The organism is Streptococcus infantis, assembly GCF_047465525.1.
GTDB classification, from domain to species: domain Bacteria; phylum Bacillota; class Bacilli; order Lactobacillales; family Streptococcaceae; genus Streptococcus; species Streptococcus infantis_R.
In genome coordinates, this window is the sequence record NZ_JASGZS010000017.1 from 1 (window position 1) to 44,408 (window position 44,408).

Below are 44,408 nucleotides of genomic sequence, written 5' to 3' on the forward strand. Positions count from 1 at the left end.
GACATTTTCATGATCCATTTTATTCTATAATCATTGACCAAAATATAATTTTTGGTCAAAATTTGGTCAAAATTTGGTCAAAAAAACAAAAAATACTAATTTATTTTTAAAAATGAATTTGTGATGACTGCCTTTAAATAAACACTTTGCATATTCTTTGTCTTTCTTTACATTAGTAAAAATGCCCCCTGCAGGAATCGAACCTGCAACTACTCCTTAGGAGGGAGTTGTTATATCCATTGAACTAAGGGAGCTAGAGAAAAACTCTGCCGAATAAGCAGAGTTTTTTGGTCGAATTAACGACGGATTTCTTTAATACGAGCTGCTTTACCTTGAAGAGCACGCAAGTAGTACAATTTCGCACGACGTACTTTACCGTAACGAACAACTTCGATCTTTTCAACACGTGGAGTGTGGATTGGGAAGATACGTTCAACACCTACACCGTTAGAGATTTTACGAACTGTGTAGTTTTCTGAGATGCCAGCACCTTTACGTGCAATAACAACACCTTCAAAAATCTGGATACGTTCACGGTTACCTTCGACAACTTTCGCGTGTACACGAACAGTGTCACCAGGACGGAATGATGGGATATCAGTACGAAGTTGACCTTCTGTCAAGCTTTGGATTAATGGATTCATTTTATTCTCCTATCTTTGTCAATCTTGAGGAAGCTTCCTCAGCGGATAAACTGTATTTTTGTGCGTCCATTACACACAAGATACAGTTTACCAAATTTCTTAAAAAAAGTAAAGAAATTTACAGTAAAATTCCTAAAAAAATAGCAAGCAAACCACCTAAGTAGGTCAAGAGAAAATAACTGTAAAAGACCTTCTTATCAGCCAAGAGTTTTTGGAGTTCATCATTCAAGGTTGAAAAAGTGGTTAGACCTCCACAAAATCCTGTGGCAAGGATAAGATAGACTTCTTTAGACTCCACATGATTGTAAAATAAACCGATCAAAAAACAGCCCAGTAGATTAGCTATGAGAGTTCCTAGAGGCAGTACTGAACCCTGATTATAACGTGAAAAGAAATAACGCACAAGGGCACCTAGTCCACAAGCAAGCGCTAGATATAATACTACCATTTCTTCCTCCCTAAACAATAAGCCAATAAAAGTCCTCCACCAATGCTCAGAACTAGATAGATTACTAGACTTAGGTAAGAACCTGTATCCAGCAATTTCACGCCATCTAACATGAGGCTTGAAAAAGTCGTTAATCCTCCACAGAAGCCAGTTCCAAGCGCTAAAATGACACCTTTACTGCTTCCCTTATAAACCAAATAACCTTTGACAAGATAGACTAAGCAGAAAATTCCTACATAGTTAGCAAAGAGAGTTCCCCATGGAAAATCTGGACTGGCTGGCAACCATCTCGAAATCTGATATCGGGTAAGTCCTCCTAGCATGGCAGCTAGAAAGATTCCTAATGGGTAAAATTGTTCTTTTTTCATTTGATATTTTTATCCTGATAATCGCGCGAACGTTTGAGAATATCAGAAAAAGTCTCAACGATTGTCTCTTCGTATTTTTTATTGCTGACACGATTTCTGACCTTCTCAAAGATAGCTTCTTCTCTTTTAGTATCTAGAATAGCTTTTCCTGAAGCTTTTTTATAAGCAACTACCCCCTCAACTAGATGCATTCTTTCTTCTAAGAGTTTTACAATTTGGTCATCAATTTGATCGATTTCTCGTCTAATAATATCTAAATCCATAGAGTCTCCTTCATTATTTGAATGATTGTATCAAAAAGCTTCTAAATGGGCTAGTACATTCCTAAGGACAACTAACAAAAACTGCACTGACAACTTTCATCAGTGCAACTTCATGCTTATCCTACTTTAGCAGCCAATTCTTCTGCAAATTGTTCCAAGCGTTCGATATCTTCTTCTTCTGCAGAGAGATCCACTTTGACACACTCTGATCCCTTTTCAGCTCCTGTTGCCACAAATACACGATCAAAGTCATCAACAGCTTTACAGAACTCATCGTAGAAAGTATCGCCTGATCCTACCACACCGTAGATTTTGCCACTCAAGTTAAGATCTGCTAGGTCTTCGTAGAAGTCCATCATCTCATCTGGTAACTCTCCATCACCGTAAGTGTAGGTTGCAACGATCGCGATATCAGCTTCAAGAAAGTCAGATGCGTCAACAGTTGTACACTCATCAACATCCACCTCTAAGCCCAATTCACGCAATTTATCTGCTACAATATCTGCAATTTCTTCGGTATTACCGGTCATACTGGCAAATACAATTTTTGCTAATGCCATATCGTCCTCCTCCATTTATCTTTCTCCATTATATCACATCTTTTTCATTTTAAAAATAAAAACTCTTGTGCTACAATGAAATAAGAAAGAATTGAGGTCACTTATGGAAATTTGTCATCAAATTTTAGAAAAAATTAAAGCATACGATACCATCATCATTCACCGTCACATGAAACCGGATCCTGATGCCTTAGGAAGTCAGGTTGGACTCAAAGCACTTCTGGAACACCATTTCCCAGAAAAAAATATCAAGGTAGTTGGTTATGATGAGCCAACCCTAACATGGCTTACAAAGATGGATCAGGTAGAAGACAAGGATTATCAAGGTGCGCTTGCTATCATCTGTGATACAGCAAATACCGCTCGTATCGATGATAAACGTTATACTAATGCTGAAACCATTATTAAAATTGATCACCATCCAAATGACGAAGTCTATGGAGATCTTGTTTGGGTAGATACCAACTCTAGCAGTGCCAGTGAGATGATTGCTCTCTTTGCTGAAGCAACTAACCTAGAATTATCTGACTACGCTGCTAAAATGCTCTGTGCTGGAATCATGGGCGATACAGGCCGTTTCCTTTATCCTTCTACTTCTGCTCGTACCCTTCGAATTGCTAGTAAACTAAGAGAACATAACTTTGACTATGCTGAATTAACACGTAAAATGGACACTATGAGCTTTAAAATCGCTAAACTTCAAGGTTATGTCTATGATCACCTAGAAGTTGATGAAAATGGTGTCGCACGTGTCATTCTAACTCAAGAAATTCTAAAAACATATCAAGTAACAGACGCAGAAACAGCAGCCATTGTTGGTGCTCCAGGTCGTATTGATACTGTTAACCTTTGGGGAATATTTGTGGAACAAGCAGATGGCCACTATCGCGTTCGACTTCGCAGTAAATTCGTTCCAATCAATAGTGTTGCAAAAGAACATGATGGTGGTGGTCACCCACTTGCAAGTGGTGCTAACTCCTATAGCCTAGAGGAAAATGAAGTCATCTACCAAAAATTAAAAAACTTACTGAAAAAATAGATAAAAAGCTTGCCAAACTTAGCATAATCTGTTAGACTAGTATGGTAACAATCTATGGCTCGCAAAGAGACCATGGCAGAAAGGAAATATTGCAAAATGAAAAAAGATATCCATCCAGAATATCGCCCAGTTGTCTTCATGGACACAACTACTGGTTACCAATTCCTTAGCGGTTCAACAAAACGCTCTAACGAAACTGTTGAATTCGAAGGCGAAACTTACCCATTGATCCGTGTGGAAATTTCATCAGACTCACACCCATTCTATACTGGACGTCAAAAGTTCACTCAAGCAGATGGACGCGTGGATCGTTTCAACAAAAAATACGGTCTCAAATAATCATAAAAAGAACAGTTCCGACTGTTCTTTTTTTTGTTTCTTCAAATTAGGAGTCAACCACAACTGCTGTACCACTACAAGTGACCATTAGCATACCATTTTCAGCCCCTAAAGTTTCATAGTCCATTTTTATACCTATAATAGCATTTGCTCCACGTTCACTTGCACGCTCCATCATTTCTGCTAGAGCTTCTTCCCTAGCTTGAGTCAATTCACCTTCATAACTACTAGCTCGTCCTCCAAAAACATTACGGAAGCCAGCAGCCATATCTTTGAACATATTAACGCCAGCAACCACTTCACCAAAGACGATTCCTTTGTAGGCTAGGATTTTCTTGCCTTCAATTCCCGTAGTTGAAATAATCATCTTCACTTCCTCCTGACTTCTTTTATATAATTGTAAACCCTTTCACTAACTCTGTCAAGAAATACTATAAGGGGCTCAATACTTGAAAGGAGACTCTTCTAACCATCCTTATTTGCTATCCATTTAGTGCCAATTGTATGGATGATGGCCTAAATCTTTTCTTTGCAAGCCTAACTTGAGATAGGCTTATCGGCTTCACCATTCTTACAAATAGTAGATCTTAGAATCTATGACTGATATAGAAGATACTGTTCTCTCCTGCCCCCTTTTTGCCCCAAAACTACAAAAAAAGCCTATCGACCAAGCTAGAAAGCTTGATACAATAGGCTTTTTCTAAATTCATTATTTAACAGCGTCTTTAAGAGCTTTACCAGCTTTGAATGCTGGAACTTTTGAAGCTGCGATAGTGATTTCTTTACCAGTTTGTGGGTTGCGACCTTTACGTGCTGCACGCTCACGAACTTCGAAATTACCAAAACCGATCAATTGAACTTTTTCACCAGCTGCAAGGTAATCAGCTACTGCTGCAAATACAGCATCAACTGCTGCTGCTGAGTCTTTCTTTGTCAATTCTGTAGCTTCTGCTACTTTAGCGATCAAATCTTGTTTGTTTGCCATGTTAATAATTCCTCCAAATATTTTCTAATTAACAATTACAATCATATCCTAAATTCTCTTGTAGGTCAAGTCAAAAACGCTATTTCTTGCTATTTTCTTTATTTTTTTAGGACTCGTATCTGACCAAAATAGCCCAAGCATTTTCACCTGTATGGGTCTGAATAATAGAACCTGTTTCAAGTACAGAGATTGGTTTTTCAACGAATGGTTGTAAGATTTCTTTCATCTCTTCTGCCCAGTCCCGAGTTCCAGAATAGGAAATACCAATTTCTGCAACAGAACGCTCTGACAGTTTTGAAACCAGTTCATCCAACCACTTCTTAAAGGTTTTAGCTCCACGTCCTTTAACGATTGGTTGCAATTCATCATTTTTCATCTGCATAACTACGCGGATATTTAATAGAGAGCTTAAAAGACCTGTCACTCGGCCAATACGACCACCTTTAACAAGGTTTTCCAAGGTAGAAACCCCAATATAGAGCTCTGTGTTCTTCTTCACTTCTTCAACATGAGCCACAATTGTCTCAATGTCTTGTCCTTCTTGAGCTAACTTAGCTGCTTCAACCACTTGAAATTTTAGGGCTTGATCAGTAAAGGAACTATCCAATACGGTCACATTAGCCGTTGACAAACTTGCACCCTGACGAGCTGCTTCGACAGTTCCTGATAAGGCATGAGACATATGAATAGCTAAAATTTGACTATCGTCTTTACTCAACTCATCAAAGATCTCAGCAAAGAGTCCAACAGGAGGTTGACTTGTTTTAGGCAGATTTTTACTCTCTTTCATCAAGCGAAGAAATTCCCCTTCTTCAAGATCAGCATCCGAATAAAGAACACTATCAATCATTACAGAGAGCGGAACGACGGTAATATTTAATTCTTTGACCACTTCTGGTTCAATGGTAACAGAAGAATCTGTTACGATTTTTACTTGTGTCATAATTCAAATCTTTCTATATTTCACTTTTTGAGTGAGTTTTTTCAATTTAACTATAACAATTATATCAAAAAAAAGCTAAAAATTCATACTGTATCTATTCATTTTTAGGATGGAATTTATAGATTTTTAAATCTTTATTTTTATAAAAATAGTCGCCTGCTAAGACGACTACTGTTCATTTATCATAAACGTTCATACAATTCCTGCATCTGTATGTCATCAGGAACCAACTTGAGATAGTGTTGAATTTGTTCTTTTGCTTCTTCAAACCTTCCAAGTTCGCGTAATAGATGAATGTATTGCTCTAAAAACTCAGGATTTTCCTTGAGTTCTGGAACCAATGCCTGATAAGCTTCATAAGCAGCATCCAAATCTTCAGTTTCTTGGTAACTTCGTGCAATCATCCACTTAGTCAAGAGATTTTCTGGCTCATATACTTCTAAGGCTAGAATATCCTCATACTGTTCTTGCTCCTGATACATGGTTGCTAGTCGCAAGAGGATTTCTTCTTGGTCTTCCGCATCTTCTTGGGCTTGAAGAAGATAAGCTTCCGCCTGTTCAGGTTGATGCAATTCGTAAGATAATTGTGAAGCAAGGAGCAGTAAACGTGTCTCGAATGGATTTTTTGCCAAACCTTGTTGCGCTACTTTAAGAGCTTCTTCTGTCTGGTGTTCCTTATGTAGAGCCTGACTGTAACCATATTCATACCCTTCAAAATCTGGAGAAATAGTATCCAGCTGTTTAAAATATAAAACTGCCTTTTGATATTCCTCTTGATCAAAGTAAAGACTTGCTAATTCAAATGCAGTCTGATCTTCATACTCTAACTCTAAAGCTTTTTCTAAAAACTCTATGGCTGATTCAAACTTTCCAAGTCGAGCATAGGCAGTTCCAATTCGTTGATAGGTCGAAATCCCTATCTGCTCATATATTTCGCGATTATCCAGTTGAGCATAGCCCTTAATCGCTTCTAAATCATTTCCAAGTTCACTATCTAACTCTGCTAGCCCAAAAATCAATAGAGGATCATCAGAGTAATTAAGAGCTTCTAAGAGCTTTTCGCGAGCTACATCCGTCAATCCTTCCATTTGATAGAAATCAGCCTTTAAAACAAGCGCAGATACATAAGAATCGCTATTGGGTTGAATTTCTTCTAGATAGGCAAACGCTTCTTCAATTTGTCCGTCTTCGCTTGCGATACTAGCTAGATTGAGATTTACTTCTGGAAATATTGGAGATAGTTTTTCATAGATTTGACGAGCTTGTGGATAAAAACCAATACCTTCTAGATAATAAGCCAGTTCCAGAAGAAAATCATCCGAGTCTTCTACCAAGGCTTTTTGAAAATAGTGATCAGCTCTTGTTAAATCTTGCTGATCCAAAGCTTCAAGCATTTTTTGACTATTGCTCACCTTCAACCTCCTCTTCTAATTCATACAAACCACTAACTTTTTTATACCATTCAAAAATCGCTGAAATAACAACTTTTGCTGAAGCATAAACAGGAATTCCTAATAGGACTCCCCAAACACCAAACATAGAACCAGACGTCAACAAAACAAATAGAATCGTGATTGGATGGATGTTTAATTGACTACCTAAAATCAATGGAGATACAAAACGACCTTCAATTGTCTGCTCTACGATAAAAACGATAATAACTTTCAAGAGCATAACTGGTCCAGCAATTAAACCCAAGACCAGAGCTGGTAGCATGGCAAGGAAACTTCCAAGATAAGGGATAAGATTTAAAACCCCTGCAGTAATTCCAAGAGTCACTGCATATCTCAAACCAATAATCTTAAAGAAGATGATAAACATAATTGCTACGATAACAGCAACAGTAATTTGTCCTCTAACATAGTTAGAAAGTTGTTGGTTCACATCCGTTAGAACCTTACCTACTGGTTCTCTCAATTTATTAGGTAAGAATTGAGTGATATGATCTCTCAAACCTTTTCCATCTCTAAGGAGATAAAAGAGCATAAAGGGCATGATAATCAAAGCAACAATGACTTGTGACGTTCCACTAATAAGAGCACTCACCCAGTTCACAGCTTTTGATGAAATATTACTTGCCCAAGCAGTTGCTTGTGTTGAGAATTGAGCCAGAACCTGTTCTAGTTGAGGTCTAAAGTCATCTGGTAACCGCTTAGTTACAAGATCATCAATAACTCTATCAGCATCTTCGAGATAATTTGGTACATTTTGCGCAAAAATAACTACTTGACGTTGAAGATTTGGAATCGCAACAGCCAGACCAATAATCAGAAGTATAGCAATAATGACAAAGATAATACTAATGGCTAAGACACGATTTATCTTGTACTTCTCCATCAAATCCACCAGTGGGTTTAAGAGATAAAAAAGCAATCCTGATAAAATAACAGGCAACATGACCACTGATAAAAAATCAACGACAGGGATAAATAAAAAACTAATCTTACTTAAAATAAAAATATTGAGACCTAGTAACAAGGCTACCAAAAATACAGTAACAGCCTTATTATCTAAAAACCATTTAAAAAACCAAGATAAATTAAAATGCTTCTCTTTTTGTTCCATATCTACTTCCTTTCCTTTGTCTTTTCATTATACCATTTTTACAGGGAATAAACTGTTTTTAAAGTGTTGAGGTTACGATTGAAAACTCTAAAAATCCATCTTGCATTTTACTAATTTTATACTTAGAAGTTTCATTGTTTTCCCTACCATTCTCTTCAGGTTTCCCAATTTATGATATAATAGAAACATCTTTATTTAGAGGTATAGATATGATTGAAACAATTTATTTCGGAACCTACACTCGTCGCTTATCCCAAGGGATTTATCAAGCTGATTTTGATACAGAGACTGGGCAATTATCAAATCTTAAACTATTTGCTACTGAACCAAGTCCTACCTATCTTGCATTTGATCAAGAAAATCACCTCTACACAGTCGGTAGCAAAGATGGACAAGGTGGAATTGCTGCCTATCAAACTGATGGTACTTTGCTTAACCATGTTGTAACAGAAGGTGCCCCTCACTGTTATGTTGCTGTTGATGAAAAACGTGGCCTAGTATACGGTGCTAACTATCATAAGGGACAAGTTCTGGTCTATAAACGAAAAAAAGATGGTAGTCTTGAATTGGCTGATACAGTTCAACATAGCGGTCATGGTCCTCATGAAAATCAAGCTTCTCCACATGTACACTTTACAGATTTAACCCCAGATCAGTATTTAGTGACTTGCGACTTGGGTACTGATGAGGTTACTACCTACGATGTCAATCCAAAAGGAAAACTAAATAAGCTAGCTACCTACAACTGTAGTCCTGGCGCTGGTGCACGTCACCTTGTTTTTCACAACCACTACAAAATTGCTTATCTGATCTGTGAACTCAATAGTACAATTGAAGTATTGATTTATGATGGCGTTGGTGCATTTGAAAAAATGCAGGTTATTTCTACTCTTCCTGAAGGATTTAATGACTTTAATGGAACTGCTGCTATTCGTCTCTCACAAGATGGAAAATACCTGTACGCATCAAACCGTGGTCATGATTCTATTGTAGTTTACACTATTCTCGCTGACGGTAGTTTAGAATTGTTGGAATTCGTTCCTACAAACGGGAAAACTCCTCGAGACTTTATTCTCTCACCAGATCAAGAATTCCTCATCGCCGTTCACCAGGATTCTGATAATGCAACTGTCTTTAAACGTAATCCAGAGACTGGTCGTCTTGCAGAACTTTCCAATGATTTCCACGTTCCCGAAGCAGTTTGCGTTACATTTTAAATCATAACCACCCGTCTAACGGGTGGTTTGCACCAGGGCTATAAGCCCAAATTACCAGCCAGCGCCTAAAGACGCTGGCTTTCACGTTGTTCAAGCCTCATTGCTCTTGACTCGTCACTTGCCTCTTAAAGAGGCGTGAGTATTACTTACCACTATCCCTAAAGGGATCCTCATATTATTTCACACTTAATTTATCTAGTGCTATATCATGCTTTTACTGATCTTGTATGTATTTCCTTATCGTGGCTTCATTAAGCCCTACTGTACTCACATAATAACCTTCCGCCCAGAAATGCCGATTTCCAAACTTATATTTCAAATTGGCGTGTTTGTCAAACATCATGAGTGCACTCTTACCTTTTAAATAACCCATAAAACTCGAAACACTTATCCTTGGTGGAATACTTACTAACATATGTACATGGTCTGGCATTAAGTGTCCTTCGATAATTTCAACACCTTTATAACTACACAAGCGATGAAATATTTCATCTAAACTACTCCGATATTGATTATAGATGACTTTTCGTCTATACTTAGGGGTGAACACAAAGTGATACTTACAGTGCCACTTTGTGTGTGATAAACTATGAGACTTTTATACCATGGTTTTCTCCTTTCGCTTTACAATTGGCTTGAACAACTTTATTGTATCGCGTTTGGAGTTTTTTTGGTATAACCTTAGACGCGCACCCGCATAGCGGGTGGTTTATTTGTCTCGCACCTCACGGAGCGAGACGGACTAATAGTCACATAATATAAAAAATGAACTTGATTCTCAAATCAAGTTCATTTTTTTATAGTTTATTTCCGACATTGATTCGGTTAATAGCACGTTGTAATGCAATCTTAGCACGACGCTCTTGGTCAATCAAGTGTTTGTCTTGTGCTTCTTCGATTTCACGTTCTGCACGAAGTTTGGCACGTTCTGCACGGCTAATATCGATATCACGAGCACGCTCAGCTGAGTCTGCAATAATGGTAATGACATCATTAGCAATCTCAATGATTCCTCCGTTTACTGCTATCCAGTTGACATGAGAATCATCATCAAGACGTTTGACTTTAACTTCATCAACTGCTAATACCGCAATCATATTTTGATGTCGTGGCAAGATCCCCATCTCACCATCCAGAGTTCGAACCGATACAAAGCTGGCATGGTGATCATAGACGAGGCCATCTGGTGTCACGATCTGGACAGTTAACTGAGCCATAGATCACCTCTTAAAATCCCATTTTTTCAGCCTTAGCGATAACATCTTCGATTGAACCTACTCCACGGAAGGCATCTTCTGGGAGATGATCGTGTTTACCGTCAAGAATTTCCTTAAATCCACGAACTGTTTCAGCTACTGGAACATAAGAACCTGGTTGACCAGTAAATTGTTCCGCAACGTTGAAGTTTTGTGAAAGGAAGAACTGAATACGACGGGCACGAGCAACCAAAGTCTTTTCTTCATCAGAAAGTTCATCCATACCAAGGATGGCGATGATATCTTGCAACTCATGGTAACGTTGAAGAACACGTTTAACCTCAGCCGCAACTGCATAGTGCTCTTCTCCAACGATTTCAGGTGCCAAGGCACGTGAACTTGAAGCAAGTGGATCAACGGCTGGGTAGATACCCAATTGAACCAATTTACGTTCCAAGTTGGTAGTTGAATCCAAGTGGGCGAAGGCTGTTGCTGGCGCTGGGTCAGTATAGTCATCCGCTGGCACGTAGATAGCCTGGATAGAGGTTACAGAACCTTTCTTAGTTGAAGTGATACGTTCTTGCAATTGACCCATTTCTGTTGCGAGGGTTGGTTGGTAACCAACGGCTGATGGCATACGACCCAAAAGGGCAGATACTTCTGAACCAGCTTGTGTGAAACGGAAGATGTTGTCAATGAAGAGAAGAACGTCTTGGCCTTCTACATCACGGAAGTATTCAGCGATTGTCAAACCAGTAAGAGCAACACGCATACGTGCTCCTGGTGGTTCATTCATCTGACCAAATACCATGGCTGTTTTCTCGATAACGCCTGATTCTTTCATTTCCCAGTAGAGGTCATTCCCTTCACGAGTACGTTCCCCAACACCTGTAAATACTGAGATACCACCGTGTTCTTGGGCAATATTGTGAATCAATTCTTGGATCAAGACAGTTTTACCGACTCCGGCACCACCGAAGAGTCCGACTTTACCACCTTTAAGATAAGGGGCAAGAAGGTCGATAACCTTAATCCCTGTTTCGAGGATTTCTGAAGAGGTAGACAACTCATCAAAAGTAGGTGCTTTTTTATGAATTGGCTGGCGTTCCGCGTCTTCTCCAAAAGGAGCTTCCAAGTCAATGGTATCTCCCAAAACGTTGAAGACACGTCCCAAGGTTTCTTTACCTACTGGTACAGAGATTGGACGACCTGTGTCCAATACTTCCATTCCACGAGTCAAACCATCTGTTGATTCCATGGCGATGGTACGAATCATACCATCCCCCAACTCTAAGGCTACTTCAAGGACGATTTTTGTTTTCTTTTCGTCATTTTTGTAGACGACAAGTGCATTGTTAATCTCAGGAAGTTTTTCCCCTGCTGCAAACAAAACGTCTACAACGGGTCCGATAACCTGAGCAATTTTACCTGAACTCATCTCCTTCTCCTATTCTATATAAGATACTGTCGGTTCCTAGTTTTGCTAGGTCCTAAGTTCATTGATATGAGCAGGATGGCTTTATTCTAAAGCGCTAGCTCCTGCCACGATTTCTGTGATTTCTTGTGTAATCGCCGCCTGTCTGGCACGGTTATACTGGATTGTCAAATCATTAATCACTTTTTTTGCATTATCAGTCGCTGTTTGCATGGCTGTCATACCAGCAGCATTTTCAGCTGTCTTGGCATCAATAATAGCACCATAAATCATACTTTCTGCAAACTGAGGCAATAGTTGATCCAAGATTTCTTCACGACTTGTTTCAAGGTCAAATGTCAAGCTATAGTTATCATCTGCTTCATTTGGATCCAAGTCCACGATTGGAAGCATCTGCTCCACACGCATTTGACTTGTCAGTGTATTAACGTGGTGGTTGTAACAAACATAGAGCTCATCAAAAAGTTCGTTTTGATACATTTCAATCGTTTTTGTAATAATCTTACGAACTTCATCAAAGCTTGGTTGGCTTGCAAGTCCACGCAATTCATAGATTGGTTGAATACCGCGTGATTTGAAGAAATCGGCTCCCATACCACCAATACAGATGACTTCAAAATCATCACCTGAAGGATGGTATTCTTGCTGAATTTCCATGACAGCTTTTAAGATTGAAGAATTATATCCTCCAACAAGACCACGGTCAGATGTAATGACGATATAGCCTGTTTTTTTGACGGGGCGACTGATCAACATAGGGTTAGTTGATCCGCCTGCACCATCTCCGTGGAGGATGTCTGTAACTAGTTTACGCACTTTTTGTGCATACACTTGGAAGTTACGAGCTGCTTCTTCAGAACGACCTAACTTAGCTGCAGAAACCATCTGCATCGCGTTAGTAATTTGACTAGTATTTTTTGTTGAGGCGATTTTTGTTTTAATATCATTTAGAGATACTGCCATCTGACACCTCTATTCTTATTGGAAGCTTGATTGATTGAGAAACTCAGTAATCGCAGCATCCAAGACTGCTTCATCTGGCAAGTCTTTTGTTTCACGAATGGTTTCCAAAATTTCAGGATGTTGAGCATCAAAGAACATATGGAACTCTTCTTCGAAACGAACGATATCGTCTACAGGAATTGTATCCAAGAAACCATGGGTCAAAGCATAGAGAATAGTAACTTGTTTCTCAACAGGTAATGGTTTGTGAACAGGTTGTTTCAATACTTCTACAGTACGACGACCACGGTTCAATTTAGCCTGAGTAGCCGCATCCAAGTCAGAACCAAATTTAGTGAAGGCTTCCAACTCACGGTATGAAGCAAGGTCGATACGGAGTGTACCAGCAACTTTCTTCATGGCCTTAATCTGAGCAGAACCACCAACACGAGATACGGAAGAACCTGCATCAATAGCTGGACGGATACCTGCATTAAAGAGACTATCACTTAGGAAGATTTGTCCATCCGTAATAGAGATTACGTTTGTAGCGATATAGGCTGAGATATCTCCGGCTTGTGTCTCGATAAATGGAAGAGCTGTAATAGATCCACCACCAAGTTCATCCGAAACTTTAGCTGAACGTTCAAGTAGACGGCTATGAAGGTAGAATACATCCCCTGGGAAGGCTTCACGACCTGGTGGACGACGGAGCAAGAGAGAAAGTTCACGATAAGCTACCGCTTGTTTAGATAAGTCATCATAAACAATCAATACGTGCTTACCTTGGTACATAAATTCTTCCGCCATAGCAACCCCTGCATAAGGTGCAAGGAAAAGCAATGGTGAAGGTTGTGAAGCTGACGCTGTCACGACGATTGTGTAATCCAAGGCTCCGTACTGACGAAGTGTTTCTACTTGTGTACGAACTGTTGATTCTTTTTGACCAATCGCTACATAGATACAAATCATATCTTGACCTTTTTGGTTCAAGATTGCATCGATAGCAATGGTAGTTTTCCCTGTTTGACGGTCACCGATAATCAACTCACGTTGTCCACGACCGATTGGAACAAGGGCATCAATAGCTTTCAAACCAGTTTGCAATGGTTGTGATACTGATTTACGTTGCATAACCCCAGGAGCTGGCGCTTCAACTGGACGAGTTTTGTTTGTGTCGATTGGACCAAGCCCATCTACTGGACGACCAAGTGGATCCACGACACGTCCAATTAAGCTATCACCAACTGGAACTTCCATGATTTTTCCTGTACGACGAATAGTATCGCCTTCGCGGATATCTGCAAAGTCTCCAAGGATGATAATACCAACATCTGTTGATTCTAAGTTTTGCGCCATACCATAAGAGCCGTTTTCAAAAATCAACAACTCTCCACTCATGGCATTTTCAAGGCCATGAGCACGCGCAATTCCGTCCCCGATGTAGGTTACAACACCAGTTTCAGTCACATCAAAATTGGGTTTGAAATTTTCAATTTGTTGCTTAATTAAAGCGCTGATTTCTTGTGCGTTAATTGCCAAAAGAACACCACTTTCTATTTCAAATTTTCCTTAACAACTTTAAGTTGTTGTTTAATACTAACATCAATTGTCTTGTGATTGGCGATAATAACAAAACCACCGATTAAACTATCGTCGATTTCTTCTTTAATGCTACGCACTTTTAAAGACATCTTTTTCTCGATAATTGGAAGCAAACGTTTTTTTTGTTCATCCGTTAGAGGATGAGCAGACATAATCGTTACTTCAAAACGATTCGTTTCTCTCTCAAGACGGTTTAAACAATCTACAATCACATCATAAAAAAGATTTGATCGATGATTGTACAACAGAACTTGAATGAAGTTTTGTAATAATGACGATGCAGAATCTTGGAAATAACTGACTGTTTTTTCCTTGTCAGACTCATCAACATCTACCTGAGCCAAAAAAGAAGGCAAGGCTGTTTCTTCAGCGACTTGCTTAATCTGAGTCAAGTCTGAGAAGATAGCATCTTCTTCTCCTTTTTCAATCACCAATTGGACAAAAGGCATGCTGTATTTTTCAATTACCTTTACTGTCTTTTTGTCCATTAAGCTTCTCCTAGCTGATCGATATACTGATCAATGAGTTCTTTATGGGCATGACCGTCAAGGTTTTGTGAGATAATTTTTCCAGCTAGACTAACTGTCAAATCTGCTACCTCACCTTTAACGCTTTGTAAAGCCTCAGCTTTGTTTTGCGCAATTTCTTGGTTAGCTTTTTCTTTCAAGCGGCCAGCTTCTAGCTTGGCTTCAGCCAGAATATCTGATTTGCTCTTTTCAGCTGTCTCCTTAGCATTTTCGATGATAGTTTTAGCTTCGCTTCGGCTACCTGCTAATTCATCTTCACGCTTTTGAGCAAGAGTTTCTGCTTTTTGACGAGCTTGTTCAGCACCATCAATATCAGCAGCAATCTTTTCAGCGCGTTCTTCGAAGACACTTGTCAAGTTTGACCATGCGAATTTTTTGACTAAGACGATCAAAAGGATAAAAGAGCCAGCAATTAAAATAAAGTTACCAATCAATTCACCTACTGTTACGTGCATCATTTACTCCTTTCTACTCTTCATCATTAATTTTATTTCCTAGATACATAGAAGACAAGACTGTGAATACATAGGCCTGAACACAGGAAATAAACACAGAAAATGCCGTCCAGACAAGATTGGTAACAAATGCGACTGGATACCAATAAAGTGCCTGATGAGAGAGAGTAATAAGCAAGCTTGCCATCACTTCTCCGGCAAAGATATTCCCGAACACCCGCAAAGCAAGTGATAGGAAATTCGTGACTTCTTCAAGGAGATTCATCGGTGTCATGAAACCTGGGGTTACAAAACCTTTTAGATATTTTTTAACACCGCGACGACGAATTCCTTCAATATGGGTCATCAGGATAATTCCGAATGACAAGGCCAAGTCAAACTGGAGATTTGCTGTTGGCGATGTCCAAAGGTTTGTCCCATCTGTAGTTTGAAGTTTCGCCATCAAACCAAGATTATTTGCGATAACCATAAAAAGAAATAAACACAAGTAAAAGAGTGAGTAATCTTTCATGTACCGTGAACCTACGTTAGGTTCTGTAAATCCGACTACAAAGTCATAGAGATACTCTAGTACATTTTGCTTTCCTTTGGGTTTTACAGTCATATTGCGACTTGCCCAATAGATAAAGCCAAAAATAAGTGCCACCGACAACAAAGTCAATGCTGTCAAGGTTAAATCAAAGGTAACAGGACCAATATTGATGGTTGGATTGATACTTTCTTCCATCTAGAATCCTCCCTTTTCCATTTTATACTTCTCTTTATTTGATGATAAATGAAAATACGAGAGTTACAAAGAATGTTCCTTCGATAAAGGCAATCCCCATGATCATCAAACTACGCAATTGAGGGATGATATCTGGTTGGCGTGCTGCAGATTTGAACAAACCGTTCATCAAAAATCCTTCTGCAAGAGATACACCCATACAGGCAAGACATAGACCGAAAAATGTTAAATTCATGACGAATTCTCCTTTTTTAAATAAATTTACTTCCCTAGTTTAGTCCTAAAATTTGCTTTTGTCAACTTTTTACTAGCATTGAAAGCGTTTCTAATCATTTATTTCTAATTTTGCGATTTTCAAGACAATTATATAGAAAATTTTAATGTCTTTTCAGGTTATTTTCCTTATCTTTCCTGTTTTTCTGAAAATAAAAATCCAAGTTTTACAACCTGGATTTATCGTTTTTTATTTGAAATAAATTGAATGGTGGCTCTGGCAAGCTGGATTAAAGAGTGCTGCACAATAAGGACAGCTCCCCTTTTCTTTATACTCCTCATAAGTTAGGGTCTTCTTACAGGAACCACATAAGATGGGTTTATCCTGTTTAAGTCTTAAAGGGTAGGGAGAAAATGTGTGCGACTCTAGTTCATTGTGACACTGATAACAGGCATAGTATTTCTGACACTCATAACACTGGAGCGCTACGATATCTTTATCACTATGGTAATGAACACATCTGCTTTCATCGTCTACTAGTAATCCCTGAGCGTGAAGCATTCTTTTTCCTTATCTAGGCACGAACAGTAACGCTGGTTCCATCTTCTTTGTAAAGATTAATCAAACCTTCTTTCAAAGCACGGACCATATCACCTGCTTGTACTGGTTGTGGAACCTTGATGGTTAAAAGTTCCATTGGGTTTGGTGCACGGTCAATCTTGTTACCTTTGGCATCATGAAGGTCTTCGATATAAGTTTCAAAATGGCGGAAACCTGGGCCATAAAACTCAACTTGGTCACCTTCGTTGATAACATTACGTTGGCGAATAGTTGCTGTTTGCGTCGCATCATCATAAGCTACTACTTCAGCAACAAACTTGTATTCTGGAATCTTACGACGAGCACCGAACAGTTGTTCATTTTCAGATGGTGTCCCATAGTAGAAACCTGTAGCCAATTCACGTTGGGCAACCTTCCACATTTCATCAATCAAGTCTTGCTTGATAGCTTCAAACTTTTCAGGACTTTCGAGGTAGGCATCAACGGCAGCCTTGTAGCAGTTTGTCACTGTTGAAACATAGTGGATAGACTTCATACGACCTTCAATTTTAAGACTGTCCACACCATTTTCAATCATATCTGGGATATGGTCAATCATAGACATATCAACCGCAGACATGGAGAACTCTTCAGGAATTTCTCCCTTGAGGCTCTTACGTTCTTTACCAAATGGCATATCATAAAGGTCATATTTCCAGCGACAAGACTGTGAACATCCACCACGGTTGGCGTCACGCATACTCATATGGTTAGAAAGAGTACAACGACCAGAGTAAGAAATACACATCGCACCATGTACAAAGGCTTCGATTTCTACATCTGTACGTTTGCGGATTTCTGCCAACTCTTCCATAGAAACCTCACGCGCCAAAACGACACGCGTCAATCCAAGTTCTTTCCAGAATTCTAGTGTTTCATAGTTAGTCGCACTAGCTTGTGTAGAAAGGTGGATTTCAAGACCTGGTGCTTCAGTTGCCGCAATCATAATCAAGGCTGGGTCTGATACGATGACCGCTGCAATTCCGATATCACGCAATTTACGGAACCATTCTCCTGCACCTTCTTCATTTCCTTCGTGCATAACCATATTAGCAGCCACATAAACTTTAGCGCCATACTTAGCCGCGAACTGAACTCCTTCTTCCATTTGTTCGAAAGTGAAGTTTCCCGCACGGCTACGTAGACCATAGGCCTGACCACCGATAAAGACAGCATCTGCTCCGTATTGAACAGCTACTTTTAGTTTTTCTAGTGTTCCTGCAGGTGATAGAACCTCAGGACGTTTCAAAGTTTTTGTCATTTTTTCTCCTATTTGCAATATAAAAGTTTGACACCAATCTTAACTATTTTATAGTAAACAGGATTCAAAATCAAGCCTTGAATGATTGTTTAGACAATTTTAATGTTTAGTTTTCTCTGAAAACGTTATTGAACAGTTTCAACATTCCAAGTAGTCCATCCCTTGAAACGAATGGCGCCCTTTTGATTCGTTTGGTATATCGAATTCCCAAGTTCTTGGTTACTTTCCCCATTTTTTTCTTTGAATTTTTTCTTCTTGTCTACCGAAATGACCGTGATTTTAGGGTGTACATTTTTGAAGATTTCGTTATCTGTCTTTTTCTTCGATGCTTGCTGATGAGTTATCACTACATCTGCTTGGAGTTTTGGATAATGACTCGTTAAAAACTTCTCCTCTATATTTCCAGTAACTAGAAAGGTTTGGTTTAGTAACTTTCCATACATTGTAATTGAATCATTTTTATCCTTATTTTGGGTAGCGATAACTTCTAAACTATTCCCAAAAATAGGTAACTGCTGTCCTGTTTTGATAGCACCTACCTTGACTTTGCTCTCCTTCAGCTTATCCATAAATTCTCTCTTAGATAAAGTTTCTTCAGTTACTAGAATCTCTCCAAGCTCGACGGCTTTACTGATTTCTAACACATGATCTAACTGTTTAGTATCACTAGTCGTTAGAACCAGCTGATCAATCTTGGCCACTCCTCGACTTTTCAGATAAGGAATTAAACTACGTTTGGCATTGCTGGTAATAGCTTTCTCCTGCCAGACTTCTTTCTTTTCAACTGCTAGCTTTTCACCAACATCCAGTAGTATGGTCTTCCCTGTCATGTCTCTTAGGAAAATGCTTCGTCCCTGTTCCATATCTAGGACTGTGATTTCATTCTCTAGTGGATGTTTGGTTACTAAAAAGAATGAGATGGCAACTATGACAAGCATAGATAGTTTTTTCAAATTCTTTCGATAGTCATAGATGAGAGCTAAAGTAATCAAAAGAAGGATTAAAATCCAAAGACTCGGTTGGCCGAAAACAAGGGGCCTAGTAGATAGCTGAGAAATATAGCGTATGATATTTTCTAGCCATTCAAAGAGAAAGTTGAACTGGGTGATGGGATATACAAATGACAGACAGAAGAGAATCGATAAAAGTGGCAACAAGACCATATCAAATAAGAAAGAAAAGGCAAAAGTTAGGAGAATAGACCACGGTTGAAATTCTGAAAAATAAAAAGATAAAATTGGCAGAATTCCCAAGGAAATAATACAACTCTCCCTAACCAGTCCTTTTATCCCTGCTACTTCCTCACCAGTCATTGTCAGGATAAAGGCATAAGCACAGGAAAGAACCCCTCCAGCTGTTAAGAAAAAGTTCGGCATGATTAAAAATAGAATAAGAATTGTCAAAGCAAAATTATCCAGTGACTTAAAGCCATGCTGAGCCAAGATCTTTTGTAAAAGACTTCTAATCACAGATGCTGAAAAACCTGTCATGCCTGCATAGAACAAAGAAAAGGGATAGGCAAGCCATTTGAACTTCTCTTGAGTCAAGCCCAAACGTAAGAGTGATTTTTTAAAAGCATTCATAAAGAATCCTACTTGCATTCCTGACAAAGCAAATAGGTGAATAATTCCGAGGCTAGAATAGAGTTCATTCATTTCCTCAAAATCTGTGTCCAAGTGCCCTAATAAGAGTCCCGTCATATAATTGCGCATGGGGTCAGGAAAATTCCTTTTTATCCAGACAACTGCTTTTCTTCGCAAACTGGATAGATTTTCTCCTATATCCCAACTAGAAATTTGCTTTAATTCGACAATTTCCGATATAGTTAAGGTCTGATAAATCCCCTGTGTTTTTAGATAGTTTCGATAATCAAATCCAGCAAAATTACTGGCTCCTTGAGGACTAGCTAACTTGCCTTTCAAAACTATTTCAGGTAGTTCAGATAAGTCTTGAAATTTTTTCTTTTCAGATTCTGACTGGAGTTTATAATAGACCTGAAAGAGTCTGCCCTCAGCCTTGCCACGAAAAGATAAGCTATCACCATTTACTTTGATGGTATCCGGTAATATTCGCACTGTATCAACCGTGTCTACAAGATTCCGATTGGCTTCTTCTTGCTGCCATTTTTGAAAAATAAACCAACTCCCAAATATGCTGCAAATCAAGAGGACCTTAGTCACAGTTTTCCATGGAAATTGGAAAAAGAGGCAGACTAGTAAAAAGACAAAGCCCAAAAGTGCTAAGACACTTGCTGAAAAAATTGCATAGTAGAACCAGAGCAAAAGAAAACTGAGATAGATTTTTGGAATTGGAAAGCGACTAATCCACTGTAACATACTCTTTTAACTTTTCTATCGTTTTTGCACCAATACCAGAAACCTTTTTGAGCTCATCAACTGACTTAAACTTACCGTTGGAATCACGATGGTCGATAATATCTTGAGCACGTTTAACACCTAAACCTTTGACTTGCTTCAGTTCCTCTATACTGGCTTTATTAAGGTTGACTTTCTTATTTTCTTTGGTGTTGGAAGCATTTGAATATGCCTCTTGGCTTGTAGCTTCTTCCTTAGTCGGGACATAAACAAGTGCTTCATCACTAATTCTCTGAGCAAGATTGATAGACTTACTATCAGCATTATCTGTCAATCCACCAGCTTTTTGAACAGCATCATTGATACGACTTCCAACTGGTAAATCATAAATTCCAGGTGATTTGACAGCACCTTTGACATCGACAGTAATCAGATCTTGCCCCACCACTTCTTCCTTCTGATTTCCATCTTCCTTTTCATCCGTCGAATCCTTTGGAACAGCTGTAACTTCAGTCTGCACCTTTGTTTCCTTAGCAGGTGCTTGAGCGACTGGCTTTAGCAGGAAAAATCCGCCTAAGACCAAGCCCAAACCAGCACAGATAACAATGATTTTATATTCTTGGATTTTCTCAATAAGTTCTTCCATATTTTCTCCTCTCTTACTTTATTCGTAAGAGAAAGAAAAAACAGCTGAAAAATCTTTTCAACTGCTTACTTATTTGCAAAATAGTCTTCCTTGGTCAAAACATAATGTACACGTGTTACAATTCGTCCCGGTTCTTTATTATCCATTCTGGCATAGGGTTCTTCGTGAGAAAAGCGCATGCCTGATTTCTCCATGACCTTTCCTGACGCAGGATTATCCTTATCGTGAAGGGCTGTCAACTTATTCATTCCGATTTCTTCAAAGGCCAGTTCAATGACGGCACGATTGGCTTCAGTTGTCAAACCTTGATTCCAATATTTTTGATGGATAATGTAACCAATGGCTGCCTTTTTAAGAACAGTATCAACCTTGTGCAGGTCAATAGTTCCGATAAACTCTCCACTATTTTTTAGTTCAATACCCCATCGGCCCAAGGGATTAGCTAGATAAAATTGGGCAATATTATTCTTGGTTTCCTCTAAACTTTGATTGGTTGGAAAAGTATAGCGTGTATTTTCCTGGTTTGAAGCATATTCAAACATTGCTTCTGCATCATCAAGTGTTACTGGTCTAAGTACTAATCGTTCTGTTTCGATTATTGGATGCTTCGCTAGTTTGATAAATAGTGATTCCATGATTGCCCCTCCCAAAATAGGTTGCTAAAAGAATAACATAAAAGAAATAGGTTTACAAGTTTTTCTTGCAATTTAAAACGGTTTCATATACAATAAAGTCATCACAAAAACTCTGACGAATGATGTGATACATAAATTGAAACAGCTTAATAGAAAGTGAGTTATCCTATGTTAATTGGAATTCCAAAGGAAATTAAAAATAATGAAAATCGTGTTGCTTTGACACCTGCTGGTGTACAGAGTCTTGTTGGTCGTGGTCACCGAGTCCTCATCGAAACAAATGCTGGACTTGGTTCAGGATTTACTGATGCTGACTATGAAAAGCAAGGAGCAGAAATTGTCGCAACTGCTGCTGAAGCCTGGGCTGCAGAATTAGTTGTTAAAGTAAAAGAACCCCTTGCTAGTGAGTACCAGTTCTTGCGTGAGGATTTACTACTTTTCACCTACTTACATATGGCAGCGGCTCCAGAATTGGCTGATGCTATGCTTGCAGCTAAAACAACTGGTGTTGCTTATGAGACAGTCCGTGATACTCAAGGACAACTCCCACTTCTTGTTCCAATGAGTGAGGTAGCTGGTCGTATGGCAGTCCAAATCGGTGCTCATTTCTTGACGAAACAAGCTGGTGGTTCAGGAGTTCTACTCGGTGGTGTCCCTGGTGTTCCAAAAGGAAAAGTAACCATCATCGGTGGTGGTGTTGTTGGTACACATGCAGCCCGCATTGCGCTAGGTTTGGGAGCTCAAGTAACCATTCTTGATATCAGTGCTAAACGCCTCTCTGTCCTAGAAGATGTCTTTGGTCACCAAATCCAAACCCTCATGTCTAACCCATTTAATATCGAAGCAAGTGTACGTGAAGCAGACGTTGTTATCGGTGCTGTCTTGATTCCTGGTGCCAAAGCTCCAAAATTGGTGACAGATGAAATGGTACAACAAATGCGTCCTGGTTCTGTCATCGTAGACGTTGCTGTTGACCAAGGTGGTGTTATAGCGACAGCTGACCGTGTGACAACTCACGATGAACCAGTCTATGAAAAACACGGTGTTCTTCACTATGCCGTTGCTAACATTCCTGGAGCAGTTGCTCGCACATCTACGATTGCCCTTACTAATGTGACTCTTCCATATATCGAAGCCTTGGCAGGAAAAGGATTTAAGAAAGCTATCCTAGAAGACGCAGGCTTGCTTGAAGGTGTGACAACCTATCAAGGATACCTCACCAGCCAGCCTGTTGCAGAAGGCTTGGAACGTGACTTCACTTCAATCAGTGAACTGGTCTAAAATGATTTACATATTAAAACTACAAAAATAAGAAGCTACATAAAAACTAGCTTCTAAATCTCAAAAACGAGCATTTCCGTTCTTGGAGATGCTCGTTTTCTCATGTCATGGTTTATAATTTAAATTTTGATAGACTCTAGTTTCTAATCAATGTGATCATTATTTGTCAATACTAACCCTTTCAATCAATTCATTAGTTGTCTAAACTAAGTCTATTAATAAATCCAAAAAGAGTACCAATAGTAAAGTAAACTAAATAATTGAATTATTGAGTTATAAATGGCTATTTTCACAAAACTGTTTCATCATCACACTATCTCAGCACATAAACCATTTTTTCATCCATAGCTTTGGTCTTAATCTTGATCTTTTTTCTTCAATCCAAGAAATGCACCTACGGTAAACATTATTCCAGCAATGAATGGAGTAAAACCTTCTCTAACTGTTCCGGTTTTTGGCAATCTATCAGAATTGTTAGTATCCGATTTACTATCGATATTGGTATGTTTATTAGCTATGTTCTCTGATTCATTAAGATAAACTTCTTTCTTATTTTCAAAGTTTTTATCATTTTTATCAGGAACTGTAGCTGTAACATCCTTAGTTGAATCAGATCTTTGACTTTCATCTAATTGACTATAATTTACTTGTACAGGAACTGTAGTTTTGACATCTTTAGTTGAATCAGAGTTGTGTGGATAATTTTCTCTTTGTAAGTCTTCTTTTCTGTGACTTTGATTTACTTGCACCTTATCTTTCTTTTTGGATACATCAAAAGTAGGTTTATTTTCCTCCTCCTTTTTCTCCTCTATTTTCTTGAATACAGGTTTTATAAGGGTATCTTTTGATAGATTAATAACATAACCAGCATCTTTTTTCCCTTCGACACCAGAAATTTCCCAGCCATCAAATTGATAGCCTTTTTCTAATTCCCCCTTATAGACAGGTAAAATGAAATCTTCTTCCGACACTATCTTAGAACTCATTTCTTTTCCATTTTGAATGGTCACAGTTACCGTATGAGGTTTTAGTTCGCTTACCTCTCCCGTATCTTTGTTTAAAATGAATTCTTTTACGGTCGTATTTCTTGCAAAATCTTTTACAACAATCTTAATGTTTAGTGTCTTATCTGTTAGTTGTTTAATATCATCAAATGATTTGTATTCTTTTCCATTTACATAAATATGTTTGTCTTGAATCTCACCATCGAATCCATTATTTCTTTTATCATTGATATTAAAGACTACAGATTTTCCGTCAGCATATTCAATACTAGTATTTCCCTTAGGATCAATGTTTACTTCTGGTTTAACATTATCATATAAAAATTGATAGTGTACTCCAACCGCTTTCGCATTCAAATCGCTATAGCCAGTTTGAAGATAAACATTTCCATCCATATCTGTTACTTTATCTGGGAATCCGTTTGCTTTATAGTCTTTCATTCCCCAGTCCATGATGTCACCGTCTTTAACATTAAGCTTAATGTTAAAATCTCTAGTGTTATCAATATGTAAATCTCCGTAGATTAAATAATTATCTACAACCGATTCATTCACTCTCAATTCCCAGTTAAAACCACCCTTATCAGAAATCTTACCTCTTAAATAAAATTCTGGATTTCGTACATAAATTTTATTAGATTTAGATGGATTAAAGTAGTTCTTGTCCATTGAAAGATTTACTGGTTTTGCATCAATAAATAACGTAGAGCCATCTTCTTTTATAGCTTCTACATTGGACTTATCCTCTCCTGTGTACTCTTTACCATCCTTACCCAATAATACAAGTTTAGAAGGATCTGTCACAAGATTTCCATCTTTATCGATTGCTTCCCCTTTATCATTCATTTTAAAAGTAAACACTTGATATCTTACAATGTTAAAGCCGTCCAAAGCCGACATTAATACAGCTTGAGTACTTCTTCCATCTTCAACATTTCTACTATCAGCATAAATTATTTTTTCTGAAAGGACTCTTAGATTAGGATTGGTCTTTTGGATTTTTGCTATATCTTCCTTGTTATAGACTCCATTTCCTTCTAACATATCCGTTTTTCCAGGATTATAGGTAGTCACTTTTAGTGCATAGCCTTTTCTTAGAATAATGTTATCTTTTAACAGATATTGTTGTTTTTCTGAATCAGAATAGATTTTACCAGATTCCATGTCCGTTAAATTGTTTGGTTTGTTTTTTGAAAGATCTCCTTCTCCTAATTCTATTACATTCCCATAACTTGATGCATAGGGATATTCTGTTTTAGTTTCCTTATTTTTTTCAGGCATTCTAATTTTCGTTTCAGCTTTTATCTGATCATCATCTTTAACAAAGAATCTCATATCTCCTGAAAAAGCTAATCCATCCACAATATCATTAATATTAGCGTATAAATCAAATGTCATCGTTTTTGAGTGAGAATCATACTTGGTCGTTTTGATTTCTATCGATTTATATTTATTACCATAATATACCTTGGCATTTTTAGAAACATTACTTATCTTTCCAAGAATTTCAAAGTGTCCATCTTTAGACGGGCTTAGAACACCATAAATTTTTGATTTGATTTCGTCAAGTTTTTCAGTTTCATATTCTAAGGCACTACCATCGTCATAAGCAATGATATTTCCCTTATCATCGTATTTATAATCGTATTCTTCTGTCCTCTTACCAGTTTCACTTGTAAAGTCATCAACTTCTCTAAATTTCTTTTTAATGAGTTTCTTTAAGTCTTTACTTTCAAACTCTCTAATTGTTGAAATCGTTTTATGAATAGTAAAGCTAGATTTTTCTTCGATAGACTCTTCATTTTCTTGATGATTTTCTACCTCAGTTGTATCTTTTTTAAGACTATCCTCTTTTCTTTTTTCTAAATTTTTAAATTTAGATTCGGCAATCTCGCCAAGTTTTTGGTATTTAGATGAATCTTGATCAGGATCTACTAGATAATAGGAAATCATCCCCTTTTCATCAGCATGATCATCAAATTTAATTCTATGAATCTTTGTGAAATTGCTAGAGCCATCTAATGCAATGACTTCAATGATTTTTCCTCTTAAATCTCCTGCACCATTAATTTCATAAATGGTATTTCCGTCTTTGTCAAGTTTCCTATTTCTTCCTTGACCCTCACCTGCGTAAGTTACTTCAAGATTTTTCTCAACATCTCCATCTTCATTAACAAGAGCGGCGCCAGCATACCAAACTTCGTTTGCAATCTCGTCAAATTTTTCAGGATGTTCTTTTTGATCTCTCGCAAATAGGGTTTCATTCTTGTATTGATCTTTTACCTTGTGATAAGTATCCTTTGTGATCAGCTTAATTTTTTCAGGATTTGAAAAATCAATCGAAACAATCTTAGGGGCTGTGTTATCAATTTTTACAGGAATATAGGAAACCTGCCATGGGTAATCTTTAGTTAATCTATATTTAAATTTATAGAAATATTGACCTTCTGCAATCGGTTCAAATTGACCTCTTATCTTAGTAGCTGGATCTTGCTTATCATTGCTTTCTGGTGCATTTTCTTCTCTACCTCTAGGGTTATAGATGAGTCCATCCCATTTCAAGTCACCCCAAACTTTTAGCTTAGAAGATTTGATTCCCTTTGCATCATTTCTTTTAGAGTTTAAAATTCCTTTAATAAAGTGTTCTCTCGAAATGACTTTTAAGTCAATTTGATTTTCTCCCTCTTTATTTGTATTTACTATTGAAATCAATCCTTCTTCTGCACTTCTTAATACAAGTGGAGAAGGTGTTAATCCTCTCTCAAGTTGAGCATCTTGAGGATTTCCATTTGAATCTAAAGGATAAATTTTAGCAATATTAGAACCACTTGATGATGGTGCGTTGATCCCTTCGTTATTGAAAGCAAATAATTCTGGATTTTGATCTAGGGATGTTGTATTTTTATCTTTTCTATTTTGGATAACTCCTGCTGGATTAAATTTATCTATACCATGCTCTCCACCAATTCCCTTATTTAAGGTTCCTGGAATTTTTGGTTTACCATCATCATCATAACCTTCCATTGTTTTTGATTTTGATCCTTCTTCCCAAGCCCATTTATCAAGGATTGGTTCCTTATTCCAATTTCCAGCAAATCCCATTAGAGGCATCGATAAAGATGGTTGGAAATTTGTTTTCTTCCCATTGGAGTTTAGAGCTTCCATTTCTTCCACTGATTCAAAATGAATAAATGATTCTACAAATTTATTTTTATTTTTAGCCTCTCCAACATTTATCACAGCATTCAAATCAAAGCTAGAATTTGGGGCTATAGTGAAAGTGTCATGCTCAAATGTAATATTTGCATCTTTTACTTTCTCTGGGTGAATTTCTGGAACAATTTGCTTACCATCTGGTGATTTTTCATCTTTGTATGTTTCATCGAGTTTTAGTCTGTCAGTTAGAGCATCTGTAGTTATAGCAGATGCTGAAACTTTAAAGGTTAAAGGTCTGTTTGATGTATTGTGAAGCTTAATTGTAAAATATTTTTTATCTCCTTTTATTTCTTTAAGCGAAATAGAACCATAAGAGTTTACCAAACCTTTAGAATCTGTGTTTTTGAAAGTCGCTACAACTTCATTTCTCAAAGCATTAGCAACATTGATAAGACCTGCTCCCTGTTGTCTAGGTGATGCAAAGTATTGACTTTTTTCTTTCCAAGAAGTCGCATCCATCATAAGGCGTGCAGTATTTTGTAGGGTTATTTTTGTAAGACTTGTAAGATCTATTTTGTCATCTCCCTTAAGATTTTTCAACACAGGTCTTTCAAGCATTTCCTTTAACTTTGGTCTAATCAAAACAGTAGAAGCTGCCACGATTGGAGTTGCCATACTAGTCCCTGACATATAACCATAAGTTGATTTACCATTAATGACATTGAGAGTGGATTTAATATTTTTACCTGGTGCTGAGACATCAGGTTTTAAAAGCAAATCTGTTCTCGGTCCCCAAGATGTGGATCCTGCTGGAACTATGACATCTTCTTTATACAATTCTTTGTCTGTGTCAGGTGCAAACTTAAAGTCAATCTCTTTTTCGTCACCTACATTCGGTTTATTAGAATTATAGCTGGCCATATCAATTGGATAGTATTGCTCCAATTTATCTTTGAAATCTTCCTTACTATTTCTTTTAACCTCAGTTTTTTTATCAGGATTAATCATGTTCCATAGCTTTACACCATCATCTCCTGAAATTGAAAATACTTGACTTTTAGTCCCTTCATCCGCTTCATATCCCATGGCTGGAAGCTCTGTCCAATTATCTCTATTATAGTAATTGACAGTATTTACAACCATAATGGCGCGTGCGCCCTTATCCGTTGCTCTTTTAAAAGCATTTTTTAAATCCTTTGTATAAATTCTATCCATTACTGCAATTTTGCCCTTAAGATCCAAACCTATCAAATCTTGGTCTTGACCTTTGCCTATATATACAAAGTTTAATTTACTAGGAGTTTTTGAACCATCTTCGTTTGTTATGATTTTATTCTTATCGAAAAAGGCCCCTATATTTCTGTATTTAAAACTTTCTCCTCCAATCTTAACTTTATCAAACTCAACTGTTTGATTTTTAGCAGAAGCAACTGCTATCGCATCTTCATGTGCTGCAGTTCGTGTTACATTTCCAGTGTCGGTCATTTTCAGATTATTATTTGCCACCAAATCCCATGAAGAACTTGAAGCAGAAGTCGCATAGTTACCCGTAGCTACGACCATTGGAATGCCTGCTTTTCTTAACGCCCTAATAGCTTGCCAATATTTCTCACCTACAAGACCTGTTCCTGTAAAGCCAGATGATACCGAAACAACATCGACATTGTGTTTGATCGAATCTTCAATAGCATGAAACATTGTTTCATCCCCTGCGAAGCCAGATCCTGCGTCAGAGTACATTTTATAAGAGAAGATCTGTGCATTAGGAGCAATTCCATCTATTCCGTTAAAGTTCTTGATGTCTTTTTCAGTATCATTTCCCGCAAGAATCCCTGCAATATGCATCCCATGTGGATCAAAATAATCGCTCCCATCATCAGCTTTTTCTACAGTTATTTTACCACCATTATAATAATTGAACGCATGAGGGATTTTATCACTCAACCAGAAATTTTTATCAGTACCTTTTAAGTCTTCTTTTTTGAATCTCATTGAGCCTTTAGCATCATCATCAATCCTCATGGCCTTATGCCTATAATCTGTCCCGGTATCGATATTTGAAATGACCATACCTCTACCATCAAAATTTTTACCAAATGGAGCATTGATAGATTTTAGGTAATCAATTGCCTCTTCAACTCCAATTTCCTTTCTAGCATGATTCATCATTGGCTGGACTTTTTGTGATCGTTCAACCGATGAGATACCTTCTATTAGTTTAATTTTGTCCAGATTATCTGGAGTTGTTTCTATTGCAACACCATTAAAAACCGTATCATAAGTATATAAAACTTTTGTATCCTTAAGATTGGATAATTCCTTGATTGCTTTTTCTCCAGATTCTTTATCTTTAAATTCAGCAATATAGACAAGTTTATCCTCTTTTTTGGGACTTTCTGGGTCTTTACTTGCAGACGAGTCCACTTTATCTCCTTGGGATTGATTGGAATCTTCTTTGATTGTTGCTTCTTCATTGCTAGTGTTATTGTCTATCTCAGGATTTTTACTAACAACTTCTTTTTCCTCAATAATTGTTGTTTTCTTCTCTTCAGTATCCTTTGAAGTTCCTATAGCATTATGAATATTTTCATGTTTTTCTTTATTTTCTGCTTCCTTATCTACTACTACTTTTTCTTTATCAGAGATATTTAAAGCATCTTCAGAGCTAGATGTGTCTGCTAAGACTACCTCATTAGGGACATATGCTGCTAAAATAACTGCAGCTGCAGTTAATGACAATACTGTACTTTTTTTCATTTTAATTCCTTACATATTTATTTAACTTCCAATAGATAGAAAACTTTAACTTTGCTAGCCTTTGTTATAAAAAGTTTTACTAAGTATTATCTAGGAAATAGAGTAGTACATTTATATATAATTGTTAGCTCTCTGAAAATAGTATATCAATTAAAAAAATTTAAGTCAAGAAAAATTAATACGGGTTAATTTTTTTATTAACGTATGTTAATTTCATAAAGTTCAAAGCTTTCGTGTTTAACTGGAATACATTATAAGCATATTCACACCATCAAGAATAGTAGGAATGAAGTTGAACCACTACTAAAACCATCAAAAACTCAGTTAAGTTTGGAAGTGAATCTTGCCTACGATATTCCACTAAGTTACGAAGCGAGAATGATTAGCCTATTTGTTGACAATATCCCTAGTCAAGTATTACTGAAATAGACCTCTCACACTGGTCGTCCTGCCTTTCGTCCAACCATACTCATGAAGATGACCATATTCGCTTATGGTCGTCAAGTGTTCTTTGGACATAAAATCGTTCAAATGAACGAAGAAGTCATTCTCATGAAATGGTTGAGCCAAGATACCTATGTTAGCTATAAAACGATTAATAATTTCCGCTCCAGTAAACATGCCAACAACCTAATCAAAATTGACTAAAAAGTACTAAACGAGCACAGATAACCCAATGAACTGGGAATATCTTGAGGACACGGACCAGTTTATAAAGCCCGACGGCCTAGTTTATTCCTTTAAGAACTACTCTAGTCGAACTGACAAGTATGGGCTTCAACGTGATTTCAAGATTTATGAGGCGGATAAAATTCAAGATACTCCTAAGTTAGAACACTTGGCTAAAACGGATAGTGGGAATCAGAAACAAATCCATTATAATCAAACTTGGAATTACTTTAAGGAACTCCTTACACAAACATTACATAGTGAAGAAAGCTCTCAAATTTATGCCAAACGGAAAATTGATGTTGAACCCGTTTTTGGTAGTTTTCGGCGTGCGCAGAGTGCATGTCAGAGGTAAACAAGCTGTCGCAACAGAGATAGCATTCATCTTCATGAGCATGAATCTCACCAAATTGGCAAAGAATCTAGCATCTAAAACGTTCACCTATTCAAAAACCACACAGTGTTTCTTTCAGCTTGATTGTATTCAAGACTGAAATCACTGTGTGGTTTTATTTAGAAGCTAGTTTTTGCCTAGGTCCTTTTTCCTTATTCTCTTTCTTCTTCGTTTTCTTCAGCTTTGACAGGTCGAGGTTCATAGGCTCTGATAATTTGAGCGACAACTGGGTGGCGAACCACATCCTTGGCTGAGAAATGAACAAAGTCAATCTGATGGATGTTCTTGAGTTTTTCTTGAGCATCAATCAAACCGGACTTGACATTACGTGGCAGGTCAATCTGACTGATATCTCCATTGACAATCATCTTAGAATTAAAGCCTAAACGAGTCAAAAACATCTTCATCTGCATGATGGTTGTATTTTGCGCTTCATCGAGAATGACAAAGGCATCATCCAAGGTACGCCCACGCATATAGGCAAGTGGAGCGATTTCAATGATTTCACGTTCCATGAGACGAGTTGTTTGGTCTTTTCCGAGAATCTGGTACAAGGCATCGTAAACAGGACGAAGGTAAGGATCTACCTTTTCCTTCAAATCTCCCGGAAGAAATCCTAAGCTCTCTCCTGCTTCCACTGCTGGACGTGTCAATATGATTCGCTTGACTTGTCCACGCTTGAGAGCTGTTACGGCCAAAGTCACTGCTAAGAAGGTCTTACCTGTTCCTGCCGGCCCAATCCCAAAGGTCACATCGTGTTGCTTGACACTATCCACATAAAGCTTTTGACCCAAGGTTTTAACACGGATGGGCTTACCTGTATTATCCTTGATAATCTCTTCTTCATAGAGGGCGACAAACTTATCGATTTCATTATTCTTAACCATGGTAATGGCTGTCACCACGTCAGGAGTTCCGACAGTCATTCCACGATTAACCAAGACCATTAAGGCTTGGATAACTTGGCGGGCTTCCTCACAAGCATTCTCTGCTCCCAAGACTTGTACAATCTCTGTACGGGCATGGATGATGACATCTAACTCATCTTCCATCAGACGAAGGTGGCGCTCATTGGATCCAAAAAGGTGAAATAGGTCATCTGGATGACTCAGTTGAATATCTATTGAATGTTCCTTCAAACAAAGAACCTCTCTAATTCTCTTATTTCGTTTTATCATTTTGTTTTCTTTTAAGTATGAAATAACTTTCAAAAATCCTATCACTCTGACAATTCGTAATGGTAAACGAAACTTGTCAAAATAAGGAAAATCCTCATAAAAGATAAACTGAATGACTATATTATAGCAAAGAGGCTGAGAAATTACTATCCCAAACCTCATCTAGTAGCCTTAATGTTCTAAATATTCCTGCCAGATACGATCGAAGTCTCCCATATTAAAGGAAAAGCTAGCATGTTCCTCTAAAAAACGACTCACTTGATCGAAATCATCTGTATGTTTCGGAAAGGCGGACTCCTCAAAAGCCAGATCCGCTAAAATTGCTTTGGGACTATTGCTTTTAGGGTTGCGCTCGGTCATGAGCCAAGTATAAAATGATTTTCTCATAAGCCTCCTAAATCAACTCTGTGCCGAACTGATCTTGCTTGATTTTGCCAGCCTTCATCAAACCACCGAGTGCTTTTTTAAATTGACCTTTTGAAATACCGAAAGTAGCCTTGATATCTTCTGGTGATGACTTATCATTCAAAGTCATGAAGCCACCATTGCTTTCCAAATAAGTCAAGATCATCTGCGCATCATTTTCCAACATCTCAAAAGAGCGTGGTTTTAAAGAGAGATTAAGCGTTCGGTCAACCTCACGGAAGCCAATAACACGTACATCTAACACTTGCCCCAAACGAGGTTCTCCATAACGCTCACTTGGATGGATGAAGCCCAGCATATTATTTTCCGGTAAATAGACAAAGGTTCCCGATAGCTTAAGACGGTAAACAATGGCTGGCCAATTTTGATTCTGCATGTTATTGTAGGCAGGACGTGCCAATCGTTGGAAATCTTCCTGATAAGCCAATACACCCCAGATACGGTCCTTCTTGTCCACTTCTAGACGAATGTATAGGCGATCGCCTTTCTTTGGCCAAAGTTCTTTAAGCTCAGGTAGAATATCCAGTGATACAACGATTTCCTTGTCAGGAAGACCTGTATCCACAAAAACACCCAAATCCTTACGGACTTCTGTTACGGTTCCCCAACCAAATTGGTCCTGAGTGGCAGTCACTTCTAGAGTTGTTAAGCGGAGCTTTTGCTTCATATCTGTGTAAGCAAAACCTTTGACCGTATCACCAACTGTATGCTGACCTTCTTCTTTAGCTAGGGCATATGTTTGACCATCCTTTTGAACAAAGTAAAAACGGTCATTTTCATCGATGATGAGTCCAACGATAAAACTTGCAAGATTTGTATTCATATTTCCTTCTTTCGAATAAAACTCAGCCAGCAATGCCAACTGAGTTTTTCTGTTTATTTCTTAGACTTCCAAGATTTCTTTTTCTTTGTTGGCAGTCATTTCGTCGATGTGTTTAACAGCATCGTCTGTTGCTTTTTGAATATCTTTTTCAAGAGTCTTCAATTCGTCTTCAGTGATTTCTTTTGCTTTTTCTTGTTTCTTAGCTTCGTCCATAGCATCACGACGGATATTACGGATAGCAACTTTAGCATTTTCACCCACTTTTTTCACTTCTTTAGCAAGGTCGCGGCGAGTTTCTTCTGTAAGAGCTGGGATTACCAAGCGAATAACAGAACCATCGTTAGCTGGTGTGATACCTAGGTCTGAAGCATTCAAAGCACGTTCGATGTCTTTCAAAGATGATTTGTCAAATGGTGTTACCAACAAGACACGCGCTTCTGGGATTGTGATAGAAGCAATTTGATTAAGTGGTGTTTCAACACCATAGTACTCAACGTGGATGCGATCAAGCAAGCTAGCGTTAGCACGGCCGGCACGAATACTTCCAAACTCACGAGCAAGTGAGTGGTGAGATTGTGTCATTCTCTCTTTTGCTTTTTCTACGATTGCGTTTGCCATAATCTTTTCTTATTCCTTTTCTTCGATATTATTTGAAACTGTAGTTCCGATATTTTCACCAAATACAACACGTTTAATATTTCCTGGTTGGTTCATGTTGAAAACAACCAAGTCAATATCATTGTCCATTGAAAGTGTTGAAGCTGTTGAGTCCATGATACGGAGACCTTTATTGATCACGTCACGGTGAGTCAATTCTTCAAATTTAACAGCAGTTTTATCTTTCTTAGGATCGGCATTGTAGACACCGTCGACACCATTCTTAGCCATCAAGATAGCATCCGCTTCAATCTCAGCTGCACGAAGAGCCGCTGTTGTATCTGTTGAGAAGTATGGTGAACCAATTCCCGCACCAAAGATAACAATGCGTCCTTTTTCAAGATGACGAAGGGCACGACCACGAACGTAAGGTTCTGCTACTTGTTGCATGGCAATGGCTGTTTGAACACGTGTATCCACACCAACTTGTTGCAATGAATCTGCCATAACAAGAGCATTCATAACGGTTCCAAGCATTCCTGTATAGTCTGCTTGTACACGATCCATTCCAGCTTCTGCAGCAGGTTCGCCACGCCAGAGATTTCCTCCACCAATAACGAGGGCAATCTCAATACCTAAGTTATGTACTTCTTGAATTTCTTGAGCCATTGCTTGAACTGTTTTGATATCAATTCCGACACCACGTTCGCCAGCAAGGGCCTCACCTGATAACTTAATCAAAATACGTTTATATTTGGGTTCCACCTGACTTCGCTCCTTTATTTTATTCAAACTATTTTATCACATTTTTTGAGAATTTTATAGTCTCATGAGTTATTCTTTTGAAAATTTTAAACGGATAAAAAGTTTTCCAAATCAGCCAAAGCACGCTCTGCAATTTTTTCATAACGAGCCTTCTTATCACGAATGCGGTCGCCTTCCAATTCCTTGATAATTCCGAAATTGACGTTCATTGGTTGGAAGTGTTTACTATCAGCATGGGTGATGTAATGAGCTAGACTTCCAATTGCTGTTGTCTCTGGGAAAATAGCCTCGCTTTCACCCTTGAAAAGACGAGCTGCGTTAATACCAGCTACTAGACCTGATGCCGCTGACTCAACATAGCCTTCCACACCCGTCATCTGACCAGCGAAGAATAGATTTGGCTGTTTCTTAGAACGGTATGTCTGCTCAAGAAGATTTGGTGAATCCATGTAAGAATTGCGGTGCATGACTCCATAACGGACAAACTCTGCATTTTCAAGACCCGGAATCATTTGGAAGACACGCTTTTGTTCTCCCCATTTAAGGTGAGTTTGGAAACCAACAATATTGTAAAGACTACCTGCCGCATTATCCTGACGAAGTTGAACGACTGCATAAGGTGTTTTAAAGTCACCATCACGTGGTCCTTTGTAATCATCTGGATACTCTAGGCCAACTGGTTTCATTGGTCCATAAAGCATGGTTTTGATACCCCGTTTAGCCATGACTTCGATTGGCATGCATCCTTCAAAATATTTTTCTTTTTCAAAAGAATTGAGCGGAGCTTCTTCCGCATTGACCAAGGCTTCATGGAAATCCATAAACTCTTGTTTGGTCATAGGAGCATTGAGATAGGCTGCTTCTCCCTTATCATAACGAGATTTGAGATAGACCTTATTCATATCAATGGTATTAACATCTACAATTGGAGCTGCCGCGTCGTAGAAATAAAAACCGTCCCCGCCGTTAAGAGCGTGAATCTTTTCAGCAAGAGCATCACTAGTCAAAGGACCAGTCGCAACAACTGTAATGGCATCTGTTGGCAATTCTGTGATTTCGTCACGTACCACTTCAATCAAGGGATGGTTGGCAATCTTTTCAGTAACCATTTGAGAGAAACCATCACGGTCAACCGCGAGAGCACCACCAGCAGGAACTCGCGTAGCTTCTGCTGATTCTAGGATAAGAGAACCAAGACGACGCATTTCTTCTTTGAGGAGACCGACAGCATTTGTAAGAGCATCCCCACGTAAAGAGTTAGAGCAGACCAACTCTGCAAAATTGTCAGTTTTGTGTTGTGGTGTTGACTTGACACCACGCATTTCATAAAGTTTAACTGGAATACCACGCTCTGCGATTTGGTAGGCTGCTTCAGAACCCGCCAAACCAGCACCGATAACATTGATATAAGATTGAGACACGACACTAATACCTCTTTGGGAGTGTGAATTTCCTGAATCGGGTTAAAAAAGTTCAACGAACTTGCTTCGCTTTCGAATTTTTTAGCTCAGGCTGAAAAAGTCCACAGGACTTACTTCGCTTTCGAGTTTTCAGGCTCAGGCTGAAAAAGTCCACAGGACTTACTTCGCTTTCGAGTTTTCAGGCTCAGGCTGAAAAAGTCCACAGGACTTACTTCGCTTTCGAGTTTTCAGGCTCAGGCTGAAAAAGTCCACAGGACTTTTTCACTCCCACAAATCTTTCTATTTTTTTCTTCTTCTAGTATAACAAAAAAAGGGAAGAAGGCAAACTTCCCTGTTTAGTCATTGGATTGATTGTCTTCCCATTCGTGATAAGCAGCGTAGAGCTGGCTTTTGTTCCACTGATAAATCTTCGCAACTTCCTTAATGGCTTGATTTTTCTTAATGCCTTGCTGGATACGTTCTTGGATTTCTGAGAACAAGTCCTCTTCATCCTTATCTTCTACTTCTTGACTAGCACCCTCTACAATGAGAAGACACTCGCCCTTAAGTGGTGTTTCAGAAATACTTTCTAATAACTCAGTAATAGTTCCACGCTGATATTCTTCAAAGATTTTGGTCAATTCTCTGACCAAAACCACCGAGCGATCACCATAGACTTCTAGCATATTTTCTAGCGTATCCGCCACACGGTGAGGTGATTCATAGAAAATCTGAGTTTCTGGATAAGCTTTTTTTGCTTCGAAAAATTGCTTTTGCTGACCTGACTTTCGTGGTAGAAAACCATAAAAGATGTGGGGTTGTGGTGCCAAGCCACTGGCAATCAAGGCAGAAATCCCTGCACTAGCTCCTGGAACTGTGACAACTGCGATATCTTCTTCAATGGCAGCCTTAACCAAATCATGCCCCGGGTCAGAAATACTAGGCATCCCTGCATCAGATACTTGGGCAAGATTTTGACCTTGTTTCAACAAACCAATCAAATCAGGAATTTTTTCCTTGGCATTATGTTCGTGAAAACTGATTTGCTTGGTTGAGATCTCAAAATGCTTGAGCAAAAGTCCCGTATTACGAGTGTCTTCTGCCGCAATCCAGTCGACCTCTTTCAAGGTCTGAATGGCGCGAAAAGTCATATCATCTAGATTACCAATTGGCGTTGCGACTAGATAAAGCTTGCCATAGGGAGATTGTCCCTTAAAACTCTTTTGAATCTGCATACTTACTCCCTAAACAACAGTTCATCACAGAACATACATTCTGCATCTTGTTCTCGACGTTGGCCATAAAAGTCACGGCAAACATGAAAACCGTCCTCATAAATGCGACGGACATTTTCCCTTACATGTTTCGTTTTGGCTGGAGTTGTCTCCTCAACTTCTCCCAATCGTTCTCTCAGTTTATCATTTTCTAAACGAAGAGCTGTATTTTCCTCTACCAGACTCTTGAGATTTTTCTTGATAGCTTCGACGTCTGCCAAGGTTACCAACAATTGCTGTGAAAAGTCATCTAAAGCATCAAATAATTCTTTTTTATTCATTACAGCCCTTTCTATAATCTATCTTTACTTTAAATTTTTTTGTAAAACCAGGTATTCCAAAGCGTTTTGAAAGCTAACATTGGCCCGCCACATTTTTCGAGTTTGGACGAGATTTTGCAAGATGTTCCGCGCAGAAACATTGAGAACATCCTGGCCAGCTAATACCTCTAAAATTCTGAGCACTTGATCTTGCTTTTCTTTATCATCAGCCAGACTCGTTAGTTTCGCAACCTGCAAATAGGATTCTTTTTTATGGGCTAAAAGCCACGAAAAGAAACGTTCACTTTCATCTACTAGTGTCCAAAATCCTGCTTGATGGACAAGCTTATCAGCCTCCGCCTGAGATTGACTAAACTGAGCCAATAGCTTAGCTTTATTTTTTACTAAACCAGCCTCTTCAAGCTGTGACATTAAAGTAGAGACTTGCTTCTTAAATTGGAAAATCTGTGTCCGACTTCGAATCGTTGGTAACATCTGTTCCTCATCATCAGTCAAAAAGAAAATGTAGATTTCGCTCTGTGGTTCTTCAATAACCTTCAAGAGTGAATTTGCAGCATTCACATGCATTTTTTCTGCTTGTTCAATAATAAAGACCTGCCGTTGATTTTCAATACCAGACTGGGAAAATTGACCGACTAATTCTCGAATACGCTCCGTCTTAATGACTTGATTCAGAGGTTTAATTATGGTCACATCAGGAAACTCTTCCTGCTCAATCAATTTACAATTCCGACATTTTTCACAAGGAAAAATACCATTTTTCTCACTACAAAAGAGACTTTTAGACAAGAAAAGAGCCATCTCTAAACTTCCAAAATTACCTGAAAAGAGATAGGCATGATTAAGCTGCCCTTGCTCTAAAATATGAACAAAACGTTCAAATTGTAAAGGTTGACAAGCTCTTAATTGCTCTTGCTTCATCTCCGTAGTCCCATCCTATCAAAAAGTAGTTGTTGCGTGTTCTCAACCACTTGATCAAGTGGCAGACTAGCATCGATTTTTTCGATGCGATTTCCTTCTCTTTCAAGAAGAGAAAGGTAACCTTGACGAACTTTTCGGTGTAGATCCAGGCCTTCCATGTCCAAACGATTGACTTCCCGATCACTGTTGGCAGCAATACGTGCCAGTCCCTCTTCCACCTCAATATCAAAATAAAGAGTCAAATCAGGTTTCAGTCCATCAGTCGCAAATTCATTAAGCCAATCAATGGCATCGATATCTAAACCACGCCCAAAGCCCTGATAAGCAACAGAACTATCGATAAAGCGATCCATGATAACCAGTTTTCCAGCTGCAAGTGCTGGTAAGACCTTTTCCACCAAGTGTTGTCGACGACTAGCAATATAGAGGAGAAGCTCAGTCTTAGGATCCATTTCAGTATGACTAGGATCTAGGATAACTTCGCGAATTTTTTCTCCAATTAAGACCCCACCTGGTTCACGGGTTGTTAAAACTTCCACTCCACTATCCTCTAATAAAGGGATTAGGGCTTCAAGAACGCTTGTTTTTCCTGCTCCCTCTGGTCCCTCAAGAGAGACTAAAAATCCTTTTGACATGTCTGACTCATTTCTATTTTTCTCTCTTCTATTCTATCAAAAAAATGGGGATTTGTGAAAAGCTTTTTTCATTTCCTTCTTTGTAAGAAAAAAAGAGGGTGAGTTTTAACACTCACCTCTTATTTACCTAATTCTTGAGTTTTTTTGTAGGCTTGGTTGACAGCATCCATAACGGTTCCTCTAAAAGCATGTTCTTCTAGACTTGCTACACCAGCAATGGTCGAACCACCTGGGCTACAAACTTGGTCTTTCAAGACTCCAGGATGTTGCTGACTTTCTAGAACCATTTGACCTGCACCAACTACTGTTTGAGCCGCCATTTTCAGAGCCGTTTCTCGTGGCAATCCTGTCTGAACACCTGCATCCGCCAAAGCTTCGATAAATAGATAAACAAAGGCTGGTCCACAGCCTGCAAGTCCTGTTGCTGCATCTATTAAACCTTCACTTATTTCAACCAACTGCCCTGCATTGGCTAAAAGTTGACAAAAAAGTTCACTGTCTTCTGGATGACAATTTGCAGACAAGGCATAACTAATCACTCCTTGCCCAATAGAAACTGGAGTATTTGGCATGATACGAATGATCCTGTGCTGACTTGGAAGAAGGCTAGCAAGTTTTTCTATGGGCAATCCAGCAGCCATGGAAATTAAGAGAAGACTATCTCTTTTTTCAAGGATTGATTGATATTGTGAAAGCAATTCAGAGAATTGAGCTGGTTTAACTCCTAGAAAAACTACATCTGCTTCTGCAAAGATTTCGTCATTGCTAGAAGCCAGACCACCATAATTGGCAATAAAAGCATCCACCTTAGCTTGACTACGATTTGTAAGGAGAATATGATGATTAATCTTTGCCTGCAAAACAGCCTTAGCCAAACTAGCTCCCATATTCCCCAAGCCGATAAATCCAATCTTCATCTCTTTACTCCCTTATCTGTCCGTCACCAGTAACCACATATTTGTAGCTGGTCAATTCCTTCAATCCCATTGGACCACGCGCATGCAATTTCTGAGTAGAAATCCCCATTTCACAACCTAGACCAAATTGGCCACCATCTGTGAAACGAGTCGAAGCATTGACATAAACCGCTGCCGAGTCCACTTGATCCGTAAAGTAAGCTATAGCATCAGCATTTTCAGTCACAATCGCATCCGAATGATGGGTGCTGTGGGCTTCGATATGCTCTACAGCTTCCTCAAGACTAGAAACTACTTTAACAGCTAAGACATAGTCTAAAAACTCAGTGTCAAAGTCTTGAACCACTGCTGCTTGTCCAGAAATATATTGACTAGCTTTCTCATCTAGACGCAATTGAATCGGTTCCAGTCCAGCTTCTTTTCGATCGGCAACCAGAACTTGCTCCAAGAGAGGAAGGAAGCTTGCTGCCTTGTCTTGATGAACAAGCAGCACTTCCATGGCATTGCAGACTGAAGGACGACTAGTTTTAGCGTTATTGATAATAGACAGTGCCTTGTCTTCATCCGCATCTTTGTCAACGTAGACATGAACAATCCCTGTACCTGTTTCGATAACTGGCACAATAGCATTCTCAACGACAGCATTGATTAACCCGGCACCTCCGCGAGGAATAAGAAGATCTAGATAACCCTTAGCCTTCATCATGGCATAACTACTTTCACGGCTGGTATCTTCTACTAATTGAATGACGTCTGGATGAATGGTAGTAATCTCCAAGCCCTTCTTCAAGGCTGTGACAATGGCATGAGCTGTTTGATAGGCATCCTTACCACTACGAAGAACGACCGCATTCCCACTCTTGAGAGCCAAAGCTGCTGCGTCAGACGTCACATTTGGACGGCTTTCATAGATAATACCGATAACCCCCATGGCTACACGTTTCTTAGTAATGACCAAACCATTTTCAAGCTGCCTTCTTTCTAGGACTTCACCGATTGGATCTGGTAAAGCAACCACATCACGAATGCCTGTTGCCATCGCTTGGATACGACTTGCATCCAAATAAAGACGATCGAGCATAACATCTGATATTTTCCCCTTAGCCGCTTCCATATCGCGAGCATTAGCTAATAAAATCTCTTCAGTAGCTGCCAATAAGTGATCGGCCATAGCTAGTAAGGCTTGATTTTTTACTGTTTCACTAGCAGTATTGATGGTTTTTTTAACTGCCTGTACCTGTTCAAATTGTTCTTGTGTACTTACCATAGTTTACCTCTAAAATTCTGTAAAGAGTAGTTGGATTTCAGGAGTAATGGAAATCCAGTCATCACGGTGAATCAAGACACCCTTGGCTTTTTGAGATCGAAGGACATCTTTCAGCCCCGATGCACCTAGTTGTACTCTACCTTTTCCGAGTGATTTTCCAGTTTCCTTATCAAAAACCGTAACAATATCGCCATAAGAAAAGTTGCTCTCAACATCTACAACACCTGATAAAAGTAGACTTTTACCATGTTGAGAGAGAGCTTCTGCAGCACCTTTATCAACCCAAATAGCCCCCTGACTTTTGGCATAAAAAGCTAGCCATTGTTTCTGGGTACGGAGCCCCTTCTCTTGCGCAACAAAGTAAGAACCGTCCTTGGTCTCCTCAGCCGCCTCAATCATGGCATCTGCTTTCATTGATGAACAGATATAAACAGGAACTCCTGATTCTGTCGCAATAGTTGCAGCTTTGATCTTAGTCAGCATACCTCCAGTTCCATTAGATGAACCTGCACCACCAGCCATATCTATAATTTCTCGATTAATGGTCTCAATTCTCTCCAGACGTTTAGCTCTTGGATCCGAGTTAGGATTACCAGTATAAAGACCACCTACATCTGTTAAGAGAACCAAAAGATCTGCCTGCACCATTGCAGCTACCTGAGCACTGAGCGTATCATTATCCCCGACCTTGAGCTCATCAATAACGACACTATCATTTTCATTGATAATAGGAATCGCGCCACGATTGAGAAGAACAGATAAAGCTTGATGGGCATTTTTATAACGTCGCTTATCGACAAAATCATCCTGGGTCAGCAAGATTTGCGCTGAAACAATCTGTCTTAAGAGCAAATTTGTTGTATATTCTTCCAGGAGCAATCCTTGACCAACCGCAGCCGAAGCTTGTTTATCCGCAATCTTTGTCGGTCGTTTTTTAAATCCTAAGGCTCCAAAACCTGCCGCAACAGCCCCAGAAGACACTAAAATCAGCTCATGACCTGCTTCATGTAGCATTGCAAGCTGTTGTGTGATAGCTTTTACTTTACTGCGAGATAAACTTCCATCTTTATGAGTTAAGGATGAAGTTCCCACTTTAAATACGATACGCTTGTACTTCATATTTTTCTCCAAATTTAATATTTAACCATTTTACCATGATTTTATGAAATTGTAAAAAAGGAACTCTCTCACTTTTGATCGAAAAAAAAGAACCTTGCAAAGCAAGATTCTTTTAGTGTCTGACTTAAATAATTGTTCTTCTGGGAACTAAATCGAATTAAGCTTCGATTTCTGTAACCATACCTGAACCAACAGTACGTCCACCCTCACGGATAGAGAATGTAGTACCTTGTTCTACGGCGATTGGGTGGATCAACTCAACGTCGATTGTCACGTTATCACCTGGCATTACCATTTCAGTACCTGCTGGAAGTTCGATTGAACCTGTAACGTCAGTAGTACGGAAGTAGAATTGTGGGCGGTAGTTGTTGAAGAATGGAGTGTGACGTCCACCTTCTTCTTTAGTAAGGATGTAAACTTCACCTTTGAATTTAGTGTGTGGGTTGATTGAACCTGGTTTAGCGATAACTTGTCCACGTTCGATTTCGTCACGTTGAACACCACGAAGAAGGACACCTACGTTATCTCCTGCAAGACCTTCGTCAAGTTGTTTACGGAACATTTCAACACCAGTAACAACTGCTTTTTTAGTTTCTTCTTTGATACCAACGATTTCGATTTCGTCGTTGACACGAACAGTACCACGGTCGATACGTCCTGAAGCAACTGTACCACGTCCAGTGATTGAGAATACGTCTTCGACTGGAAGAAGCAATGGTTTGTCAGTGTCACGTTCTGGTTCTGGAATGTACTCATCAACAGTGTTCATCAATTCCATGATGATGTCTTCGTATTTAGAGTCACCTTCAAGAGCTTTAAGAGCTGAACCTTGGATAACTGGAAGATCGTCACCTGGGAAGTCGTATTCTGAAAGAAGGTCACGGATTTCCATTTCAACCAATTCAAGCAATTCTTCGTCGTCAACCAAGTCGATCTTGTTCATGAAGACGATAAGGTGTTTAACACCAACCTGACGTGAAAGAAGGATGTGCTCACGAGTTTGTGGCATTGGTCCGTCAGTTGAAGCTACTACAAGGATAGCTCCGTCCATTTGAGCGGCACCAGTGATCATGTTTTTAACGTAGTCCGCGTGTCCTGGAGCGTCGATGTGAGCGTAGTGACGTTTTTCAGTTTCGTACTCAACGTGCGCAGTGTTGATTGTGATACCGCGTTCGCGTTCTTCTGGAGCAGCATCGATAGACGCATAGTCTTTAGGTTGGTTAACTGCTGAAGGCAAGCGACGTGCCAAAACAGTTGTGATAGCTGCAGTTAGGGTAGTTTTACCGTGGTCAACGTGTCCGATAGTACCAATGTTAACGTGTGGTTTACTACGATCGTATTTTTCTTTTGCCATTTGAGTAAAAGCCTCCAATAAAATATATTTTATAGATAGACAGTAGGCAATACAGTCTAACTTTCCTTACTATTTTATCAAATTTCAGCTAAATTGCAAGTGTTTTACAAAGTTTTTGTGAATTATTCTTATTCGGTAATTTCTCAAAGTAACTTCCACTTTCCTGACCAAAGTGGAAATTAGTCTAAAACGGATTTTTATGGTGGAATTAAGTGTGAGACGTTTGTGATAGAAATGAGGCCTACTATGACCAAACATAAA

General features: G+C 38.7%; 42 protein-coding genes, 1 tRNA gene and 2 pseudogenes. 5 read left to right on the plus strand and 40 right to left on the minus strand.

Going from position 1 to position 44,408, the window contains the following annotated elements; genetic code table 11:
- Nucleotides 1-182 precede the first annotated feature (182 nt).
- From QM374_RS07110 to QM374_RS07135, 6 genes are all read right to left on the minus strand, one after another.
- Nucleotides 183-254, minus strand: a tRNA-Arg gene (locus QM374_RS07110).
- A 42-nt stretch (nucleotides 255-296) separates the two neighbouring features.
- Entirely contained in the window at nucleotides 297-644 is a 348-nt protein-coding gene (gene rplS, locus QM374_RS07115; RefSeq protein ID WP_001068669.1) for a 50S ribosomal protein L19, read from the minus strand.
- A 118-nt stretch (nucleotides 645-762) separates the two neighbouring features.
- On the minus strand, nucleotides 763-1,092 hold the full coding sequence (gene crcB / locus QM374_RS07120) for a fluoride efflux transporter CrcB (protein ID WP_414311306.1): 330 nt from the start codon (nucleotides 1,090-1,092) through the stop codon (nucleotides 763-765).
- The gene (crcB, locus tag QM374_RS07125) at nucleotides 1,086-1,460 is read right to left on the minus strand and encodes a fluoride efflux transporter CrcB (RefSeq protein ID WP_414311307.1); all 375 of its coding nucleotides are present in this window, start codon (nucleotides 1,458-1,460) and stop codon (nucleotides 1,086-1,088) included. Before crcB (QM374_RS07125) ends, crcB (QM374_RS07120) begins: the two co-directional genes overlap by 7 nt.
- Nucleotides 1,457-1,723: a chorismate mutase gene (locus QM374_RS07130; RefSeq protein WP_301559311.1), complete on the minus strand. Its 267-nt coding sequence runs from the start codon at nucleotides 1,721-1,723 to the stop codon at nucleotides 1,457-1,459. The genes crcB (QM374_RS07125) and QM374_RS07130 overlap by 4 nt, the downstream gene beginning before the upstream one ends.
- A gap of 116 nt (nucleotides 1,724-1,839) precedes the next feature.
- Nucleotides 1,840-2,283 carry a flavodoxin gene (locus QM374_RS07135; RefSeq protein WP_001162134.1) on the minus strand — a complete coding sequence of 148 codons (444 nt, stop codon included), beginning with the start codon at nucleotides 2,281-2,283 and terminating at the stop codon, nucleotides 1,840-1,842.
- A 103-nt stretch (nucleotides 2,284-2,386) separates the two neighbouring features.
- On the opposite strand from QM374_RS07135, the gene QM374_RS07140 reads away from it, so the two are divergent.
- Both QM374_RS07140 and QM374_RS07145 read left to right on the plus strand, forming a co-directional pair.
- The gene (locus tag QM374_RS07140) at nucleotides 2,387-3,322 is read left to right on the plus strand and encodes a DHH family phosphoesterase (RefSeq protein WP_414311308.1); all 936 of its coding nucleotides are present in this window, start codon (nucleotides 2,387-2,389) and stop codon (nucleotides 3,320-3,322) included.
- A gap of 96 nt (nucleotides 3,323-3,418) precedes the next feature.
- A complete protein-coding gene (locus QM374_RS07145; protein ID WP_000710764.1) occupies nucleotides 3,419-3,661 on the plus strand; it encodes a type B 50S ribosomal protein L31 in 243 nt (80 codons plus the stop codon).
- Between the two features lie 46 nt (nucleotides 3,662-3,707).
- Here the strand turns inward: QM374_RS07145 and QM374_RS07150 are convergent, their stop codons facing one another.
- The 5 genes from QM374_RS07150 to QM374_RS07170 form a co-directional block, all read right to left on the minus strand.
- Nucleotides 3,708-4,028, minus strand: coding sequence for a heavy metal-binding domain-containing protein (locus QM374_RS07150; protein WP_371559117.1), 321 nt, complete (start codon nucleotides 4,026-4,028; stop codon nucleotides 3,708-3,710).
- Nucleotides 4,029-4,370: 342 nt separating this feature from the next.
- On the minus strand, nucleotides 4,371-4,646 hold the full coding sequence (locus tag QM374_RS07155; RefSeq protein ID WP_001284633.1) for an HU family DNA-binding protein: 276 nt from the start codon (nucleotides 4,644-4,646) through the stop codon (nucleotides 4,371-4,373).
- Nucleotides 4,647-4,752: 106 nt separating this feature from the next.
- On the minus strand, nucleotides 4,753-5,589 hold the full coding sequence (locus QM374_RS07160) for a DegV family protein (RefSeq protein ID WP_414311309.1): 837 nt from the start codon (nucleotides 5,587-5,589) through the stop codon (nucleotides 4,753-4,755).
- A gap of 182 nt (nucleotides 5,590-5,771) precedes the next feature.
- Nucleotides 5,772-7,001: a tetratricopeptide repeat protein gene (locus tag QM374_RS07165; protein ID WP_414311310.1), complete on the minus strand. Its 1,230-nt coding sequence runs from the start codon at nucleotides 6,999-7,001 to the stop codon at nucleotides 5,772-5,774.
- Nucleotides 6,991-8,154, minus strand: coding sequence for an AI-2E family transporter (locus QM374_RS07170; protein WP_301559315.1), 1,164 nt, complete (start codon nucleotides 8,152-8,154; stop codon nucleotides 6,991-6,993). Before QM374_RS07170 ends, QM374_RS07165 begins: the two co-directional genes overlap by 11 nt.
- A 209-nt stretch (nucleotides 8,155-8,363) precedes the next feature.
- Here QM374_RS07170 and QM374_RS07175 point away from each other — a divergent pair, with 209 nt between their 5' ends.
- Complete coding sequence (locus tag QM374_RS07175; protein WP_414311311.1) at nucleotides 8,364-9,371, plus strand: lactonase family protein; 1,008 nt, start codon at nucleotides 8,364-8,366, stop codon at nucleotides 9,369-9,371.
- 217 nt (nucleotides 9,372-9,588) lie between these two features.
- On the opposite strand, the pseudogene tnpA reads toward QM374_RS07175, so the two are convergent.
- From tnpA to QM374_RS07245, 14 genes and pseudogenes are all read right to left on the minus strand, one after another.
- Nucleotides 9,589-9,921, minus strand: a pseudogene (tnpA, locus tag QM374_RS07180) (IS200/IS605 family transposase); the annotation flags it as partial.
- Between the two features lie 247 nt (nucleotides 9,922-10,168).
- Nucleotides 10,169-10,588 carry a F0F1 ATP synthase subunit epsilon gene (locus QM374_RS07185; RefSeq protein WP_414311312.1) on the minus strand — a complete coding sequence of 140 codons (420 nt, stop codon included), beginning with the start codon at nucleotides 10,586-10,588 and terminating at the stop codon, nucleotides 10,169-10,171.
- Between the two features lie 10 nt (nucleotides 10,589-10,598).
- On the minus strand, nucleotides 10,599-12,005 hold the full coding sequence (gene atpD / locus QM374_RS07190) for a F0F1 ATP synthase subunit beta (RefSeq protein WP_000094353.1): 1,407 nt from the start codon (nucleotides 12,003-12,005) through the stop codon (nucleotides 10,599-10,601).
- Between the two features lie 81 nt (nucleotides 12,006-12,086).
- Complete coding sequence (locus QM374_RS07195; RefSeq protein WP_045763457.1) at nucleotides 12,087-12,965, minus strand: F0F1 ATP synthase subunit gamma; 879 nt, start codon at nucleotides 12,963-12,965, stop codon at nucleotides 12,087-12,089.
- A gap of 15 nt (nucleotides 12,966-12,980) precedes the next feature.
- Nucleotides 12,981-14,486, minus strand: coding sequence for a F0F1 ATP synthase subunit alpha (gene atpA / locus QM374_RS07200; RefSeq protein WP_414311313.1), 1,506 nt, complete (start codon nucleotides 14,484-14,486; stop codon nucleotides 12,981-12,983).
- A 14-nt stretch (nucleotides 14,487-14,500) separates the two neighbouring features.
- Nucleotides 14,501-15,037 (minus strand): F0F1 ATP synthase subunit delta, encoded by a 537-nt coding sequence (locus tag QM374_RS07205; protein ID WP_414311314.1) that lies wholly within the window; start codon nucleotides 15,035-15,037, stop codon nucleotides 14,501-14,503.
- Nucleotides 15,037-15,531, minus strand: coding sequence for a F0F1 ATP synthase subunit B (atpF, locus tag QM374_RS07210; protein WP_315638980.1), 495 nt, complete (start codon nucleotides 15,529-15,531; stop codon nucleotides 15,037-15,039). The genes QM374_RS07205 and atpF overlap by 1 nt, the downstream gene beginning before the upstream one ends.
- A gap of 13 nt (nucleotides 15,532-15,544) precedes the next feature.
- On the minus strand, nucleotides 15,545-16,258 hold the full coding sequence (atpB, locus tag QM374_RS07215; protein WP_000392856.1) for a F0F1 ATP synthase subunit A: 714 nt from the start codon (nucleotides 16,256-16,258) through the stop codon (nucleotides 15,545-15,547).
- Nucleotides 16,259-16,292: 34 nt separating this feature from the next.
- Nucleotides 16,293-16,493, minus strand: coding sequence for a F0F1 ATP synthase subunit C (locus QM374_RS07220; RefSeq protein WP_001054552.1), 201 nt, complete (start codon nucleotides 16,491-16,493; stop codon nucleotides 16,293-16,295).
- Nucleotides 16,494-16,721: 228 nt separating this feature from the next.
- Complete coding sequence (locus QM374_RS07225) at nucleotides 16,722-17,033, minus strand: CHY zinc finger protein (RefSeq protein WP_414311315.1); 312 nt, start codon at nucleotides 17,031-17,033, stop codon at nucleotides 16,722-16,724.
- 13 nt (nucleotides 17,034-17,046) lie between these two features.
- Nucleotides 17,047-18,333 (minus strand): peptidase U32 family protein, encoded by a 1,287-nt coding sequence (locus QM374_RS07230; RefSeq protein WP_000169115.1) that lies wholly within the window; start codon nucleotides 18,331-18,333, stop codon nucleotides 17,047-17,049.
- Between the two features lie 125 nt (nucleotides 18,334-18,458).
- Nucleotides 18,459-20,669 (minus strand): ComEC/Rec2 family competence protein, encoded by a 2,211-nt coding sequence (locus QM374_RS07235; protein ID WP_315638978.1) that lies wholly within the window; start codon nucleotides 20,667-20,669, stop codon nucleotides 18,459-18,461.
- Nucleotides 20,653-21,294 carry a helix-hairpin-helix domain-containing protein gene (locus QM374_RS07240; protein ID WP_049549324.1) on the minus strand — a complete coding sequence of 214 codons (642 nt, stop codon included), beginning with the start codon at nucleotides 21,292-21,294 and terminating at the stop codon, nucleotides 20,653-20,655. Before QM374_RS07240 ends, QM374_RS07235 begins: the two co-directional genes overlap by 17 nt.
- 65 nt (nucleotides 21,295-21,359) lie before the next feature.
- A complete protein-coding gene (locus tag QM374_RS07245; RefSeq protein ID WP_049549323.1) occupies nucleotides 21,360-21,929 on the minus strand; it encodes a GNAT family N-acetyltransferase in 570 nt (189 codons plus the stop codon).
- 168 nt (nucleotides 21,930-22,097) lie between these two features.
- Here QM374_RS07245 and ald point away from each other — a divergent pair, with 168 nt between their 5' ends.
- Nucleotides 22,098-23,210 (plus strand): alanine dehydrogenase, encoded by a 1,113-nt coding sequence (gene ald, locus QM374_RS07250; RefSeq protein ID WP_049549322.1) that lies wholly within the window; start codon nucleotides 22,098-22,100, stop codon nucleotides 23,208-23,210.
- Between the two features lie 356 nt (nucleotides 23,211-23,566).
- On the opposite strand, the gene QM374_RS07255 is transcribed toward ald, so the two are convergent.
- On the minus strand, nucleotides 23,567-30,127 hold the full coding sequence (locus tag QM374_RS07255) for a S8 family serine peptidase (protein ID WP_414311316.1): 6,561 nt from the start codon (nucleotides 30,125-30,127) through the stop codon (nucleotides 23,567-23,569).
- 270 nt (nucleotides 30,128-30,397) lie between these two features.
- On the opposite strand from QM374_RS07255, the pseudogene QM374_RS07260 reads away from it, so the two are divergent.
- Nucleotides 30,398-31,444 (plus strand): annotated as a pseudogene (locus QM374_RS07260) (transposase).
- On the opposite strand, the gene QM374_RS07265 reads toward QM374_RS07260, so the two are convergent.
- The 14 genes from QM374_RS07265 to tuf all read right to left on the minus strand — a co-directional run bounded on the left by QM374_RS07265 (nucleotide 31,343) and on the right by tuf (nucleotide 44,147).
- On the minus strand, nucleotides 31,343-32,329 hold the full coding sequence (locus QM374_RS07265; RefSeq protein ID WP_414267308.1) for a PhoH family protein: 987 nt from the start codon (nucleotides 32,327-32,329) through the stop codon (nucleotides 31,343-31,345). The pseudogene QM374_RS07260 and the gene QM374_RS07265 sit on opposite strands and share 102 nt — an antisense overlap.
- A gap of 210 nt (nucleotides 32,330-32,539) precedes the next feature.
- A complete protein-coding gene (locus QM374_RS07270) occupies nucleotides 32,540-32,755 on the minus strand; it encodes a YozE family protein (protein WP_001232087.1) in 216 nt (71 codons plus the stop codon).
- Nucleotides 32,756-32,762: 7 nt separating this feature from the next.
- Nucleotides 32,763-33,617, minus strand: a complete 855-nt coding sequence (gene cvfB, locus QM374_RS07275; RefSeq protein ID WP_414311317.1) for an RNA-binding virulence regulatory protein CvfB — start codon at nucleotides 33,615-33,617, stop codon at nucleotides 32,763-32,765.
- A gap of 60 nt (nucleotides 33,618-33,677) precedes the next feature.
- Nucleotides 33,678-34,235: a ribosome recycling factor gene (gene frr / locus QM374_RS07280; protein ID WP_001262232.1), complete on the minus strand. Its 558-nt coding sequence runs from the start codon at nucleotides 34,233-34,235 to the stop codon at nucleotides 33,678-33,680.
- Nucleotides 34,236-34,244: 9 nt separating this feature from the next.
- A complete protein-coding gene (gene pyrH / locus QM374_RS07285; protein WP_000433488.1) occupies nucleotides 34,245-34,979 on the minus strand; it encodes a UMP kinase in 735 nt (244 codons plus the stop codon).
- 86 nt (nucleotides 34,980-35,065) lie between these two features.
- The gene (trmFO, locus tag QM374_RS07290) at nucleotides 35,066-36,400 is read right to left on the minus strand and encodes a methylenetetrahydrofolate--tRNA-(uracil(54)-C(5))-methyltransferase (FADH(2)-oxidizing) TrmFO (RefSeq protein ID WP_049549315.1); all 1,335 of its coding nucleotides are present in this window, start codon (nucleotides 36,398-36,400) and stop codon (nucleotides 35,066-35,068) included.
- A 335-nt stretch (nucleotides 36,401-36,735) separates the two neighbouring features.
- Complete coding sequence (rsmI, locus tag QM374_RS07295) at nucleotides 36,736-37,614, minus strand: 16S rRNA (cytidine(1402)-2'-O)-methyltransferase (protein WP_414311318.1); 879 nt, start codon at nucleotides 37,612-37,614, stop codon at nucleotides 36,736-36,738.
- Nucleotides 37,615-37,616: 2 nt separating this feature from the next.
- Nucleotides 37,617-37,934, minus strand: coding sequence for a DNA replication initiation control protein YabA (yabA, locus tag QM374_RS07300; RefSeq protein WP_414260362.1), 318 nt, complete (start codon nucleotides 37,932-37,934; stop codon nucleotides 37,617-37,619).
- Between the two features lie 24 nt (nucleotides 37,935-37,958).
- On the minus strand, nucleotides 37,959-38,855 hold the full coding sequence (locus tag QM374_RS07305; RefSeq protein ID WP_414311319.1) for a DNA polymerase III subunit delta': 897 nt from the start codon (nucleotides 38,853-38,855) through the stop codon (nucleotides 37,959-37,961).
- Complete coding sequence (tmk, locus tag QM374_RS07310; RefSeq protein ID WP_414311320.1) at nucleotides 38,852-39,490, minus strand: dTMP kinase; 639 nt, start codon at nucleotides 39,488-39,490, stop codon at nucleotides 38,852-38,854. Before tmk ends, QM374_RS07305 begins: the two co-directional genes overlap by 4 nt.
- A 119-nt stretch (nucleotides 39,491-39,609) precedes the next feature.
- Complete coding sequence (proC, locus tag QM374_RS07315; protein ID WP_414311321.1) at nucleotides 39,610-40,407, minus strand: pyrroline-5-carboxylate reductase; 798 nt, start codon at nucleotides 40,405-40,407, stop codon at nucleotides 39,610-39,612.
- 4 nt (nucleotides 40,408-40,411) lie between these two features.
- Entirely contained in the window at nucleotides 40,412-41,674 is a 1,263-nt protein-coding gene (locus QM374_RS07320; protein ID WP_414311322.1) for a glutamate-5-semialdehyde dehydrogenase, read from the minus strand.
- Between the two features lie 9 nt (nucleotides 41,675-41,683).
- Nucleotides 41,684-42,793, minus strand: a complete 1,110-nt coding sequence (gene proB / locus QM374_RS07325) for a glutamate 5-kinase (protein ID WP_414311323.1) — start codon at nucleotides 42,791-42,793, stop codon at nucleotides 41,684-41,686.
- A gap of 157 nt (nucleotides 42,794-42,950) precedes the next feature.
- Entirely contained in the window at nucleotides 42,951-44,147 is a 1,197-nt protein-coding gene (gene tuf / locus QM374_RS07330; protein ID WP_001040718.1) for an elongation factor Tu, read from the minus strand.
- Between the last annotated feature and the right edge of the window lie 261 nt (nucleotides 44,148-44,408).

Excerpts from the sequence above, each read along its gene's own strand:
- rplS (WP_001068669.1), bottom strand. The coding sequence starts at position 644 with ATGAATCCATTAATCCAAAGCTTGACAGAAGGTCAACTTCGTACTGAT.
- crcB (WP_414311306.1), bottom strand. The coding sequence starts at position 1,092 with ATGGTAGTATTATATCTAGCGCTTGCTTGTGGACTAGGTGCCCTTGTG.
- crcB (WP_414311307.1), bottom strand. The coding sequence starts at position 1,460 with ATGAAAAAAGAACAATTTTACCCATTAGGAATCTTTCTAGCTGCCATG.
- QM374_RS07130 (WP_301559311.1), bottom strand. The coding sequence starts at position 1,723 with ATGGATTTAGATATTATTAGACGAGAAATCGATCAAATTGATGACCAA.
- QM374_RS07135 (WP_001162134.1), bottom strand. The coding sequence starts at position 2,283 with ATGGCATTAGCAAAAATTGTATTTGCCAGTATGACCGGTAATACCGAA.
- QM374_RS07140 (WP_414311308.1), top strand. The coding sequence starts at position 2,387 with ATGGAAATTTGTCATCAAATTTTAGAAAAAATTAAAGCATACGATACC.
- QM374_RS07145 (WP_000710764.1), top strand. The coding sequence starts at position 3,419 with ATGAAAAAAGATATCCATCCAGAATATCGCCCAGTTGTCTTCATGGAC.
- QM374_RS07150 (WP_371559117.1), bottom strand. The coding sequence starts at position 4,028 with ATGATTATTTCAACTACGGGAATTGAAGGCAAGAAAATCCTAGCCTAC.
- QM374_RS07155 (WP_001284633.1), bottom strand. The coding sequence starts at position 4,646 with ATGGCAAACAAACAAGATTTGATCGCTAAAGTAGCAGAAGCTACAGAA.
- QM374_RS07160 (WP_414311309.1), bottom strand. The coding sequence starts at position 5,589 with ATGACACAAGTAAAAATCGTAACAGATTCTTCTGTTACCATTGAACCA.
- QM374_RS07170 (WP_301559315.1), bottom strand. The coding sequence starts at position 8,154 with ATGGAACAAAAAGAGAAGCATTTTAATTTATCTTGGTTTTTTAAATGG.
- QM374_RS07175 (WP_414311311.1), top strand. The coding sequence starts at position 8,364 with ATGATTGAAACAATTTATTTCGGAACCTACACTCGTCGCTTATCCCAA.
- QM374_RS07185 (WP_414311312.1), bottom strand. The coding sequence starts at position 10,588 with ATGGCTCAGTTAACTGTCCAGATCGTGACACCAGATGGCCTCGTCTAT.
- atpD (WP_000094353.1), bottom strand. The coding sequence starts at position 12,005 with ATGAGTTCAGGTAAAATTGCTCAGGTTATCGGACCCGTTGTAGACGTT.
- QM374_RS07195 (WP_045763457.1), bottom strand. The coding sequence starts at position 12,965 with ATGGCAGTATCTCTAAATGATATTAAAACAAAAATCGCCTCAACAAAA.
- QM374_RS07205 (WP_414311314.1), bottom strand. The coding sequence starts at position 15,037 with ATGGACAAAAAGACAGTAAAGGTAATTGAAAAATACAGCATGCCTTTT.
- atpF (WP_315638980.1), bottom strand. The coding sequence starts at position 15,531 with ATGCACGTAACAGTAGGTGAATTGATTGGTAACTTTATTTTAATTGCT.
- atpB (WP_000392856.1), bottom strand. The coding sequence starts at position 16,258 with ATGGAAGAAAGTATCAATCCAACCATCAATATTGGTCCTGTTACCTTT.
- QM374_RS07220 (WP_001054552.1), bottom strand. The coding sequence starts at position 16,493 with ATGAATTTAACATTTTTCGGTCTATGTCTTGCCTGTATGGGTGTATCT.
- QM374_RS07225 (WP_414311315.1), bottom strand. The coding sequence starts at position 17,033 with ATGCTTCACGCTCAGGGATTACTAGTAGACGATGAAAGCAGATGTGTT.
- QM374_RS07230 (WP_000169115.1), bottom strand. The coding sequence starts at position 18,333 with ATGACAAAAACTTTGAAACGTCCTGAGGTTCTATCACCTGCAGGAACA.
- QM374_RS07235 (WP_315638978.1), bottom strand. The coding sequence starts at position 20,669 with ATGTTACAGTGGATTAGTCGCTTTCCAATTCCAAAAATCTATCTCAGT.
- QM374_RS07240 (WP_049549324.1), bottom strand. The coding sequence starts at position 21,294 with ATGGAAGAACTTATTGAGAAAATCCAAGAATATAAAATCATTGTTATC.
- QM374_RS07245 (WP_049549323.1), bottom strand. The coding sequence starts at position 21,929 with ATGGAATCACTATTTATCAAACTAGCGAAGCATCCAATAATCGAAACA.
- ald (WP_049549322.1), top strand. The coding sequence starts at position 22,098 with ATGTTAATTGGAATTCCAAAGGAAATTAAAAATAATGAAAATCGTGTT.
- QM374_RS07255 (WP_414311316.1), bottom strand. The coding sequence starts at position 30,127 with ATGAAAAAAAGTACAGTATTGTCATTAACTGCAGCTGCAGTTATTTTA.
- QM374_RS07270 (WP_001232087.1), bottom strand. The coding sequence starts at position 32,755 with ATGAGAAAATCATTTTATACTTGGCTCATGACCGAGCGCAACCCTAAA.
- cvfB (WP_414311317.1), bottom strand. The coding sequence starts at position 33,617 with ATGAATACAAATCTTGCAAGTTTTATCGTTGGACTCATCATCGATGAA.
- frr (WP_001262232.1), bottom strand. The coding sequence starts at position 34,235 with ATGGCAAACGCAATCGTAGAAAAAGCAAAAGAGAGAATGACACAATCT.
- rsmI (WP_414311318.1), bottom strand. The coding sequence starts at position 37,614 with ATGCAGATTCAAAAGAGTTTTAAGGGACAATCTCCCTATGGCAAGCTT.
- yabA (WP_414260362.1), bottom strand. The coding sequence starts at position 37,934 with ATGAATAAAAAAGAATTATTTGATGCTTTAGATGACTTTTCACAGCAA.
- QM374_RS07305 (WP_414311319.1), bottom strand. The coding sequence starts at position 38,855 with ATGAAGCAAGAGCAATTAAGAGCTTGTCAACCTTTACAATTTGAACGT.
- tmk (WP_414311320.1), bottom strand. The coding sequence starts at position 39,490 with ATGTCAAAAGGATTTTTAGTCTCTCTTGAGGGACCAGAGGGAGCAGGA.
- proC (WP_414311321.1), bottom strand. The coding sequence starts at position 40,407 with ATGAAGATTGGATTTATCGGCTTGGGGAATATGGGAGCTAGTTTGGCT.
- QM374_RS07320 (WP_414311322.1), bottom strand. The coding sequence starts at position 41,674 with ATGGTAAGTACACAAGAACAATTTGAACAGGTACAGGCAGTTAAAAAA.
- proB (WP_414311323.1), bottom strand. The coding sequence starts at position 42,793 with ATGAAGTACAAGCGTATCGTATTTAAAGTGGGAACTTCATCCTTAACT.
- tuf (WP_001040718.1), bottom strand. The coding sequence starts at position 44,147 with ATGGCAAAAGAAAAATACGATCGTAGTAAACCACACGTTAACATTGGT.